Genomic DNA, 57671 nt, shown 5'->3' on the forward strand with positions numbered 1-57671 from the left:
AGCACTTTTTACTGATATGAATGTGTTTGATAATGTCGCGTTTCCATTACGAGAGCACACTCGATTACCAGAAGAGCTTATCCGCACTTTAGTGTTATTGAAACTTGAAGCTGTGGGTCTACGTGGTGCTTCTGATTTAATGCCAAGTGAGTTATCCGGTGGTATGGCGCGTCGAGCAGCATTAGCTCGTGCAATTGCATTAGATCCTGATTTAATTATGTATGACGAACCTTTTGTTGGCCAAGATCCAATAACCATGGGGGTCTTGGTTGATTTGATCCGTAATTTAAATGATGCGTTAGGTTTGACCTCAGTTGTGGTCTCTCATGATGTACCAGAAGTCATGAGTATTGCGGATCATGTTTATTTATTAGCAAATGGAAAAGTCATTGCTCAAGGCTCGCCAAAAGAATTAGAAGAGAATCCAGACCCTCAAGTTCGGCAGTTTTTGGATGGGCGATCTGATGGCCCTGTTCCTTTTCGGTTCCCAGCCAAACCATTAAATGAGGTGTTGTTTTCTCATGAGTAACTTTTCTCTTATCTTATTTATCGAGCAGCTTGGTAAGCGTTTTTTATCGGTTTGTGAAGCATTTGGGCGTGCGACATTCATGCTATTAGGGGCTTTAATTTCAAAGCCTCAACCTCTCAAAATGTTTCCATTGCTATTAACTCAGTTATATTCCGTCGGGGTCCGCTCTTTAGTTATTATTGTCGTCTCTGGCTTATTTATCGGAATGGTTATCAGCTTACAAGGCTACATTATCTTGGTTGATTACGGTGCTGAAACCAGTTTAGGGCAGCTTGTCTCATTATCTTTATTAAGAGAACTAGGGCCTGTGGTGACAGCGCTATTATTTGCAGGGCGCGCTGGTTCTGCTTTAACCGCAGAAATTGGGTTAATGAAAACCACCGAGCAACTCTCAAGTATGGAAATGATGGCGATTGATCCTCTACGCCGTGTTATTGCACCGAGATTATGGGCTGGAATTATCTCAATGCCATTACTTGCAATGATCTTTATGGCGGTAGGAATATGGGGCGGTCAAATTGTCGGTGTTGAATGGAAAGGCATTGATTATGGTAGTTTTTGGTCATTAATGCAGTCATCGGTTGATGTGCGCTATGACATCGTAAACAGTCTAATTAAGTGTGTGGTGTTTGCGTTTATGGTTACGTGGATTGCCTTATTTAATGGTTATGATGCGACGCCAACGTCTGAGGGTATTTCGCTGGCAACAACACGAACGGTAGTGCATTCGTCACTGGCGGTATTAGGAATTGATTTTGTGCTGACAGCACTGATGTTTGGGAATTAATTATGCAACAGACACGTAAGGTAGAATTTTTTGTTGGTCTTTTTGTATTAGCGGGAATGGCTGCGTTACTCATGTTATTACTTAAAGTTGCGGATGTTCGAAGTGGTGGCAGTGGTGAGTATTATACGCTAAATGCTCAGTTCGATAATATTGGCAGTTTAAAGTCACGCTCGCCAGTAAAGGTTGGTGGTGTTGTGGTTGGGCGTGTAGAAGGCATCACGCTAGATACTGAAAGTTATTTACCAATAGTAAGTATGGAGATCGATAAGCAATTTGGTTCTTTTCCTGAAACCTCTGCGGCACAAATTTTAACCTCAGGATTAATTGGTGAACAATACATAGGCATAGTACCGGGCTTTGTTGATGAAGACATTGATATGCTTGGAGACGGTGATTATATAGAAGACACTAAATCGGCTTTAGTTCTAGAAGATATGATAGGCCAAGTGCTGTATAGCATTGGTGGCGATTCGTCAGAGAAAAGTGAGAATGAGTAATGAAACAGTGGATTAGCCTATTTGCCCTTATAGTAAGTTTATTTACAGGTACAGTTCAGGCTCAAGATATCGATAAAACAAAACCATACGAAATGATGGCTCAGGTATCTGAAATGACGTTTGCACGCTTGAAAGCAGAGCAAGCTGCGATTCAGTCTGATCCTAATGTATTAAAAACGGTGGTTGATGAAGAGTTAATGCCATACGTCAATGTGAGATATGCCGCTTATAAGTTATTAGGCACTCATTTAAAGAAAACCTCACCAGAAGAACGTGCTGAGTTTGTTACTGCGTTTCGTGATTATTTAGTGTCATCTTATGCTCAAGTATTAACGCTATATACAAACCAACAAATTGTATTAGAAAAAGCGAAAAAAATACCTGAGGGTAAAAGAATTATCAGCGTTCGTGTTGATATTTTAGATTCTGCTCGCCCAACGGTAAAAGTGGATTTTAAACTGCGTAAGAATAAGAAAACGGGAGAGTGGCAGGCGTTTGATATGGTTGCCGAAGGCGTCAGTCTTTTATCCACCAAACAGTCAGAGTGGAATGGTAAAATTCGCAAAGAAGGCATTAGCTCAGTAAGTAAAGAATTGGCTTCTTTAGCGCAGCAACCTATTCGCCTAGAAGGCAGTAAATAATGCTAATGGTGGACTTATGTGAGACGAAAATAGATGAAATTCATCTAAATGGAGCCCTTGATCGTGAGACTGTGCCGAATATTTGGAAAGAATTGACAGAATGGAAACCTAAATCAACACAAGTAAAGGTAGACTTAGGTCACGTTAATCGCATTGACTCAGCAGGGGTAGTGTTACTTTTACACCTAATAGAGCATGCAAAAAATCAAAACTGTCATATAATGCTAGCTTTCGTCCCTGATCAGCTCATTACATTAATTCAATTAAGTAATGTGGAATCATTGTTTGCTGATCACTTAATAACGCAAAAGGTAGAGTAATGGAAAGCGCCGAGATTAAAGAATTATTAGACGCAGCACTTCAACTTCAAGAGATTCACGTTAAAGGTGAAGGAAGCCATTTTGAAGTTATTGCTGTGGATGAATCGTTCAATGGAATGAGCCGAGTTAAAAAACAACAAACCATCTACGGACCTTTGATGGAACACATCTCAACAAATACCATTCACGCTCTATCAATAAAAGCGTTTACTCCGGAAGAGTGGGCACGTGATAAAAAATTAAATAGCTTATTCTAAGAGGCCCTTTGAATGTATAAGTTTCGAATTCAAGGAAGTGAAAAACCACTTTCTGGAGAGGTTACGATTTCTGGTGCAAAAAATGCTGCACTGCCAATTTTATTTGCAGCACTGCTGGCTGAAGAACCAGTAGAAGTTGCAAACGTTCCAAAATTACGTGATGTAGATACAACCATGGAGTTGTTACAACGCCTAGGTGCTAATGTTTCTCGTAATGGTTCAGTTCATATTGATGCTAGCGGTGTTAATGATTTCTGTGCACCGTATGATCTTGTAAAAACGATGCGTGCATCAATTTGGGCGCTTGGCCCATTAGTTGCTCGCTTTGGTAAAGGCCAAGTGTCGTTACCTGGTGGTTGTGCTATCGGTGCTCGTCCTGTTGATCTTCATATTCACGGACTTGAGCAGCTTGGCGCAACGATTAAGCTTGAAGAAGGCTACGTTAAAGCGGAAGTTGATGGTCGTCTGAAAGGCGCTCATATCGTAATGGATAAAGTAAGTGTTGGTGCAACAATCACTGTAATGTGTGCAGCAACATTGGCTGAAGGTAAAACTATTTTAGAAAACGCAGCGCGTGAACCTGAAATCGTTGATACTGCTAACTTCCTAAATGCGATTGGTGCGAAAGTATCAGGCATGGGTACAGATACGATTACGATTGAAGGCGTAGAGCGTCTTGGTGGTGGTTATCATGAAGTGGTTGCTGACCGTATTGAAACGGGGACTTTCTTAGTTGCTGCTGCGGTATCTGGCGGTAAAGTTGTTTGTAAGAACACTAAAGCGCATCTACTTGAAGCCGTTCTTGCTAAGCTTGAAGAAGCCGGTGCAAAAGTTGAAACGGGTGAAGATTGGATTAGCCTGGATATGACTGGTCGTGAGCTTAAAGCGGTAAATATCCGTACAGCACCACACCCTGCATTCCCAACAGACATGCAAGCACAGTTTACTTTGTTAAACATGATGGCAAAAGGCCCTGGCATTATTACTGAAACGATTTTTGAAAACCGTTTCATGCATATTCCTGAACTGCAACGCATGGGTGCTCATGCTGAAATCGAAGGTAATACCGCTATTTGTGGCGATACTGATGGTTTAAGTGGTGCTCAAGTGATGGCGACAGATTTACGTGCCTCTGCAAGCCTTGTTATCGCTGGTTGTATAGCAAAAGGTGAAACAATTGTTGATCGAATTTATCATATCGACCGTGGTTATGATAAGATCGAAGATAAGTTAACCGCATTAGGTGCGAACATCGAAAGAGTTCGTAGCAGCGAAATCTAATCAACAGATTATTTTGCTAAAAAAGCTAAGCGGAAACCGGGTATATAATGACCCGGTTTTTTATTGTTTGTATGTAGGAGAAACACTTATGATCGCATTGTTACGCCTAATTGCTTTGGCTATCTTTGCTGTCTTTACGTTTGTATTTGGTTGTGGCTATTGTTTACTTAGCCCTCGAAATCCAAAACACGTTTATACGTTTGGCTTGTGGTTTGCTCGTATGTCGCGAGTGTTTGGTATTAAACTTGAAGTACGCGTTCCTGATAGTGTAAAAAATGCTGGCCCAAGTTTGTACATTGCTAATCACCAGAATAACTGGGATCTATTTACTGTCTCAGGTGCTATCCAGCCTCGTACAGTAACGGTTGGCAAAAAGAGTTTAGCGTGGATGCCACTGTTTGGTCAGTTATACTGGATCACCGGTAACATTTTGATTGATCGTAATAATCGTAGCAAAGCGGTGGGTACGATTGCTCAAGTTGCTGACAATATTAAAAAACGTAATGTGTCTGTTTGGATGTTTCCTGAGGGCACTCGTTCACGTGGTCGTGGTTTATTGCCATTTAAAACTGGCGCATTTCATGCCGCGCTTGCTGCTGAAGTACCAGTAACTCCAATTGTATGTAGTAGCACAGATGGCGTTAAATTAAATCGTTGGAACAACGGCACTGTTATTGTTGAAATTTTACCTCCAGTAAGTACTGATGGTTACGACAAAAATAACGTTCGTGATTTTGCCAATGAATGTCGTGAACAAATGAAAGTTAAGCTGGAAGAATTAAATAAAGAAGTTGCCGAGCGCAATCAAGCTTAAGTTTTAATTATAATAATTATTAAGGGGTGTATGGCTTGCTATATGCCCTTTTTCTTTCGTGTGTAGAATAAAAATGACTGAACAAGTTATCCTTGTAAATCAACAAGGTGAAACCATTGGGACCATGGAAAAGCTAGAAGCCCACCAAAAAGGGTTATTGCACTTGGCTTTTTCCGTTTTGCTGTATCGAAAAACAGAAGATGAGTATGAATTTCTATTACAGAAGCGTGCAGACTGTAAATATCACAGTAAAGGAAAGTGGAGTAATACTTGTTGCTCTCATCCAAGATTACATGAATCGGTCGAGCTTGCTGGCGAGAGACGATTGGAAGAAGAGATAGGTATTACGAGTGTTAACGCTAATGTGTTTGAAAATCTAGGTTGGTTTATTTATCAAGCTGAGTTGGAGAATGGATTGAGTGAACATGAGCAAGATTACATATTACTGGCTAATACACCTGATGTGGAATTTACGCTGAATCCTGATGAAGTTAGTGATATTCAGTGGTGGAGCCAGAGCCGTATTAAGCAAGAATTAACAAATAATCCTGCTGTATTTTCTGTATGGTTTGAAACGGTTTTTGATAAAGCGACACAATATTTATCGAATTAATTGTATTGGCATAAAAATAAGGCAGAGATTAGTGATACCAATGGCTGCCTTACTTTATTTACGGCATTGCTGGTGTTAATTATTTACGAACAGCAATTGCTTCAATCTCAATACCAACATCTTTTGGAAGACGAGCGACTTCAACACAAGAACGTGCAGGGTAGTTCGCTACTTTATGCTCATCAAAGAAGTTGCCATACACTTCGTTTACTGTGCCAAAGTCATTCAGATCTTTTACGAAAACGGTCATTTTTACAATGTCAGATACCGTTAGGCCTGAAGCCTCTACAACTGCCTTAACGTTCTCTAAAGATTGGCGAGCTTGCTCTGCAATATCATCAGACACTTCACCTGTCGCAGGGTTTACAGGGATTTGGCCTGAAGTTAGTACCATATTACCAAGATCAACACCTTGAATGTATGGGCCAATTGCAGCAGGTGCATTGTCTGTATGAAGAACTTTAGTCATTGTAATGATTCCTTTTTGATTGGTATTCGGTTCAATCAATCCAATATAAAACAAACCTTATCAATAAAAAAGCCCCAGAAGATCTGAGGCTGAAAAATATTGAACTAAGTATGAGATTAATTTAAATCAGTAACCACTTCGCGTGAATATACTTTCTCACAGTATTTGCATTTTAAATGGATATCATCTTTTTTAGTGATAACTTTAAAACTGCTATCAACCGGCTCACCATGAGTAATACAGTTACTGTTTGGGCACTCGAATACCCCAGTAATTTGTGAAGGAAGAACAAGAGGAATTTTTTTCACTACCTCATAATTTTCAATTTGATTTACTGTTGCGTGTGGCGCATATAATGACAATTTGCTCGCTTGCTCTGGCGTGACAAATGTATTTTCAATTTTAAGTAAATCTTTCGCTCCTAACGCAGAAGAGGGAAGGTTTAAACCAATCGTCACGCGCTCTGCTGTCTTATCCATTTGAAACAGTTTAAGTACTTTCACCCCAATGTTTGCAGGGATGTGATCGATTACCGTACCGTTATTAATTGCTTCAACGCGTAATTGAGTTTTGTTAGGCATTATCATTTCTCCCTAAAGTGTTTCGTTAAGAACAAGAGCTAATAAAGCTTGTCGAGCATAAACACCATTTTCTGCTTGTTGGAAATAGTAAGCATACGGGGTGCTATCAACATTAGTATCAATCTCATCAACACGAGGTAGTGGGTGTAATACTTTTAAGTTTTCACGGGCAGGCGTTAGGTTTTCTGCAGAAAGGATATAAGCAGATTTAATGTGTGCGTATTCTGATTCATCAAAACGTTCTTTTTGAACGCGAGTCATATACAGAATATCTAACTCCGGAATCGCTTCATCCATGCTGTTTAGCAATTGATATTCAATGCCAAGTGCGTCTAATTCTTCACAGATATAATCTGGCATCGCTAAGACTTCAGGTGCGATAAAGAAGAACTTAATACCATTAAATTTGGCTAACGCTTGGGTTAATGAATGAACAGTACGACCGTATTTTAAATCCCCTACAAAGGCGATGTTTAGATTATCTAAACGGCCTTGGGTTTCATAGATGGTGTATAAGTCTAATAGTGTTTGCGTCGGGTGTTGGTTTGCACCATCGCCCGCATTAATAACTGGAGTGCCATTAGAGAATTCAGAAGCTAAACGTGCAGCCCCTTCTTTTGGATGACGCATAACATAAGCATCAACATAAGAGGTAATCACTTGAACAGAATCAGCCAGTGTTTCACCTTTTTGAGCAAGGGAAGTATTGCCTGCAGTATCAAAACCGATAACAGAGCCACCTAAGCGCTGAATTGCGGTTTCAAAAGAAAGGCGGGTACGAGTTGACGCTTCAAAAAAACAGCTAGCAACCACTTTATTTTTTAATAAATCAGGTTGAGGTTCTTTTTTAATGTTCCCTGCAGTTTCTACAATCAGTTCTAACTCTTGACGAGAAAGTTCTGGAATAGAAAGGATGTGCTTTTGGTATAGCGAGTTAGCCATAGTCTCTCTTCCCTTTTATTTATCATATTGAAGTCAAAAAAAAGCCCCCTATAAAATAGGAGGCTTTAAAAAATCGTTAATTAGGAAACTCAAAAAATAGGGGGCCACCACACTTTGCTAGTGTAGATACATGGTCAACCACTGTATGAATATAAGTCAATAACATCACAATTTCCTAATAAATTGCGCGGGATTATACTCGTATCGAAATTCTAAGCAAGCGTTTGCATCAAATTTTCTTTTGATTACTTTTTAAAACAAGAGGGATTAACTCCCTAGTGTTGCAACCATAACGGCCTTGATGGTGTGCATTCTATTTTCTGCTTCATCAAATACAATAGAGTAGTCAGATTCAAAGACTTCATCAGTGACTTCGAGCCCATTCATGCCATATTTATCTGCAATCTCTTTGCCTATTCTTGTCTCGTCATTATGGAAGGCTGGTAGGCAGTGCATGAATTTTACGTTCGGATTATTGGTTGCTTTAATCACATCCATATTGATTTGATAAGGGGTCATTAAGGCGACACGTTCATCCCAAGCTTCGGGGGCTTCTCCCATAGAAACCCAAACGTCAGTGTATAAGAAATCACAATTCTTCACGCCTTGTTGTACCTCTTCGGTCAGCACAATTTTAGCCCCTGTTTGCGCCGCAATGTATTGGCACTGAGCAACGAGTTCCTCTTCTGGCCAAAATTGTTTTGGTGCAACAAGGCGGATCTCCATGCCCATTTTAGCGGCACCAACCATAAGAGAATTTCCCATGTTATTACGTGCATCACCAAGGTAGGCAAAAGTAAGTTGGTTTAATTGCTTACCATTTGCATATTCTTGCATAGTAAGAAAATCAGCTAAAATTTGAGTCGGGTGGAATTCATCAGTTAATCCATTCCATACAGGAACACCAGCATGCTCCCCCAGTTCTTCAACAATCGATTGACCAAAGCCACGGTATTCGATGCCATCGTACATGCGTCCGAGTACACGAGCGGTATCTTTCATCGATTCTTTTTGACCAATTTGAGAGCCCGACGGACCAAGGTAAGTGACTCTTGCTCCTTGATCAAAAGCGGCAACTTCAAAGGCACAACGTGTGCGAGTAGAGGCTTTTTCAAAAATAAGTGCAATGTTTTTACCTGACAGGCGAGGTTGCTCATACCCCGCGTATTTTGCTTTTTTTAGCTCAGCAGACAGCTCAAGTAAATGTGCAATCTCTTTAGGGGAAAAATCTAATAGTTTTAAAAAATTTCTATTACGTAAGTTAAAAGCCATCGTGTGCTCCTTGCCATGAATGCTAATCTGATAAAATCCATTTAAGCATATAAATGCAGGTAATGTGAATTTATATTTAAATTTTATTTTGTGTTGAGGCTAAATGCCGTCTCTTTCTATTGGGCAACTCATGCAACGCGCACCACCACGACCACGGCCTAATTCATCGCCTGTAATTGGAAGAACCTTGATGCCAGCTTTATCATATTTCTCATTGGTATAAGTATTACGCTCATACGCTACGACAACGCCAGGTTTTATGGTTAGCACGTTATTGGCATCGTGCCATTGCTCTCGTTCTGCTTCATAGCTATCCCCGCCTGTCGTAATGATATTTAACTCATCGAGATCTAACGCTGCCATTAATACATTTTGAAAATTAGGCATCTCTTTAATCGCAAGGTGCTGTTCACCACAAGGTGTGATTGACCAGCAAGGCATGTCTTTATTGATTACTCTTGGATAGACAGAGAATACGTTATGGTCCATATGAGTCATGACGGTATCTAAATGCATACATGATCGATCTTCAGGTAGCTTAATAGCGATAACTTGCTTGGCTTGATGAGTTCGGAATAATTGCTTTGCTAGATTCTCAATACCTTGAGGAGTGGTTCGTTCAGAAATACCAACCAGTACGTTACCTTTGCCAATAACTAGTACATCCCCACCTTCAATGGTGGCATTGTCGTAATCTCGGTTTTCATTTTCAAAATATTGTGAAAATACCTGTTGAGAAAATATAGGGTGCCAGCGATAAATTGCACGTAAATGGTTCGATTCTCTTTTTCGTGCGTCTTTAGCCATTGGATTAATGGAAACACCACCATAGATCCAGCATGAAGTATCTCGAGTAAATAAATGGTTTGGTAATGGCTCAATGACAAAATCAAAAGGGTCACTCAGTTGCTGCAACATCGAGGGAGCTTTAAATGGCAGCTCAATAAAGGCAAGACCACCTAATAAAATTGAAGCCAGCTCCTTGTTGTCTTTTTCAAGCAGAAACGCCCTAATTTGATTAGAAAAAGTAGGGCCAAAGCGATAATGAGAAATTTGATGCTTGAGCAGCCATTGTTTGGCCTCAGGGTGTTGCAGAGTTTCTTCAAGTAAATTCTGTAGCAGTAATACCTCTACACCTTGAGATTCTAATGTTGCTACAAATTGGTCGTGCTCTAGCAACGCTTTTTCAACAGAGAGCACATCATCAAACAGTAAGTCGTGGCAGTTTGTTGGGGTAAGGTGAGCAAGTGCTCTTTCTGGACGGTGAAGAATAACACGGCGTAATTGGCCAATTTCAGAGCCAACAAATAGCTTATTCATAAGATTCCTTTCTAATATCTACAGCTAGTAAGAGAAATAATACCGTATAGTAGGGGATTATTCTTTAATTATTGAAGTACTAGGGAATTTGGTTTGAGCAGGCTATAATGACTAAGTTAATTTCTATTATTTTATACAGTGTGGAGCCTTACTATGTCTCAAGAAGATGAATATCTATCGGTTGAGCAATTTCTTGAATTGCAAAAAGCGGAAACGCGTGAAATTATTGAATCGCTAAAAGCCGATGGTAGTGAGCCGGATGCACTGTATGCGATTGAGCACCATTTAATGGCTGAAGATTTTAAAGCGCTTGAAAATGCGGTTGTTGAAGCATTTAAAATGGGCTTTGAAGTATTAGAAGCTGAAGAGCTTGAAGATGAAGATGGCGCTAAGATCCTTTGCTGTGATGCAGTAATGGATTCAGCGTTAGATGCTGAAGTTATTGATGCTCAAGTAGAGAAATTGGTTCAACTGGCTGAGAAATTCGACATTATCTATGATGGTTGGGGTACATACTACGAAGGCGAAGACGCTGAGTATGACGTTATAGAAGATGGTGACGACGAATAAAAAATTGTTGAATAGCGACAATTGAGAGACTGTGCCCTAGGCTTGTAATAACAAGTGTAGGGCATTTTTTTAGGGATGAATATAGTAATGAACTCAAGAATTATACTTAATGGCAAAGAAGCGTTATGGCAACTTTCACCATTAACTGACACAACATTGTCCATTAAAGACATTCCAATTCAACAAGGCGTTGCTTCTGCTCATGATACCCTTTCTGTTGAAGATGCAGATAATCAAGAATGGCATTTAATGCGTTTTTTTGAAGTAGATGAAACACTGCTGAATTATCCTGCGGTTGAATTAGTAATGAGTGGGATCTCTCGCTATGCCGAGGTGCGGATTAATGGCGTAGCCGTATTTGATTGTATTGAAAAAATGGCCCGCTACCGTAAAGACATCAAAGAGTTTTTGCAGTTAGGTGGTAATCGCTTCGAAGTTCTCTTTTTAGAAGAAGATGATGATGATTGGTTATTAGATGATGATGAAGTCAGCAATGTCTGTGAAATAAATCAGGCATATCATTATCGTTTTGGTGCAGTAAAAGACAGCGATATTAAAGATGATATTGGTGTGTTTGGAGTCTGTTTTTTCCAGCCAATTCCCCATCTTTCGTTGAATCATATTAGTATAGAGCAAATATGGCACCACGGTTGTGAGCTTAAAGTCGATGTTCATTTTAAAATGTATAAACCAAATTTAATTTCAGCTAGCATTAAATTTGATGGCATGACATTAACGATCCCTGTTGATGTAAGAGGCGATCATGTTTCTGCGTTATTTCAGGTTGAAGCGCCGAAATATTGGGATGACCAAACGAAAAATCCAAATGATTTGTATGTGGTTTCTGTCATGCTTGACGGGCAACATCATGAGCTTGAGATTGGGTTATCAAAAACTGAAAATGTAATTCACTTCCCTTTGTAAGTAACCCCATTAATTTTAGTGAATTGATTTTTAGTGATAAAAATAGACGGATAATAAAAAGGCCGATGCGTTAACATCGGCCTTTTTTATGCTTCATGGTAAGTGTTTACTTATAGCGCAGCGATTGTTACTTTTTGCGCTTCTAGTTTAGCCAGTGTTTCTTTGTAGCCTTCTAGTTTTTCGCGCTCTTTAGCGATAACCACTTCAGGTGCTTTAGCAACAAAACCTTCGTTATCTAACTTACCTTCAATGCGTTTAATTTCGCCTTGGATTTTTGCTGATTCTTTATCTAAACGAGCAAGTTCTGCATCTTTATCGATAAGACCCGCCATTGGGATCATCAACTCTGATTTACCAACAAGAGAGGTTGCACACGCTGGTGTCTCTTCATTGTCAGTAAGCACTTTGATGCTGTCTAGTTTCGCTAGAGAAGTCAGAACAATCTCATTGGCTTGAATACGCGCAGCGTCTTTTTCGTCAGCGACTTTAATCATCACATCTAAGCCTTTGCTTGGTGCGATGTCGTATTCAGCACGTAAGTTACGAATGCTTGTAATGAAGGCTTTAACCCACTCAAGATCAGCAACCACATCAGCGTTGAAGTTTTCTTCATTAAACTGAGGTAATGCTTGAGTCATGATAGTCTCACCTTCAACACCGTTAACTAGCGGCTTAACGCTCTGCCAGATAGATTCAGTGATGTAAGGAAGAACAGGATGAGCAAGACGTAATGTTTTCTCAAGAACCGTAATTAGCGTGTAACGCGTTGCACGTTGTTGTGCTTCAGTGCCTTTCCATAGAACCGGTTTAGTTAGCTCTAAATACCAGTCACAGAATTGGTTCCAAATGAATTCATACAGCGTATTTGCTGCCATATCTAGACGGTAGTTTTCTAGATGAGCATTAAATTCTTTTGCTGCGATTTCAAACTGAGATTCGATCCACTTGTCTGCTAGCGAGAACTCAAGTTCTGCACCTTCAGTCATGCCACAATCGTGCTCTTCTGTGTTCATTAATACGTAACGGCTTGCGTTCCATAGTTTGTTACAGAAGTTACGGTAACCTTCAAGACGTTTCATATCCCAGTTGATATCACGACCCGTTGAAGCCATTGCTGCAAGAGTGAAACGTAAAGCATCAGTACCGTATGGTTCGATACCGTTTTCAAAGGTTTTACGTGTTGCTTTTTCAATCTTCTTCGCTAGTTGAGGTTGCATCATGTTGCCACAACGTTTTTCAACTAATTCTTCAAGACCAATACCATCGATCATATCGATAGGGTCAAGTACGTTACCTTTAGACTTAGACATCTTGTCGCCGTTTTCATCACGGATCAGACCTGTTACGTAAACTGTCTTGAACGGTACTTGTGCTTTACCATTTTCATCTTTGTTGAAGTGCATGGTCATCATGATCATACGAGCAACCCAGAAGAAGATGATATCAAAACCCGTTACTAGAACATCTGAAGGATGGAATGTTTTCAGATCTTCCGTTTGCTCAGGCCAGCCTTGTGTACCAAATGTCCATAGTGCAGAAGAGAACCATGTATCAAGTACATCGTCGTCTTGGCGAAGAACGATAACTGGAGAAAGGTTGTTGTTAGCACGAACTTCTTCTTCAGTACGACCTACGTATACTTTACCGTCGTTGTCGTACCAAGCTGGGATACGGTGACCCCACCAAAGTTGACGAGAAATACACCAGTCTTGAATATCACGCATCCAAGAGAAGTACATGTTTTCGTATTGCTTAGGAACGAACTGGATCTCACCATCTTCAACCGCTTTAACCGCAGGCTCAGCAAGTGTTGCTGCACGTACGTACCATTGGTCAGTCAGCATTGGCTCAATCACAACGCCGCCACGATCACCATAAGGAACCGTTAAGTCGTGATCTTTAATTTCTTCAAGAAGACCTAGCTCATCAAACTCAGCAACGATGGCTTTACGAGCAGCAAAGCGCTCCATGCCTTGGTATTTTTCAGGAAGTTCTGTTGAGTAAACATCGCTTGCTTCGCCGTTTGTGGTGAAAACTTCAGCCGCATCACGGATATCTGCATTGAACGTTAGGATATTGATCATTGGCAGTTGGTGACGTTTACCAACTTCATAGTCATTAAAATCGTGTGCAGGAGTGATCTTCACACAGCCCGTGCCTTTTTCCATATCCGCGTGCTCATCACCTACGATAGGGATTAGACGGTTAACGATTGGAAGTAGGATTTCTTTACCAATAAGATCTTTGTAACGAGGATCTTCTGGGTTTACCGCAACACCCGTATCGCCAAGCATGGTTTCTGGACGCGTTGTTGCTACAACAATGTAGTCTTTACCGTCAGCAGTTTTAACACCATTTGCTAGTGGGTAGCGGAAATGCCACATGAAGCCTTTTTTATCTTTGTTTTCAACTTCTAGATCAGAAATAGCGGTGTGCAGTTTAGGATCCCAGTTAACAAGACGCTTACCACGGTAGATTAGGTCATCTTCGTATAGGCGAACAAACACTTCTTGAACGGCATTAGATAGGCCATCATCCATTGTGAATCGTTCACGATCCCAATCTACAGATGCACCTAGGCGGCGAAGTTGCTTAGTAATTGTGCCGCCTGATTCTGCTTTCCATTCCCAAATTTTGTCGATGAAAGCGTCACGACCGTAATCGTGTTTTGTTTTGCCTTCTTCTGCCGCAATCTTACGCTCAACAACCATTTGAGTTGCGATACCTGCGTGGTCGGTACCCACTTGCCAAAGGGTATTCTTACCTTTCATACGTTCAGCACGGATAAGTGTATCCATGATCGTATCTTGGAAAGCGTGACCCATGTGTAGGCTACCAGTGACGTTTGGTGGCGGGATCATGATGCTGTAAGCTTCTTTTGATGTGTCACCGTGTGGCTTAAAGTAGCCTTTTTCTTCCCAAGTCTGGTACAGAGCTTGTTCTATTGATTGCGGGTTATATGTCTTTTCCATAGTGTTCGTCACGAATATCTCTATTAAAAAGTGGAATGCCAAATATCATAATTAATGGCTCATTATTAAAAAGGATAAATATATGAGTCATTTAGCTATGATGATTGGCACTATTTTAGTGTCTCGGTTTGCATGGCTCGGCCTGCATTTCGGTATATTTTATACCTTTCTCGAGCGTGTTGTTTGCTTTTTTCTTCACAGGGTACGAAGTCTACCACTTGAGCAAAGGAAACCGCAAAATTTGCGACCTCTTGAGCTAAATTTATTAATACATGACGTCGGCCTGATGATCGTAACGTTCCCCAACCAATCTCAATAGGGGAGCCAGATTTTGGTCCCTCTCCAATTAAGTTGTGTGGAGTAAATTCTGATACTTCATTCTGCCAAAGCGCTTCATCAATTGATAAAGCCTGTTCCTTATCTTGAGCTAATATATACACTCTCGCATTTTGAGAATAATAATAATGAGCAAGCTGACACACAAATTTCAACAGTCCATCTTGAGTGGCTGTTGGGGATGTGGGTTCAAGGACATAAAAAAGTGCTTGGCTCATAATCTCTCTTACTTAATAAATGACGGAAAGAAGCTAAATCGCATGTATTAAAAAAGGGCCATTTAGAGGCCCTTTATATCATAAAACGAAGTGATTTATTCTACGTTTTCTTGGCCTGAACGATTCAGTAAGAACTGGACAAGCAATGAGACTGGTCGGCCTGTTGAGCCTTTATTAGCACCAGAGACCCAAGCGGTTCCCGCACTATCAATGTGAGCCCAGTGGTATTTCTTAGCAAAGCGAGCTAGGAAACAACCTGCAGTGATAGTACCTGCTGCCTTTCCGCCAATGTTAGCCATGTCTGCAAACGGGCTGTTTAATTGCTCGTTGTACTCTTCAGACATAGGTAAACGCCAAGCGCGATCACCTGATTGCTCAGAGGCATTAATAAGTTCATGAGCTAAAGGATTGTGGTTTGCGATTAAGCCATTGATATGATGACCAAGTGCAACAACACAAGCACCTGTTAATGTTGCCACATCGACAACACACTCAGGCTCATAACGCTCCACATAAGTCAGTGCATCACACAGTACCAAACGACCTTCAGCATCAGTATTTAATACTTCAACTGTTTGACCTGACATCGTGGTTAAGATATCACCAGGACGATAAGAATTACTGCTTGGCATGTTTTCACAACCAGCAAGAATACCTACAACGTTTAATGGCAGGTTAAGCTGTGCTAGCGCTTTCATTGCACCAAATACAGACGCAGCACCACACATATCGTACTTCATCTCATCCATACCATCACTTGGTTTGATAGATATACCGCCTGAATCGAAAGTCAGACCTTTACCAATAAGTACGATAGGTTTCGCGGTTGGATCAGAATGGCCTTTATATTCCATAATCGACATCATAGATTCATTATGAGAACCTTGACCAACGGCTAAGTAAGACGTCATGCCTAGTTTCTTCATCTCTTCTTCACCGATAACTTTAGTCGTTACGGTTTCATAATCGTCAGCAAGACGACGAGCTTGAGAAGCTAAGTATGCAGGGTTTGCTACGTTTGGTGGCATGTTGCCTAAATCTTTCGAGGCTTTTACACCAGAAGCAATAGACAAACCATGGTTGATTGCTTTTTCACCTAAGTTTAGTTCACGGCGAGTTGGTACATTAAATACTAACTTGCGTAATGGACGGCGCGTCTCAGGTTTATTGCTCTTAAATTGATTAAAGGTATATAGGCTATCTTTAGTAGACTCAACAGCTTGGCGAACCTTCCAGTACGTATCGCGACCTTTAACGTGAAGCTCTGTTAGGAAACATACCGCTTCCATAGAGCCTGTTTCATTTAGTGTGCTGATGGTTTTCTTGATGATATCTTTATATTGACGTTCACCAAGCTCACGTTCTTTACCGCAACCTACTAATAAAACACGCTCAGAAAGAATATTTGGTACTTGATGCAATAACAGCATTTGGCCCGGTTTACCTTCTAGATCACCACGACGAAGTAATGAACTAATGTAACCGTCGCTAATTTTATCGAGCTGTTCTGCTATTGGAGATAAACGACGTGGTTCAAAGACACCAACAACGATACAAGCGCTGCGTTGTTTCTCTGGACTGCCACTTTTTACACTGAACTCCATGCGTACTCCTACATCCTAAAGACAAATAGAACTAAATGTTAGATAATGAGCAAAATCTAGCTAGATACTATACTATGTAGTGTTCCGATTTCGCAGGCTAACATCTAGCCAAAGATTAAAAAATAAATGGTTTACACGGAAATTATAGTGATTCTGGCAAAAATACAAGTTTTCTATAGGTAGATTCGACGTGATTATTATTAGATATTTGATCAAGGAGACATTAAAGAGTCAATTTGCGATCTTTTTTGTGCTTTTTTTGATCTTCATGAGTCAAAAGTTTATTAGCATTTTAGCGGATGCTTCTGATGGTGACATTCCTGGTGGTTTGATTTTGTCTTTGGTTGGTTTGAATATGCCAGCAATGGGCTTATTGATGCTTCCATTGAGTATTTTTATTGGTATTTTGCTTACCTTTGGTCGTCTCTATGCGGAGAGTGAAATAACAGTAATGAATGCGACAGGAATGGGAAACTCGATTCTTATTCGTGCCGCATTATATCTGGCTTTAATCACCGGAGTTGCTGCTGCGGTAAACTCATTGTGGTTGTCTCCTTGGAGCCAGGAAAAAACCACTCAATTAATGGAAACGGTTGAATCGGATGCCGGTATTGATTTACTGCAAAAAGGTCAGTTTCAACGTTCTCCAGATGGTAAAGCTGTTGTATTTATTGATGATATCAGCAACAAAAATGGTAAGCAGCTAGAGAATATATTTTTAGCTCAGCCAGTACCACATGAGTCATTACGTCCAAGCGTACTCGTCGCTGAAAAAGGGGTAGTTAAAGAGCTTCCTGATGGTCGTCAGGTCTTAGATTTACAAGACGGAACGCGTTATGAAGGGATACCAACTCGTTTGGATTATCTTGAAAGTAACTTCAAATCTTATGAGCTCTTAATTGGGCAAAAAGAAGTGAAAGAAAAACGTAGAGACTGGGATGCGATACCGACATTAGATTTAATCAAACGTGGTGAGTTGGAAGCAAAAGCAGAACTACAATGGCGTATTTCTTTGATTATTTGTATTCCATTATTAACCATGGTTGTTGTGCCTTTATCTGCCGTTAACCCACGTCAGGGGCGCTTTGCGAAGCTAGGGCCAGCGGTTCTTTTGTATCTTGCCTATTTCTTATCATTAAGTGCAGGAAAGTCAGCCATTGAAGATGGGGGATTAGCACCCTATGTTGGATTGTGGGCCATTAATGCCGTGCTATTAATTATCGGGATTGTATTGAACTCAATGGACAGTGTGTTTGTAAGGCAATTGAAAGAAAAAATGCGGAGAAAACCAAAACATGTTTAAGATTTTAGATTGGTATATTGGCCGTACAATCATTGCGACCTCTGCATTATGCTTGGTTACCTTGGTTGGTTTATCTTCAATTATCAAATACGTTGAGCAATTACGTAAAGTGGGTAGAGGGACATACGATCTTCTCGATGCGTTGTATTTTGTTATTTTAAGTATGCCTCGTGATATTGAAATGTTTTTCCCAATGGCAGCATTACTTGGCGCCTTGATCGGCCTTGGTATGTTAGCTGCAAGCTCTGAATTGGTGGTAATGCAAGCGGCAGGCTATTCAAAGCTGGATATTGGTATCTCAGTACTGAAAACGGCTATTCCTCTAATGTTAATCGTCATGGCATTAGGGCAATGGGGCGCACCGCAAGCACAAAAGATGGCGCGTGATTTACGAGCATTCGCTACATCTGGCGGTAATATTGCAGCGGTGAGAGCTGGGGTCTGGGCAAAAGATGCCAATGATTTTATTTATTTAGCCCGAGTGGATAATCAAGCTAAGCTTTACGGTGTGACGGTATGGCAGTTTGATGATGAGCATAAATTAAATAATATTTTATTTGCGCGTAAAGCGGATTATCAATCTAAAGATGCGGGTTGGATGCTGAGTGATGTTTCTATTACTCAGATGAAAAATGAAGCAAAAATCAGTGAAAAGAAAGTGGATACGTTGAATTGGGCTACGACATTAACACCAGATAAGTTGGCGGTGGTAACGGTTAAGCCTGAAGAGCAGTCTCTTACTGGTCTTTATGATTATGTGAATTACTTAAAAGATTCAGAGTTAGATGCAGCACGTTATGAGTTGGCATTTTGGCGTAAAGCACTGCAGCCTATATCGGTTGCGGTAATGATGCTCTTAGCGCTTTCATTCGTGTTTGGTCCATTACGAAGTGTTACTATGGGGGCTCGTATTTTATCTGGTGTGATTGCAGGCTTTACCTTCTATATTTCAAATGAAGTGTTTGGCCCAATGACATTGGTATACAACATTCATCCGATATTCGGCGCTTTAGGGCCCAGTTTGATATTTTTATTTATAACCTTAGGGTTACTAAATAGAAAGCTTTAACGTAAAAAGGAGATACTGCAGAGTATCTCCTTTTTTATATGTGCTGTTATTTACTACGATTGGTATTATTTAAACTGCTTTATCTAAAACGATAACACGAGTTTTTGCCCAAGTATCTTGAAACGCTGCATTGTCTTTAGAGATAAACACAAGCAGGTTGCCCAAACCAAAAGCTGAAGTCGACATACGAATAATCGCTTGAGTTAGGGTGATTGGTGAGCCATCAAGCTGCTGTACTTGAAGTTTCCAAGCGCGCATTCCAAGCGTTTGGCCTTTACACCAAAAGTAAGCAAAGAAGCCTACAAATATAGAGATAAGAGTAATTGGGTAAAGATTACGCCATAATGGGTCATGGTTTAAATAAGAGCTTACATCTGGAAAGTCACCATAACTAATGATCCCTGCACCATAAAGCATTTCAAGAGTAGCGACGATAGCGCCACCAGTTAGCATCATGATAGCGCTGATGATTAATGTATCGTAGAACCAAGCTCCCATGCGACGCATAAAGCCCGCTTGTTTTTGTGTTGTCATTTTATCTTCCATAAATTAAAAAACTGGCAGCAGTATAACGATAGTGAAAGCAAAAATAAAAATCAGATTGTAAATAAATGCTGATTATTTCAGCAAACAAAAAACTAAGAGTAATAAAGAGCTTGCGCCAAGATCATCTCTGAGTATAATCAACCACATCAAGCAGCAATGCTGATAAAGCCGGTATGGTGAAATTGGTATACACGACGGATTCAAAATCCGTTTCCGAAAGGAGTGGCGGTTCAAGTCCGCCTACCGGTACCATATTTAAACGATAAAGCCTCGATGAAAATCGGGGCTTTGTTGTATCTGGGATATAGAAAGCACAGCATCGATCTCTCGATATAAAAAGCCCAACCGAAGTCAGGGCTTTAGTGTTGCTCATTAAAAAGGTTTATTGATTCTCTTCAAGCTTTGCTTTTGCTTCTTCTACTTTAGAGAAATCTAAACCTAGTTCTTCAACTGCTTCTTTAATTAAGCTTGGATTTGTCATCACTTGCATCATTAGTGGTTGCAGCTTTTCTTGGGGAATACCTAAGCTTTGAATGATAGCCATTGCTGCTAATGGATTTTGTGTTAGCGTTTGAAATACTTCAGCGATCTTCTCATCACTAACATTGTGTTCTTTTAATGTTTGAATAATAGGGTTCATTAGAATCGTCCTTATAATTAATTAAAGGTAGTTGCTGCCTAGGATCATTAACCAAGTAAAGCCAGCAAAGCACAGAGCGACAAATACAGCCGCAGAGCCAATATCTTTAGCTCTGCCACTTAATTCATGATGTTCGGGGCCTATACGGTCTACAACCGCTTCTATAGCCGAGTTTAAAAGCTCAATCATAAAAATAAGAACAAACACACCAACCAATAAGATTTTTTCTATTACAGTCACATCTAAAAGTAGGGCAATAGGAGTTGCAATAACGAGCATCGCTAACTCTTGGCGGATGGCTGCTTCGTGTTTAAAAGCAGCTTTAAGACCTTGAATAGAAAAACCTGTCGCTTTGATTACACGCTTGATACCAGTGTTGCTTGGTTTTCCTGATGGAGTATCAGTCATTGTTTAACCTTAGATGAAGAGCCAATACGAATGGAAGGTATGGTAGTGCTGCATTTAATAAATAACAAGCATAAAAAAAGCCTCATCAAATGATGAGGCTTTTTAATATGGCTCCCTTTGCTGGACTTGAACCAGCGACATACGGATTAACAGTCCGCCGTTCTACCGACTGAACTAAAAGGGAATTGTAATGGTGCCTCGAGGCGGAATCGAACCACCGACACGAGGATTTTCAATCCTCTGCTCTACCGACTGAGCTATCGAGGCAAAAAAATGGTGCCGACTACCGGAGTCGAACTGGTGACCTACTGATTACAAGTCAGTTGCTCTACCTACTGAGCTAAGTCGGCACACTTAATTTTTTTGCTATCACTGAATTAAATCAGTAATAAAAAAACTCATCCTAAGACAAGATTTTGAATATGGCTCCCTTTGCTGGACTTGAACCAGCGACATACGGATTAACAGTCCGCCGTTCTACCGACTGAACTAAAAGGGAACAGATTTTGTGTTCTTCTTACAAGGAAGAAATGGTGCCGACTACCGGAGTCGAACTGGTGACCTACTGATTACAAGTCAGTTGCTCTACCTACTGAGCTAAGTCGGCACTAATTTTTTATTAATCTTTAAACTATAAAGACTAAATTGTATGGCTCCCTTTGCTGGACTTGAACCAGCGACATACGGATTAACAGTCCGCCGTTCTACCAACTGAACTAAAAGGGAATTGTATGGTGCCTCGAGGCGGAATCGAACCACCGACACGAGGATTTTCAATCCTCTGCTCTACCGACTGAGCTATCGAGGCAAAAGAATGGTGCCGACTACCGGAGTCGAACTGGTGACCTACTGATTACAAGTCAGTTGCTCTACCTACTGAGCTAAGTCGGCACACTAAATTCTTTTGACTATTCGTGATCTAGCATTTATTTAATAAATCTAGAACTACACCAACAATCTTATTGTATGGTGCCCGGAGGCGGAATCGAACCACCGACACGAGGATTTTCAATCCTCTGCTCTACCGACTGAGCTATCCGGGCAACGAGCGCTATTAAACGGATTTTTGCCTCAACCGTCAACTTTTTTTTTCAAAATAGTCTCTTTTTTTGATTGTTTGATTGATAATTCATCGAATAGGCGATTTTATCGCTAAATCTTCCCTGAATTAAACTCTTTTTTAAACGCGGTAACCTTCTCTAAATAACGACGAGCTTCCGCATTTTTGTGTTTTTTGGTTAAAGCCCAATAAACTTGATTTGGATTTAAGCTATTAATATCTTGAATTGCACGACTTCGGCTACTACTAAAGGTAGTTAATACGCCACCAGCTCCACCATTATAGGCTGAAATCATGCTGTATTGTTTAGACACTGGATTACGAATGTCTTTTAAGTAACGTGTTTTTAAAATATAGAAATAAGCCGTTCCAGTATCAATGTTGTTATGAGGGTTGAAAAGATACTCGGGTGTTGGATCTCCCGGTTTATTCTTAACTAGCTTAAATACATCACGGCCTGCTGTTTTAGGAACCACCTGCATTAAGCCGTACGCATTTGCCCAACTTACCGCATAAGGGTTAAAACTACTTTCGGTTCTAATAATAGAATAAATGAGATCTTCAGGGATGTCATAACGTTGAGATGCACCGCGAACAATATCAGCATATTGATATTCTCGTAGCTGAGTGTGGTTTTTAACCATAGGGATATCAACATAGTAAGCTTTTTTATAGTCAATATTTTTGGTTTTTAAATGGTGAGCAATGAGGTAATCAGCATAACGGCTAGCACGCCAAGACCATTCAATCGGTTTATTATCCTGATCGACAACCTGTTGGTATAAAAACGGCTTTCCACCGAGAGTCACTGCTGCATCAGAGTAAAGATCGACACCAGCAGGGTCATCAGGCGTTAAAAGGGTGGTAATAATAGCTTGGCGTAAATGTGCTTTCGGCTCTGTTCCTGCGACAGTTTCAACAGTGACTTGACCCGTTGAAAAGTTAACTTGAGAGCGACTTAGATAACCATCAGTGTATTTTACGTAAGAGCTTTTTCCGGCAATTACTAAGTTATTTTTTCCCCAGCGTTTTTCAACATTACCGCTAAAACTACTAATAAGCGAATCTAACGCTTTAATATCTTTAGTGAATTGGCCAGGTAAAGGCGCTAGATTTTTGGCAAAACGGTTAGTGGTATCGTAGTTTACCCCAAAAGTAGATTCTATTGATTCTCGGCTACAACTGGTAAGAAAAAGGCAAGCGGAAGCAATCAGGATAATTTTTTTCATAAAAACAATATAGATAAGAATTCAATAATTAGATTAACGGCAGAAGTGCATATACCCAAGCACCTTGAGGTTACTTGGGTATAGTACTGAAATAGATAAAAATAAAGCAGTCATTAGACTGCTTTATTTAGTATAAATTATTCGCTTGGTGGTGTGTAGCCATCGATAACAACGTCTTTGCCATCAAACAGGAAACCTTCCATTTCTGTTTCTAGCAATTTACGGTGCTCAGGATCCATCATGTTCAATTTCTTTTCATTGATCAGCATCGTTTGTTTATGCTGCCATTGAGCCCATGCTTCTTTGGAGATGTTATCAAAAATACGCTTACCTAGTTCACCAGGGTAAAGTTGAAAATCTAGGCCATCGGCTTCTTTATTTAAAAGAACGCAAAATACAGTGCGACTCATGGTTATTCTCCATTAGAAATTTCGAACGGTAAAGCATCCAGCAGTTTTTGAACTGGCGCTGCTAATCCTACCGTCATTGGTTGGGATAAGTTATACCAAACTCCACGCGTTCCTTCCATCACCATGTTCGGTTTCTTGTTCAGAGTGATAAGTACGGGAGTTATATCTAGGTGGTAATGACTAAAAGTATGACGAAAAGCAATCAATTGCTGGCTTGATTTTACGTCCATACCATAACGATCAGAGAGATCATTTAACGTATTTTCTGGTTGTTCAGGGAAACAATATAATCCTCCCCAGATACCAGTTTGAGGTCGCTGTTCTAGTAACACCTCACCATCATGATAGTAGATAGCAAACCATGCCTCTTTGGTTGGTTTATCTTTTTTAGGTTTTTTAGTCGGAAACTCTAATTGACGATCTTGGGCTTTGGCTTGGCAAAGGTCATTGACTGGGCATAATTCACATTTGGGTTTAGAGCGAGTACATACCATTGCACCCATATCCATCATGGCTTGATTATAACGCTCAACACCTTCTTTAGGAGTATGTTCTTCTGCTACCTCCCACATGGCATTCTCAACGGATTTTTTACCAGACCAACCTTCAATAGCAAAGCAACGAGATAAGGTTCGCTTTACATTACCATCTAAAATAGGGTGGTGTTGTTTTAATGATAATGACAAAACAGCGCCAGCAGTAGAGCGCCCAATACCGGGAAGAGCAATGACTTCTTCAATGGTTTCTGGAAACTTCCCATTATATTGTTCAGCAATGATCTGTGCCGCTTTATGTAAGTTTCGGGCGCGAGCGTAATAACCAAGTCCAGTCCATAAATGCAATACCTCATTTTGTTCCGCATTGGCTAAATCAACAACCGTTGGGAAACGAGCCATGAAGCGTTCAAAGTAGGGAATAACAGTAGTAACTTGGGTTTGTTGTAGCATGATTTCTGACAACCATACTTTATAAGGCGTTTTATTTAATTGCCAAGGCAAGGTCTTACGGCCGTAATTGTCGTACCACTCTAGAATGGCGTGAGAAAAAGAAGTCATGACATGCTCGATCATATTTTTATAATTAACTGTGATCTCATCACACTGTGGTGGCTTTGTACACCCGATAGAAAATAGGGTTATTAATTAAGGGAGATAATTACCTTAATTGAGCTTGTTTATAGCGAAAAGCAAAGATAATACTTGAACACTGAGCTAAACTTTGGATAATGCCGGATCCACAATCCTTGTTCAGAGAATAACCAGGTTATCCAATCATGACTGAAGTGACTAAAAACGACTTTACCGAAGAAGGTAAAATTGTTCGTAAAATTCGCAGCTTTGTACGCCGCGAAGGACGTTTAACGAAAGGCCAAGAAGGCGCTATTACTGAGTGCTGGTCTAACATGGGTATCGATTTCGTTGAGCAAATGCTTGATTGGAACGAGGTGTTTGGTAACAACAACCCTGTCGTTTTAGAAATCGGTTTTGGTATGGGTGCATCTTTGGTTGAGATGGCTCAGAACTCTCCTGAGAAAAACTTCTTAGGTATTGAAGTTCACCGTCCTGGCGTTGGTGCTTGTCTTGCAGCAGCAAAAGAAGCTGGCGTAACAAATTTACGTGTTATGTGCCACGATGCAGTTGAAGTGTTTGAATCAATGATCCCTGATTCATCGGTAAGCACACTGCAACTGTTCTTCCCTGACCCATGGCATAAAGCTCGTCACCATAAGCGTCGTATCGTTAAGGCTGAGTTTGCTGAGATGATCCGTCCTAAGCTGATTGAAGGTGGTATCTTCCACATGGCAACAGACTGGGAAAATTACTCAGAGCATATGATTGAAGTAATGAACGCGGCACCAGGTTATGAGAATATCGCTACCGATGGCGATTTCATTCCTCGCCCTGATGAGCGTCCGTTAACAAAATTTGAAGCACGTGGCCACCGTTTAGGTCATGGCGTATGGGATATTAAATTCCGTCGTAACGCATAATCCGTTTATTTTCAAACGGTATGACAGCGCATGATAAGCGCTGCATGGCTCTGATGCCAATTTAAATAAGTACTAAAGCCAACCTTTGTGTTGGCTTTTTTGTCCTTGCTATCAAAAGGAAGTAAAAATAATGAAGCCAACAAAACAAATATTAGATGATATTTTGAATGAAGTGCGTCCTCTTATTGGACAAGGAAAAGTAGCGGACTATATTCCAGCACTGGCTTGTGTTCCGAGTGATAAATTAGGCATTGCCGTATATACCAACGATGGTGAAGTCATTATCTCTGGTGATGCAGAAGAGTGTTTTTCGATTCAATCAATCTCAAAGGCATTGAGTTTAACGCTTGCTATGGAGTTATATCAGCCTGAAGAATTATGGCAACGCGTTGGAAAAGAGCCTTCAGGACAGGCATTTAACTCATTGATTCAGCTTGAAATGGAGCAGGGGGTTCCACGCAATCCTTTTATTAATGCTGGTGCGATTGTTATTTCAGATATGCTCTACAGTCGATTTTCTGCGCCTAAACACAGACTATTAGAATTTGTACGTAAGCTCTCAGGTAATGAACATATTATGTATGATCGAGCGGTAGCGAATTCAGAAATGGATCACAGTGATCGAAATGCATCGATTGCCTATTTGATGCGTTCATTTGGTAACTTCGATAATGAAGTGATGCCAGTATTAAAGAATTACTTTCACGCTTGTGCGCTAAATATGAGCTGTGTTGATTTGGCAAGAACGTTTGGCTATTTAGCCAATAAAGGCATTCAACCAGAGACAAATGAGTTCATCGTAACGCCAATGCAGAGTAAACAAATTAACGCTTTAATGGCGACGTGTGGTTTATATGATGGTGCAGGTGAGTTTGCGTATCGTGTTGGTATGCCAGGTAAATCGGGTGTTGGTGGTGGTATTATCGCGATAGTTCCTGGTGAGATGACGATAGCGGTATGGTCGCCAGAGCTTGATCCATCAGGGAATTCGTTAGCTGGCACTAAAGCGTTAGAGCTGCTTTCAGAGCGTATTGGTCGTTCGATATTTTAAGATAAGAGCAGGTTTCAGGACGGTTGCAAGCTCCCTAAAGGTTTCAGGAAAAGATTTTTAAGCTCTTACTGAAACCTTTAAGCGAAGCGATCTGAACCTTGCTTTTAATCCTCATCCCCCATAAACGCTTCCAACATGTCATTCAAAAACAGTTTCCCATGCTCTGTGATCTGCCAGTGCGTTTCGGTTTCATCGAGATACTTCTTCTCTTTCGCCCAATCAATTGTCTCTTGAATCGATTCAAAACCTAATCCAGTTTTATCAATAAAATCTTGTTTAGGACATGCTTCTAACAGGCGAAAACGGTTCATGAAAAACTCAAAAGGTCTATCGTGATCCATAACCTCTTGTTCATCAATTAAGTAAGGTTTTGTTAAATCTAAGAAGCCACGTGGATGCTTGATTTTTGTGGTACGAACAATGCGACCATCAGTAAAACTCAGCTTACCATGAGCCCCACAACCAATTCCTAAGTAGTCACCAAAACGCCAATAATTCAAATTATGGCGGCACTGATAACCGACTTTACTGTAGCCTGAAATCTCATATTGAACATAACCAGCGTCAGCAAGAATTTGGTGACCTTGTTCAAAAATATCCCATAAATCATCATCATCTGGCAACGTTGGAGGCTTATAATAAAATACCGTGTTTGGTTCAATCGTCAGCTGATACCAAGATAAATGTGGCGGATTAAGGTCAATCGCTTGTTTTAAATCAGACAAGGCATCATCAATACTTTGGTTCGGCAATCCGTGCATTAAATCAAGGTTGAAGCTGTTTAATCCGGCTTCATGAGCAAGGCGAGCTGCACGAATGGCTTCATCTTTACCGTGAATACGTCCCAGTTTTTCTAACTTCTCTTGCTGAAAACTTTGCACACCAATGGAGATGCGATTAACACCTGCTTCACGATATTCAATGAATCGACCAGCCTCTACGGTTCCAGGGTTTGCTTCCATTGTGATTTCAATGTCATCAGCAAAAGGCAAGCGTTTTTCAACTTCGGTCAATAAACGCTTAATCTCAGGAGCGGTAATTAAGCTTGGTGTACCACCACCAATAAAAATAGAGTGCAGCTTACGTGATTCATTTTGTATATCATAACGCGCAAGATCGGTATCAAGATCGTCAATTAACGCTGAAATATATTGTGCTTCAGGGATTGTCGTTTTCAATGCATGAGAATTGAAATCGCAATATGGGCATTTTTGAATACACCATGGAATATGAATGTATAAGCTTAGTGGTGGTGGAACTAGCATTACTTATTTACCTTCCTTTAATGCAGCAAACAGTTTTTTCAGCGCTTTACCACGGTGAGAAAGTTGTTTTTTACGCGCAGGCTCAAGCTCTGCTGAAGAACAGTTATCTTCACTTACCCAGAAGATAGGGTCATAGCCAAAGCCATTTTCACCCTGTTGTTCAGTAGTAATGTGACCTTCCCATGAACCATGACAAATAAGTGGCGTAGGATCGTTCTCGTGCTTCATTAGTACTAATACACAATGAAAGCGTGCAGTACGTTTTTCTGCAGGAATACCGTCCATTGCTGCTAGCATCTTATCAATGTTCTTTTGGTCTGTTGCGCCTTCACCTGAGTAACGTGCAGAGTAAACACCAGGTGCCCCATTTAATGCGTCGACCTCTAGGCCTGAATCATCAGCAATCGCCGGTAAGCCTGTTTCTTTCGCTGCGTGACGCGCTTTAATAATGGCATTTTCAATAAAGGTTGTGCCAGTTTCTGCTACATCAGAGACGTTGAATTCACTTTGTGCAACCACATCAAATCCAAAGTCAGACAGCACATCTGCCATTTCACGAACCTTACCTTGGTTGCCTGTTGCTAGTACGATTTTGCTCATAATGATTCTCTTATTCTTCTACGTAAAACTTTTGATTGAATTTTAATTTGCCTGCACCCTTGGTATTGGCAGATACATCGATATCAAAGCGAAAGGTTTCTTCGTTAGTGATTGGTAGCTCTGCAATGTAGTAAATTGCGTTTTGCTCTTTAATTTCACGGAAGGTTAACGTTTTTGTTTGGCCGAGTAAATTTTTAGCGATCCCTGTAATTTTTGCAGCAATAGCAGGCTTACCTGCTTGTGATATATCTAACACGCTGATGTTAATTAAGGCGTTGTAGCCAGAGCGTTTTAGTTGATAAGCGCGTGCTACTTTTGGAGTTAGAAATGTTGAGTTGAAGGCGGAATAATGAACCTCAACATTTTTAATTTGTACAAATTGACCTGCAAATGTGGGTAAACTAAAAAGAAACAGGGACAAAAGTAAGGTTATTTTTTTCATAGTGATCTTCATATAAAGGCCTCCATATAATACCAAATCCAGTAATTACATTGGTATAAAAAAGCCGAGGATTAACTCGGCATTAATAGTTATTTTGACAGTAATAATTGCTTTATGGCTTCAGGAATTATTTCAGGTGAATGAATTCGAACTTGTTTATGACGATTTAGTTCTCCTTTTTCTACCGTAATTTTTCCTTTAGCCACTTTAAACAGTTTGGAGAAGTACTTAATTAAATGCGCATTTGCTTTTCCATCAACAGGAGGTGCGGTAATCGCAATTTTAAGTTCTTCACCATGTACTCCAACAATTTGATCTCGACTGGCTTTTGGTTGCAGATACAGCCGTAAGATCAAATCATCATTATCGTATTTAACAGGCATCGTTAAATTACAAGCTATACCAAATAGGACCAATTAAATCGCCCATTAAGAAGTTAGCAAATTGAAGTACGATAAACAGCACTAATACGCTTAAGTCGAGTCCGCCCATTTGAGGAAGAATTTTACGAATAGGCGCTAACATTGGTTCTGTTAATTGGTGCATAACGTATTCAATTGGGCTGCGGCCTTGGCTTACCCAACTTAAGATAGCGCGTACTAATAAGATCCAGAACAGCAAACCACCAGCGGCCTTAGCAAGGGCAATCAAACCAATGAATAAAAACTCAGGGCCAAAAGCAACACCGCCTGATACAACTAATTGTAGAGCAACGAACTTCACAACACACAGTACATAAGCAAATAATACAGTGGCTAAGTCTAAGCTACCAATCGATGGGATAATACGACGTAAAGGAGAGACGATTGGTTGTGTCGCTTTTACGATAAATTGTGAAAATGGATTATAGAAGTCAGCTCGTGCAACTTGTAACCAAATTCGTAGGATCACGACCATGATGTATAAATCAAAAACGGTCGAGATTAAAAAGCTCATTGCATTCATAGTTTATTAACCTTAAAAATCATTGGTTTTGAAAATAAAGTGGTTCTGAAAATAGAATTACTTTTTAAAATAGAGATTCCATCTCTTCTGCTCGAGAGACCGCAGCTTGCATAGCCTTAGCGACGATCTCTTGCAGGTTATGTTCGTTAAAGGTGCGTAACGCTTCTGCAGTCGTACCTCCTTTTGAGGTTACTTGCTCGCGCAGTGTTGATAGCTCTGTCTCAGGATTTGCTACCACCATTTCAGCTGCACCAAGTGCCGATTGTTGAACGAGTAGACGCGCAGTCTCTTCACTAAAGCCTTGTTTAATCGCTTCCGCTTGCATTGCTTCCATGAACAAGAAGAAATACGCTGGAGCGCTTCCTGCTGCCGCAATAACCGAGTTAATGCCAGATTCTTTCTCTACCCAACAAACCTCTCCTACCGCTGAAAGTAAATTACCAGCATAGGTTTTGTCTTGTTCTGAGATATGCTCTACCGCAAACAAGCCACTCATGCCTTTACCAACGAGTGCTGGGGTATTTGGCATAACTCGAACTAGATTCAATTCAGTGGTAAACATCTCATTGAGGCGCTTTGCTGAAATACCTGCTGCAATTGAGATAACTAACTTATCTGAGAAATCGACAGTTTGCAGAGGCTCTGCTGCTGCTGCCATCATTTGTGGTTTTACAGCCAAGACAATTACTTCAGCCTGTTGAGCTGCTGTTAAATTATCTGTATTCGTATTGATACCATAGCAACTTTTTAAATACTCAAGCTTCTCTGTACTTGGGTTGGTTGCTGTGATTTTTCCCTTTGGGTAGCCACTGCTAATTAATCCAGCAATGATAGAGCGAGTCATATTGCCCGCACCAATAAAAGCAATGTTGCGATGTTCCATTCGTGTTCCTTACTTTATACCAATCAATTTAGTGATATTGGTATCATTCAAGTTGAGATTCTTTTTAGCCTCTAGCACCAAAAATAGCGGTACCAATTCGAACCATTGTTGAGCCGGCTTCAATTGCGGCATCCATATCGCCACTCATGCCCATTGATAGGGTATCCACTTGCGGATATTGTGCGCGTAATTGGTTTTGAATGGAAGCAAGTTGTGTAAATGCTACCAGTTGTTCATCATAATTAGAGACGTTAGCAGGGATCGACATTAACCCACGTAAAGTTAGGTTTGGCATCTCATTGATTGCCGCTGCCAGTGCCATGACTTCTTCAGATGTGGTGCCTGATTTACTTTCTTCTGAGCTGATATTGACCTGAATAAGCACATTTAGTTTCCCAAGGCTTTCCAGTCGTTGCTCATTCAAGCGTTGTGCTATTTTCAGGCGGTCAATAGAATGAACCCAATCAAAGTGTTCCGCTATTGGGCGAGTTTTATTAGATTGAATAGGTCCAATGAAGTGCCATTCTAATTCTGTATTAGAATGGGTACTTTGGAAGTATTGCACTTTTTCAACGCCTTCTTGAACGTAGTTTTCACCAAATGCGCGTTGACCAGCCTCTATCGCTTGTTCGAGTAAGTCGATAGGTTTGGTTTTACTGACTGCCAGTAATTGCACAGAATCTGGTTGTCGACCACATTTTTGAATGCTATTCCCTATCTGAAGGGTGATTTGATTGATATTTTGCTTAATACTAGTCATAGAAACGATTACCGAGGAAAATTATGGACATCACAGAACTACTGGACTTTAGTGTAAAACAAAATGCGTCAGATCTACACCTATCTGCAGGAGTTCCTCCTATGGTTCGTGTAGATGGGGACGTTCGTAAACTGACATTACCTGATTTTACACACGCAGAAGTTTACCGTTTAGTGACGGACATTATGAATGATGCTCAGCGCAGTGAGTTTGAAGAAAAGTTAGAAGTTGATTTTTCATTTGAGTTGCCGAATGTTGGACGCTTTCGTGTTAATGCGTTTAACCAATCTCGCGGATGTGCAGCAGTATTTAGAACCATTCCTGTTGAGATCCCATCATTAGATCAACTTGTCGCACCAGAGATTTTTACTAACATTGCTAACTATCAAAAAGGCTTAGTATTAATTACAGGGCCGACAGGTTCTGGTAAATCAACGACGCTTGCAGCGATGGTTGATTACATTAATGAAAATCACAATAAGCACGTATTGACGATTGAAGATCCGATTGAGTTTGTGCACAAAAATAAGAAATGTTTGATTAATCAGCGTGAAGTACATCGAGACACACACAGCTTTAAGGCGGCATTACGCTCAGCGCTACGTGAAGATCCTGATGTTATTTTGGTGGGTGAACTTCGTGACCAAGAAACCATTAGTTTAGCATTAACCGCAGCAGAAACGGGTCACTTGGTATTTGGTACCTTACACACCAGTTCAGCAGCTAAAACCATTGACCGTATTATTGATGTATTCCCTGGCAGTGAGAAGTCCATGGTGCGCTCAATGTTGTCAGAATCATTAAAAGCGGTGGTCGCTCAGACATTGTTAAAGCGTAATGGTGGTGGTCGTGTGGCATGTCATGAAATTATGATCGCGACGCCTGCAATTCGTAACTTGATCCGAGAGGATAAAGTAGCGCAAATGTATTCTATTATTCAGACGGGCTCTTCTTTTGGTATGCAAACCATGGAACAAAACGCCAAGAAAATCATTGCCCAAGGTCTAGTCGACCCTGATGAAGTGGCAAAAAAAGTTGATATCAGTAGTGTAGGTTTTTAACTATGAAGTTAGATCAACTGCTAGATAACATGGTACAGAAAAAAGCGTCTGATGTTTATATTACAGTGGATGCCCCATGTTTATTGCGTGTTCACGGTGAGTTTCAGCAGTTAGGTGAGAAACAGACGGTTGATTCTGTCACGGAGTTACTCGCTGAAATGATGAATGATGAGCGTCAAAAAGAGTTTAACCAAAAGCTAGAAGCCAATTTTGCGATTGTAAAAGAGAGTGGTCGTTTTCGTGTTAGTGCGTTTTGGCAACGTGAGCAGCCGGGTGCGGTGATCCGTCGTATTGAAACAACAATACCTTCGATGGATTCGTTAAATTTACCTGAGGTAATGAAGGATCTTGCGATCTCTAAGCGAGGTTTAGTTCTTGTCGTTGGGGCAACAGGTTCGGGGAAATCCACTTCGATGGCGGCGATGACTGGCTATCGAAATGACAATCGTTACGGTCACATATTAACGGTAGAAGATCCGATTGAATTTGTTCATCCGCATAATAAGTGTATTGTTACTCAGCGTGAAGTTGGCTTAGATACACAAAGCTATGAAGTGGCATTGAAGAACTCTTTACGACAAGCGCCAGATATGATTTTAATTGGTGAAATTCGTAGTCGTGAAACCATGGAATATGCAATGACGTTTGCAGAAACTGGCCACCTTTGTATGGCGACGCTGCATGCAAACAATGCCAACCAAGCATTAGAGCGTATTCTTCATTTAGTACCTAAAGATCATAAAGAGCAGTTCTTATTTGATCTTTCAATGAACTTAAAAGGGATCATTGCTCAGCAATTGGTGCCTGATATGAATGGAAATGGTCGTCATGGGGTTTATGAGGTGTTGTTAAATACTCCTCGAATTTCAGATTTGATCCGCCGTGGAGATTTGCATGAGCTAAAAGCAACCATGGCAAAATCACGAGAGTCAGGCATGCAGACGTTTGATCAGTGTTTGTTTGATTTGGTTGTGGCAGAGAAAATTTCTGTGGATGAAGCGTTGCACAGTGCGGATTCAGCGAATGACTTGAGGTTGATGTTAAAGACGAAGCGAGGGGATTCATTTAGCTCGTCGAAGCTTGATAATGTGTCGATATCGTTAGACTAAAAGCGATACGCTTTGCTAACTAGAGCGCTACGCTCTAGAAACTATAAGAGCAGTAATACGTAAATGATTACTGCTCTTAATATCTGCTTTTGATCTTATAGGAGTGAAGCGTTCTAGTCCCTAGTTTCTAGTTCTTAGTCCCACTGATTCTCAAACCAGCTTTCTAAAATCACTACCGCTGACTGACAATCAATATTACCTTTCGATAATGCTTTATAACCACCGTATTCAAACAAATCAGCACGTGCTTCAGCCGTTGATAGACGTTCGTCGTGCAATTCAACTTGCTTACCAAAACGACCATGCAGACGATTAGCAAATTTCTTTGCGCGAGGAGTGATGGTTTCGAGTTCTTTACCATGAAGATCGGTAGGTAAACCGACAACGATCAAATCTGGATTCCACTCTTTAATCTGTTTTTCAATATCATCCCAATTAGGGGTGCCATCTTGAGCTTTAAATGCTTTTAATGGACTTGCAGTACCTGTGATCTCTTGACCAATGGCAGAACCAATACTCTTGGTGCCAAAATCGAATGCCATGATGGTACGTGAACTCATGCGTGTCCAACCTCGCTAGATAGGTTTGCTGGGTTAATGCCTAAAATTTCAATCGCTCTTCGCCAGCGATCAGGAATAGGGGTATCAAAAATAATCGAAGGATCAGCCTCTAACACAAGCCAACTGTTCTCGGACAGTTCTTGTTCAAGTTGTCCTGCGTCCCACCCTGAATATCCGAGAGCAACCAAGTACTTACGTGGCTGAGATTCGGTACCAAGCGTCGCAAGAATATCCTTCGATGTAGTTACTGAAAGTTCGCTTGTCACTCGTATACTTGATGTATAGCGATCTTTCACTGAATGTAATACAAAGCCTCGATCATCAGATACAGGACCACCATTCAATACAGGTTGAGTTAAGGTTTGTGGAAAAATAATAGGAGAGGCGTTCTCTAGTTTTATTTGATCGAGCATGCCTTCCAATGAAATCGGAACCGTTTCATTAATACGTAGCCCCATGGTTCCCTCTGAATCATGCTCACAAATATAGATAACACTTCGATGGAAAAATGGGTCTTTCATACTTGGCATTGCTACTAAAAAATGGTTTTTTAAATCCACAAAGCCTCCTAAAAATTCAGTGTAACTAATGTTGCTTTGCCACTAAAGGGAGTGATGGACTCCCTTTGTTATGCAAGGCTCAATTAAGCGTTAATACGACGCTCGATAGCATCCATTAATTTGCCAGTGATTGAGATATCGAACGCAGCTTCGATCTCTTTAATGCAAGTTGGGCTAGTTACGTTGATTTCAGTTAGTTTGTCACCAATGACATCCAGACCTACAAAGATTAGACCTTTTTCTTTTAATGTTGGAGCAACGGCATTAGCAATCGCCCAGTCAGTCTCACTTAATGGACGCGCTTCACCCGTACCGCCTGCGGCTAAGTTACCACGAGTTTCGCCTTTTGCTGGGATACGAGCTAAGCAGTAAGGCATTGGCTCTCCATCAACCACAAGAATGCGTTTGTCACCATTGCTGATATCTGGAACAAAGGTTTGTGCCATGCAGTAGTTTTGTTCGTGGTTAGTCAGTGTCTCAATGATAACCGATACATTTGGATCGCCAGCTTTTACACGGAAGATAGATGCGCCGCCCATACCATCAAGTGGTTTTAGGATAATATCGCCATGTTCTTCGCGGAAGGCTTTAATTTTTTCAGCTTTACGCGTTACTAGTGTTGTAGGTGTTAACTCAGGGAACCAAGCAGTAAACAGTTTTTCGTTACAATCACGCAGGCTCTGAGGTTTATTAACAATCAATGCACCTTGAATTTCAGCACGCTCTAAAATGTAAGTTGCGTAGATATATTCAGTATCGAATGGAGGATCTTTACGCATTAGTACAGCATCAAGATCAGCAAGGTCGATAGTTTGCTCTGACTTAAATTCATACCAGCTTGTAGGGTCTTCTTTTAATTCAACGACTTTGGTATCTGCAACTGCTTTACCTTGATCTAGGTGTAGGTCAGCCATTTCCATGTAATGGATTTCCCAGCCGCGCTTTTGTGCTTCAAGCATCATGGCAAAGCTAGAGTCTTTTTTGATGTTAATGGATGAGATAGGATCCATTACGATACCTAGTTTGATCATTGTATTTCTCCAGTTAGCCAAGATCGCCAAAACGAACTTGTAAGGCTGTAATTGCGGTAAGCGCTGCGGTTTCAGTTCTTAGAACTCGAGGACCAAGCAACGTTTCTTCAAATTGATATTGTTCTGTCATGTTAATTTCGTCAGACGATAAACCGCCTTCAGGGCCAATTAACAAGCGTACATTTGTCACGGGTTCCGGCAATGTATTGATCGAGTATTTTGCTCTTGGATGAAGGTTTAGTTTTAATCCGTCATACTCTTCGGCACACCACTCTTCTAGAGACATAATTGGGCGAATTTCAGGAACCGTATTACGACCACATTGTTCACAGGCGGCAATCGCTATTTTTTGCCATTGGTCGAGTTTTTTCTCGAAGCGCTCTTTATTTAGCTTCACACCACAACGTTCTGAAATAAGAGGTGTAATGGTATTAACTCCTAGCTCGACAGATTTTTGAATAGTGAATTCCATTTTATCACCACGAGAAACCACTTGGCCTAAGTGTAAATTTAATGGAGATTCACTGCTGCGCTCTATACGTTCGCTGATCTCAACTTCTACGCTTTTCTTTGATGCGGAAGTTATCACAGCAGGAAACTCAGCACCGCTGCCATCAAACAGTAATACGGCTTCACCTTCTTTCATTCGCATAACACGGCCAACATGGTTAGCAGCATCATCGCTTAAATTAATTTTTCCTTGTGAAGGAAGCAGTTCGGGATGATGGATTCTTGGTATTCTCATGGTCTACTTTTCTTTAACTATCTTACATTTAAGGATGGAGGTTAATGGTTGTTTTTTCAACCTCTAAGTTAGTCTATGTTATTTCATGCAGGCTTTATAGACAAATTGGTTATGGTTACCTTGAATTTTAGCAATACGTTTATCACGCTCACATTCCCATGCTGATACAGGGTATTGTTTATTCCACGCTTCCATTAATTGACGCTGTGCTTTGGATAAATTAAAACGATATTCATTATTCATGTATAAATAAGTACGAGCAATGGCACCTCTAGATTGTGCTGGCGGCTCTGCTACACGGCCTTTAAAATCAACTTTAAAAGCACATTGCCCATAATTGGCCCCTTTATTACCGTTCCATTGTGAAAAACGGAAATTAGAACGATCACCATTCACTTCGCCAATGGCTGGAACTAAGTTGTGTAAGTCAGCTTCCATCATTTTGAATTGTTTGTCTTTGCGAGTGCAATTCTTGCGCCCACCATCTTGCCAGCATTGGCGTTGGTGGCCAAACTGCCAAGCTGGGACTACGTGCTCCCACTCGATGCGGCTAGCACGCTTTTCTTGTTTACGAACGTCATAACCACAACTTTGTAAGTCAGGAATACCTTTCTTTTTATCTTTCCATGTAATGTCACAGCCACAATAGAAAGAAGTTGGGTGATCAAGATAGATTTTCACGGCTAGTTTTTTAGCTTTAGAAAATGAGGAAGGGGGAGCTGAAAGTGCATTGAAGCTGAAAGTTATCGCGATGATGCTAATAACTAAGCGAATTAATGTCATGGTAAACCTACTGATTATTATATTAATACAGTAAGGGTAGCCTATTGTTAATTCGCATTATAGATAAATTAATTACTAGGATAAAAAACAGCTGAAATATGTACATTCATACCGCTATGAGCGAGGTTTAATCCATTTTAGTGGGGACTGACACGCTTTACAGAGGTATTGAGTTTCTTTACGTTGAACTCGATTATGACGGCGAACAGTAAGTTCGTGTGTTGTGCATTTGCAACGATAAGGAAAGGTTTTTCCCTTTACCGAATCAACACTAAAGCTGTGCGTGGTTCTTGCTGGTAAATTGAAAACTTGATTCATCACACCTTGCCACTCTTCGCCGTGAGGGCGCACTTGACCATATAGCTTGAATGTGATTAGGTGAGCGATTTCATGAGGGATCACTTCATTAATAAAGGTGTGTTGATTCTCTTCTAATAAAACAGGGTTAATACGAATTTCCCAACCTTGAAGGCGAGCCGTCCCTGCGATTTTTCCACGCTGAGTAAATTTAATTTCTGGTAAAGAAAAAGGGCGATTAAAAAAAGTAGAAGCTTGTTGAATGCATTGCTGAGCTTTAGCTATGGATGCTTGCTGAAGTGGTGTCATTGAATCTCTTTATTTTTAGTATTTAAGTTTTAATACCAAGGTAATTATAAAGAGTATATGGGGCTAGAAAACAAAAAAGGAAGCCGAAGCTCCCTTTTAAATTCAAGGATAAGTAATTAATGCTTACTTAATGCCTGCGAAATCACGAAGGATGTCTGCTTTATCTGTTGCTTCCCATGGGAACTCTTCACGACCGAAGTGACCGTATGCTGCCGTCTTCTTGTAGATTGGCTGAAGAAGATTAAGCATTTCTTGTAGGCCGTACGGGCGTAGATCGAAGTGCTGACGAACCGCTTCAATGATTATGTCGTGAGAGACTTTTTCAGTACCAAACGTTTCAACCATGATTGATGTTGGATCTGCAACACCGATAGCGTATGAAAGTTGAATTTCACAACGATCAGCCATGCCTGCAGCAACAATGTTTTTCGCTACGTAACGTGCTGCGTATGCTGCTGAACGGTCAACTTTTGATGGATCTTTACCAGAGAATGCTCCGCCACCGTGACGAGCTGCGCCGCCGTAAGTATCAACGATGATTTTACGACCAGTCAGGCCACAGTCACCCATTGGGCCACCGATAACAAAGCGACCTGTTGGGTTAATAAAGAACTTAGTCTCTTTATTTAACCATTCTGCAGGAAGTACTGGCTTGATGATCTCTTCCATTACTGCTTCACGTAGGTCAGGTGTTGTTACTGAATCGCAGTGTTGAGTCGAAAGAACAACAGCGTCGATACCAACGATCTTACCTTGGTCGTATTGGAACGTTACTTGAGATTTTGCATCTGGACGTAAGAAATCCAGTTTTCCGCTCTTACGTACTTCAGCTTGCTTTTTAACAAGTAGGTGAGAGTAAGTAATTGGAGCAGGCATTAAGATAGGTGTTTCGTTTGTTGCGTAACCAAACATGATGCCTTGGTCGCCCGCGCCTTGTTCTTTTGGATCGGCTTTATCAACACCTTGGTTGATGTCAGGAGATTGCTTACCAATTGTGTTTAATACTGCACAAGAGTTCGCATCAAAGCCCATATCTGAATGAACATAACCGATATCACGAACGGTTTCACGAGTGATTTCTTCGATATCAACCCACGCAGAAGTAGTTACTTCACCACCGACCATAACCATGCCCGTTTTTACGTACGTTTCACAAGCAACACGAGCTTTTGGATCTTGTTCTAAGATCGCATCAAGTACTGCATCTGAAATTTGGTCGGCAATTTTATCTGGATGACCTTCTGATACAGACTCAGAGGTAAATAGGTGCTTAGCCATAAGGGAGCTCCACTTCTATAAATAATAAGTTCTAAAAATACCCACAATCTATATAAGTCTATACGTATAACAGTGTAGGTGTTTTTCCATCTAGACGTCTATAATAGAGAAAAATTGATTAATTACAACTCATTTCATAGAAGAAAATAAATATAAGACACAACCAATCGTTTGCGTCTAATTGTGGGATTTATTTCAGTAAACAAGGTTTTCTTTCAAATTCGTGAAAAAAAGCGTTTTATTTTATAAGTAATCGTTTGCAGTACAGATTAGCCTTTGCGACAATACGGACCTGCAAATTTAGGTTAATTCATAACGATGAGTTAGCCAGTCAAGAGTTAACTAGCTCAATAAACATATAGTCCTTCGAATTTTCAGGAGCAGGCATGTCTTCACGTAAACATCTAGCAAATGCAATCCGCGCTTTAAGCATGGATGGTGTTCAACAAGCAAATTCTGGTCACCCTGGCGCACCTATGGGTATGGCAGACATCGCTGAAGTATTATGGCGTAGCCACCTAAATCACAACCCACAGAATCCAGAGTGGGCTGATCGCGACCGTTTCATTCTTTCAAATGGTCACGGTTCAATGCTGATTTACTCTCTGCTTCATCTTTCTGGTTATGACCTTTCTATCGAAGACTTAAAAAACTTCCGTCAGCTGCACTCTAAAACGCCAGGTCACCCTGAGTACGGTTATGCACCAGGTATCGAAACAACGACTGGTCCATTAGGCCAAGGCATCACAAACGGTGTTGGTATGGCAATGGCCGAGAAAGCATTGGCAGCGCAATTTAACCGTGAAGGCCATGATATCGTTGACCACAACACTTACGTGTTCATGGGTGACGGTTGTTTAATGGAAGGTATCTCTCACGAAGCGTGTTCTTTAGCGGGTACTCTTGGTCTTGGTAAGCTAGTTGCTTTCTGGGATGACAACGGTATTTCTATTGATGGTGAAGTTGAAGGTTGGTTCTCTGATGACACACCTAAACGTTTTGAAGCGTACGGCTGGCATGTAATCCCGGCTGTTGATGGTCACGATGCTGATGCAATCAACGCTGCAATTATTGCAGCAAAAACGGATCCTCGTCCGACGTTGATCTGTACTAAAACAGTGATTGGCTTTGGTTCTCCAAACAAGCAAGGTACACACGACTGTCATGGTGCTCCACTAGGTGCTGATGAAATTGCAGCAACTAAGAAAGCATTAGGTTGGGAGTTCGGCGCATTTGAAATTCCAACAGACGTGGCTGCTGAGTGGGATGCAAAAGAAGCGGGTTCTGAAAAAGAAGCAGCTTGGAATGCTAAATTTGATGCGTATGCAGCGGCATACCCTGAGCTTGCAGCTGAATACAAGCGTCGTGTAAATGGCGATTTACCTGCAGAGTGGGAAGAAAAAGCATCGGCAATCATTGCAGATCTTCAAGCGAACCCTGCAAACATCGCTTCACGTAAAGCCTCTCAAAATGCACTAGAAGCGTTTGGTGCTATGTTGCCTGAATTCATGGGTGGCTCTGCTGACCTTGCGCCTTCTAACCTAACTATGTGGTCTGGTTCTAAGTCACTAACTGCTGAAGATTTCTCTGGTAACTACATTCACTACGGTGTGCGTGAGTTTGGTATGACGGCTATCATGAACGGTATTGCTCTGCACGGTGGTTTCGTACCGTACGGCGCAACTTTCCTAATGTTCATGGAGTACGCTCGTAACGCAATGCGCATGGCTGCACTGATGAAAGTGCAAAACATCCAAGTTTACACGCATGACTCTATCGGTCTTGGCGAAGATGGCCCAACTCACCAGCCAGTTGAGCAAATTGCTTCTCTACGTCTAACACCAAACATGAGCACATGGCGCCCATGTGACCAAGTTGAATCTGCAGTCGCATGGAAACTGGCTATCGAGCGTAAAGATGGTCCTTCTTCTTTAATTTTCTCTCGTCAAAACCTTGCACAGCAAGAGCGTACACAAGAGCAAGTTACAAACATTGCTAAGGGTGCTTACATCCTAAAAGATTGTGACGGTCAGCCTGAGCTTATCCTTATCGCAACAGGTTCAGAAGTTGAGCTTGCAGTAGAAGCAGCAGCACAACTAACTGCTGAAGGTAAATCAGTACGTGTTGTTTCAATGCCATCAACAGATGCATTTGATAAGCAAGACGAAGCGTACCGTGAAGCGGTTTTACCATCATCAGTAACTAAGCGTATCGCTGTTGAAGCTGGTATTGCTGATTTCTGGTACAAGTACGTTGGTTTCGGTGGCAAGATCATCGGTATGACAACGTTTGGTGAATCTGCACCTGCTGATGAGCTATTCAAAATGTTTGGTTTCACTACAGAAAACGTAGTAAACACAGCAAAAGAGCTTTTGGCTTAATTAAATAAAAGCATTCGCTTAATTTAGTGATAAGTCATACATAAAATTGAAAGCGAAGTTATCGAAAGGTGGCTTCGCTTTTTTGATCCTTTAAGAAATAATGGAAAAGGGTACAATAGCCTTAAATGGAATTGAGGAAACAAAGCGTTATGTTGAGAGTGGCGATAAATGGATTTGGTCGAATTGGGCGTAGCGTACTTCGCGCGTTGTATGAAAGTGGTAAACGCGATCAAATTGAAGTGGTAGCTGTTAATGAGTTATCACAGCCTGAAGGCATGGCTCATCTTCTTCAGTACGATTCTACTCATGGACGCTTTCAGCATAAAGTCACTCATGATCAAGAATATCTTTATATCGATTTCCCTGATGGCTCTCAAGATAAGATTAGAATCGTACATCAAGCTGATCTTTCTCTTTTGCCGTGGCAATCATTAGGTGTTGATTTGGTTTTGGACTGTACAGGGGTTTATGGCTCTAAAGCGGATGGAGAAAAGCACATCGAAGCAGGCGCTAAAAAGGTTCTGTTTTCTCATCCTGGTGATACTGATTTAGATAACACAATTATCTATGGCGTGAATCACGATACGTTATTACCAGAGCACCGAATTGTGTCGAATGGCTCTTGCACCACCAATTGTATTATTCCTGTCATTAAAGCCATTGATGATGCGTTTGGGATTGATTCTGGCACCATTACTACTATCCATTCTTCTATGAATGACCAGCAAGTGATTGATGCTTATCACTCTGATTTGCGTCGAACTCGCGCAGCTAGCCAATCTATTATTCCTGTCGATACCAAATTGCATAAAGGTATTGAGCGAATTTTCCCGAAATTTTCCAACAAGTTTGAGGCGATTTCCGTGCGAGTGCCGACAGTAAATGTCACCGCGATGGATTTAAGTGTAACAATTAATACAAATGTGAAAGTTAATGACATAAATCAAACCATTGTTAACGCATCTCGGTGTACATTACATAACATTGTTGACTATACTGAAGCGCCGCTTGTTTCTATCGACTTTAATCATGATCCCCATAGCGCCATTGTCGATGGGTCACAAACAAGAGTAAGTAATGGGCATTTAGTTAAAATGCTAGTTTGGTGCGATAACGAGTGGGGATTTGCTAATCGGATGTTAGATACCGCATTAGTAATGAGAAAATAAAAGCATCAATCAAACAATTTGTGATGGAAAGAGAAAAAAGATTAATTTTCACCTTGAAAAAAGTGAACTCCATCCCTATTTACTGAATAATGCAGTAAGAATTTAATCGGTTTGGCAATGATGCCGAGCTTGAAAACTTTTTATTATTTAATTGAGAGGACAAAACATGTCTGTAATCAAGATGACTGACCTGGAACTTGCAGGTAAACGCGTATTTATCCGTGCTGACCTAAACGTACCAGTTAAAGATGGTAAAGTAACTTCTGATGCTCGTATCCTTGCATCTCTACCAACTATCAAGCTTTGCTTGGAAGCTGGCGCTAAAGTAATGGTTACTTCTCACCTAGGTCGTCCAACGGAAGGCGAGTACAACGAAGAGTTCTCTCTAGCTCCTGTAGTTAACTACTTAAATGACGCACTAGATTGTGACGTTAAACTAGCGAAAGATTACCTAGATGGTCTTGAATTAAACGCTGGTGAGCTAGTTGTTCTTGAAAACGTTCGCTTTAACAAAGGCGAGAAGAAGAACGAAGAAGAGCTTTCTAAAAAATATGCAGCATTATGTGACATCTTCGTAATGGACGCATTTGGTACTGCTCACCGTGCACAAGCATCTACTCACGGTGTTGGCATGAACGCTCCTGTAGCGTGTGCTGGTCCTCTTCTAGCAGCTGAACTTGAAGCACTTGGTAAAGCAATGGACAACCCAGCTCGTCCATTAGTTGCTATCGTTGGTGGCTCTAAAGTATCTACTAAGCTGACTGTTCTTGAGTCTCTATCTAAAATCGCTGACCAACTTGTTGTTGGTGGTGGTATCGCGAACACATTCATCGCTGCTGAAGGTCACAATGTAGGTAAGTCTTTATACGAAGCTGACCTAGTTGAGACTGCTCAAAAATTAATGAAAGAGTGTGCAATCCCAGTAGCTACTGATGTTGCATGTGCAAAAGCATTTGATGAAAACGCTGAAGCTGAAATCAAGCACGTTTCTGAAGTACAAGACGACGACATGATCTTCGACCTTGGTCCAGATTCAACAGCTGCTCTTGCTGAAATCATCAGCAATGCAAAAACAATTCTTTGGAATGGCCCAGTTGGCGTATTTGAATTCAAAAACTTTGAAGCAGGTACTGCGGGTATTTCTAAAGCAATCGCTGATTCTGAAGGTTTCTCTGTAGCAGGTGGTGGTGATACGCTAGCAGCTATCGATAAGTTCGGTATCAAAGCTGACGTTTCTTACATTTCTACAGGTGGCGGTGCATTCCTTGAGTTCGTTGAAGGTAAAGTACTTCCTGCAGTAGCAATGCTTGAAGAGCGTGCTAAAGCATAATTATTTAAAAGCGGGAATCTAATCATTCCCGCTTTTTACGTTTGTTGATGACCATGTTTATTGATACAATAGCAAGAGTTGTGAGCAAACGTTTGCAAAAATTTAAACGTAAGTTTTTTAATTTTAAAACGATAGAATAAATAGGACTATTTCCATGTCTAAGATCTTCGATTTTGTAAAACCTGGTGTTATTTCTGGCGACGACGTACAGAAAGTATTTGAAGTAGCAAAAGAAAACAAATTTGCTCTTCCTGCTGTAAACGTAGTTAACACAGATTCAATCAACGGCGTTTTAGAAGCTGCTTCTAAAGTTAAAGCTCCTGTTGTTGTTCAGTTCTCTAACGGCGGTGCTGGTTTCTTCGCTGGTAAAGGCGTTAAACTTGAAGGTCAAGGTGCACAAATCCTTGGTGCTGTAGCTGGTGCAAAATACGTACACGCTGTTGCTGAATCTTACGGTGTTCCAGTTATTCTTCACACTGACCACGCTGCTAAGAAACTTCTTCCATGGATCGACGGTCTACTAGACGCTGGTGAAGAGTTCTTCGCTCAAACTGGTAAGCCTCTATTCTCTTCTCACATGATCGACCTTTCTGAAGAGTCTCTAGAAGAAAACATCGAAATCTCTGGCCAATACCTTGCGCGTATGGCTAAGATGAACATGACTCTAGAAATCGAACTAGGTTGTACTGGTGGTGAAGAAGACGGCGTTGATAACTCTGATATGGACGCATCTGAGCTTTACACTTCTCCTGAAGATGTTGCATACGCATACGAGAAACTAACGGCTATCAGCCCACGTTTCACTATCGCTGCATCTTTCGGTAACGTACATGGTGTTTACCAAGCTGGTAACGTTGTACTTACTCCAACTATCCTACGTGACTCTCAAGCATACTGTGCAGAGAAGTTTGGTATCGCACCTAACGCTCTAAACTTCGTATTCCACGGTGGTTCTGGTTCTTCTGAAGCAGAAATCCAAGAGTCTATCGGTTACGGTGTTATCAAAATGAACATCGATACTGATACACAGTGGGCTACATGGGATGGTATCCGTACTTACTCTGCTGAAAACTTCGATTTCCTACAAGGTCAAATCGGTAACCCAACTGGCGAAGCTGCGCCAAACAAGAAGTACTACGATCCACGCGTATGGTTACGTGCTGGTCAAGCTTCTATGGTTACTCGTCTTGAGAAAGCATTTGCTGACCTTAACGCAATCGACGTACTATAATTTTTATTATAGACAGCTCGAATTGAGTTAATAAAAAACCCGCTGATTAGCGGGTTTTTTTATGTCTGAATTCTTTAAGCGAAGCGATCTGAACTCTTTCTTTTTAAAATAAAAAAGCAGCCTGTAATACAGACTGCTTTTATCGTTTCTAGCGCGTAGCGTTCTAGCTAGCGAAGCGTATAGAAATTACTTTTTCTTTTTCTTCTTCGGTGCGTTTTTCTTCGCTAGAGCCGCTTTCTTCTTCGCATTTTTTTTCTGTTTGTTTTTGAAAACAGGTTTTTTATGCTGAGGTTTTAAGCCCTCAATAAAGCGCTCTTTAATCACTTCTTCTTCTTTTACGTAACGGCCAACACGTTCCATCATTGGTTGGTCATGTGCTTCGATTAACGAAACAGCACTACCTTTATTACCCGCACGAGCAGTACGACCGATACGGTGTAGGTACACGTCAGCAGTACGAGGCATATCAAAGTTAATTACATGGCTTACGTTTGGTAAATCGATACCACGAGCAGCAACGTCGGTTGCAATAAGCACATTCACTTTACCATCACGGAAACGAGCGATAGCATTGTTACGGCTCTCTTGTGGCATATCGCCTTGTAACCATGCACATGAAATCTTAGCGGTTTCTAAGTGGCCGCGAAGCTCAGCAAGACGCTCGCGCGTTTTAACAAAGACAATTGAGCGCTCAGCTTGTTGAGTTAAGATGCTTTTTAATAGCTCAATTTTATGAGGCATATTATCAGCACGGTGATACCACTGTGTGATCTTCTTACGCTCACGACGTGATGGCTCAGCATTAATTTCAGCTGGCTCATTCAGTAGGTCGGCTGTGAAACCTTCGACACCACGACCTTCTAATGTTGCAGAGAACAAGAAGGTTTGTTTACGCCAGCGACACTCTTTTGAAAGACGGTCAACTACAGGGCCAAAGCCCATGTCTAGCATGCGGTCAGCTTCATCAAGGATCAGAGTTTCAATCGCTCGACAGTCAAAGCGCTCAGCTTCAATGTATTCCATTAAACGACCTGGTGTAGCTACAACGATATCTTGAGTAGTAGCAAGAATATCAGCGTGATCTTGGTAGCTAATGCCGCCAGTGATTGTAAATACTTTATGGCGTGTGTACTTTGATAATTCACGAGCTTCATCGGCAACTTGAATAGCAAGTTCACGAGTTGGCGTCAGGATCAGAATACGCGCAGGTCCTGGATCACGACGAGGGAAATCATCAAGATGTTGCAATGCAGGTAATAAGAAAGCCGCAGATTTACCTGTGCCTGTTGGAGCAGAAGCAAGAATGTCTTTTCCTTCTAATGCTTCAGGAATAGCCATAGCCTGAACTTGAGTTGGACGTTGATAACCAATCTCCTCAAGAGCGCGCAGTAGGTTAGGGGATAGATCGAGATCAGCAAACGTTTTGATCACTGTAGATTCTCCGTTCAGGTCTAAAGAGTATAAATATGATGTTAGCCAGACATTATAGTGATTTATTAGAGATGGATCACCGATCTTTTAGCCCATATTCAGATAAAAGCATCTTGTGAGCTTAATAAAGTCATCACTATAGCCATTTCCATTGTGTATTATTAATGTATTCTCTTGATAATCATAAGGAAAAGAAGATATCTCGATCAGTAATCGAGAGGTGTCTTTTTTTTCGGTTGTTTTTACATTTGTCAGTTTTGTTAAGTGAAAACCGAGAGTTTTGGCAATTTTGATAAATTGCTTCCCCTCAAAAAGAGGAAGAATGAAGCTGGCTCGCCCCTTCGGTGAAAGTAGTTTTTTGCACTGAGTTAATAAATCACTGAAAGGTAAACTGTCTGTATGACGGGCAGATGAGCGTTCGCCTTTTTGTGATTGTTCACCGCTAGTAAAGTAAGGAGGGTTACAAATAATAGCTTCGTATTGCTTTTTGGGAGAGTAACTTAAAATATTCTGATGAAATACCCTAATACGATCTGACCATGGTGAATGAATAATATTCTTAGTTGCTACCTCTACAGCAATAGGCATTAATTCAACCGCGTCAATAGCACTCGATATTTCACGTTGTGCACACATTAAGCTTAATAACCCTGTCCCACAACCAATGTCTAATATGGATTGGCATTCATTAATATTAGCCCAAGCACCGAGTAACACACCGTCTGTGCTTACCGGCATTCCGCATTGACCTATATCGATATGAAATTGTTTGAAAGTGAAGCTTTTATTCATGACTGTTCCAATATAGCAATAGTTGTTGATGTTGTAATTATATTGTTAATTAGTTTGATGTTCTATTTTTGATCTTTTGTTGATTCTTTGAATGTTAACTGATCACTCTTTTATAAACGCAATAAACAGAGTAATAAACTGCTTATTAAGTATGTAGCAATTCAATTATGGTGTTTTTCTCTGAACTATTGCGGATTATCGATAATTTGTTCATTATTCTGACATAAATATCAAAAAAGATATAAAACACAACATTAAATACACACAACATTATACAAGGGTTTCTTATGAAACAGTCATTAAAACTCACAGATATCATTGCCGTAGGCTTTATGCTTTTTGCCTTCTTCTTAGGCGCTGGTAATATCATTTTCCCACCAATCGCAGGCCAAATGGCGGGTGAGCACGTATACAGTGCTATGGGTGGATTTCTAATTACGGCAGTGGGTTTGCCACTATTAACCATTATTGCTATCGGTGTTGCTGGTGGTTCTTGGCAACAACTGACTCGTGATTTACCACCAAAAGTCGCGATGATCATGGCTATCTTAATGTTTGTAATTATTGGGCCTGCATTTGCTGCACCACGTACAGGTCTAGTTGCGTATGAAATGGCGGCAAAACCATTTATGTCAGCAGAGGCAGGACAGTTATCGTTAACGCTATTTTCAATCGCTTTCTTCTCAATCGCAATGTTTTTTGCATGGTCTCAAGGTAAGCTTATCGATACGATTGGTAAGTTCTTAACACCTGCATTATTTATCGGTTTAATCATTCTAGCGGTTGCGGTATTTGTTAATCCACAAGGTGATATTGTGGCAGCAACGGGTAACTATATTGAGCAACCATTAACGACTGGCTTCTTTGAAGGTTATAACACCATGGATACATTTGGTGCGTTAATGTTTGGTATTTTAATTATTGACGCATTAAAAAAGAAAGGCATTACAGAGCATAAAGCAACGACTAAGTATTTAACGGCCGCGGGTTGTATTGCAGCATTAGGCTTAGCATTTGTTTATGTCTCTTTATTCTATTTAGGGGCAACGTCAAGTGCGGTTGCACCTGGTGCGGCCAACGGTGGTGCGATTCTAACGGCTTATACTCATGCACTGTTTGGTTCTTCAGGCCAAATCGTATTATCAGTTATCGTATTAATTGCATGTCTAACCACGGCTATTGGTCTTATCTCTGCATGTGCAGACTACTTTAGCTCTATCTGTAAAGTAACGTACAAAACATGGGTTATTGTTGTTGGTGTTGCTTGTGCAGTGGTTGCTAACGTGGGCCTAACACAGTTAATTGCTTTGTCTGTACCTGTTTTATTCTTACTTTACCCAGTGGCGATTGCTTTAGTTGCATTAGCGTTTGTTCGTAAGATGATGCCAAACCCTCGTCTTGCATATCGTGTTGTGATTTTAGTAGCGACGTGTTTTGCTGTATTAGATGCAGCGAAAGTGGCAGGAGCAGATATGTCAGCGTTCTCAATGCTACCATTATTTAATCATGGTATGGCTTGGGTTATCCCAACGTTTGCTTCGATGATTGTCGTACGTTTTGTTGGCAAGAAAGAAGACGAGCTAGTGACTGAAAACGCATAATTTTAGAAAATAGAACTATAAGAGCGAGTGTAACTGTTTAAGTTTACTCGCTCTTTTCTTTTATAGGAGCGAAGCGATCTAGTTAGCGAAGCGTATCGTTTCTAGTTTTAAAGTGAATCGTGATACTCCACTAACACCTGCTCACACCATTGCTCAATACGCTCATCACTCTTATCATATTGGCTGTCTTCATCTAACGCCAAACCAACAAAGTGAGATTCATCTTCAGTCAACGCTTTTGATGCATCAAACTGATAGCCTTCGTTTTTCCAATAACCGATAAACGTAGCATTAGTGGCTTTTAATTCATCGTGCAATAACCCCATCGCATCTAAGAACCATTCGCCATAGCCTTCTTGATCACCAAGGCCAAATAGAGCAATAGTTTTACCTTCTAGAGAAAGGCCATCTAACTCTTCCCATACAGCTAACCAGTCTTCTTGAATTTCACCAAAATCCCATGTTGATATCCCAAGCAATAGCAGATCGTAATCGTTCATTGTTGTTACTGGCGTTTCTTTAATATTGTAGATATCAACCAGTTCTTCACCCATGATTGCTCTGATTTTTTCAGAAGCCATTTCGGTGTAACACGTGGAAGAGCCGTAAAATAGACCAATTTTCATTTTAACTACCATATTAATGAGGACGAAAGCCTAGTGTACCGCAAATGATTCTTAAAATTAAACTTGCAATGAAAGCCGTGATAATTGTTTAATACTGTAATTCTAACCAGTGTTTTTTTGGTTTTCAGTAAATGGTGATGGCAATGAACAATGATATGGCTTTAATTGAGCGTTTTTTAGATACCATGTGGATGGAGCGTGGTTTATCTGAGAATACGTTGGCTTCGTATCGAAATGATTTGGTGAAATTACTGCAATGGCTAGAAGATAATCATTATAAGTGTGCCTCTATTTCAGCAATGGGATTAAATGAATATCAAGCGTACTTGGTAGATAAAGAATATAAACAAACATCTCGAGCGAGAATGCTGTCGGCTTTGCGTCGTTTTTTCCAATATTTACATCGAGAGAAAATTCGTGGTGATGACCCAACGGCACTATTAATGAGCCCTAAACTACCGCAACGATTACCTAAAGATTTGAGTGAGGATCAAGTAAACGATTTATTAGAAGCACCTAATGTCGATGATCCACTAGAGCTTCGTGATCGTGCGATGTTAGAACTGCTTTATGCAACCGGTTTGCGTGTGACGGAATTAGTCAGTTTAACCATGGAAAACTTGAGTCTTCGTCAAGGTGTGGTTCGTGTTACTGGTAAGGGTGACAAAGAACGTTTAGTGCCGATGGGAGAAAATGCGGTAGATTGGATTCAAACGTTTTTAGACCAAGGACGCCCGGCTTTACTTGGTGAAAAAAGTTCAGATGTGGTTTTTCCAAGTAAAAGAGCAAGACAGATGACAAGGCAAACCTTTTGGCATCGTATTAAACATTATGCGGTGATTGCCGATATTGATACGGATAAATTATCGCCACATGTCCTGCGTCATGCGTTTGCGACACATTTATTAAACTATGGCGCAGATCTACGTGTCGTACAAATGTTACTAGGACATAGTGATCTTTCGACAACACAAATATATACTCACGTAGCAACGGAACGTTTAAAACAGATCCATCAAGAGCATCACCCTCGTTCATAGTGTAAAGGGAACTTCTTGTTGGTTTACTACTCTAAAATTTAAACCTTCTATTTTTACTTTTTTTATAGGTACTTTTATGTCATTTATTCGCCGTACTAGCGCGATGTGTATTGCTCTATTGAGTGTAATTTCTTTTACAGCATGTTCTGATGAGCAAGCAAAAGAGAAAGTGGTAGCGCCTTCTGTAGAAGTCTCTCAATCTGATTCAGAGCAAGCGATTACTCAACGTTTAACTGCATTGGGTTTACCTGTAGAAGCCATTCACGACTCTGAAGTTGATGGTTTTAAACAAGTAGAAACACCATTTGGTATTTTTTATGTATCAGATGATGGTAAGCATTTCATTCAAGGTCGTATTTTTGAGTTTGATGAAAGTGGCAATATGAAAGATTTATTAGCGGCTCGTTTTGCAAAATTGGTTGATAGCCAAAGTGAGAATATGATTGTATTCCCTGCTAAGGATGAAAAACACGTTATCACTGTATTTACAGATATTACTTGTGGTTACTGTACAAAACTACATAAAGAGATGAAAGACTATAACGATGCAGGTATTACTGTTCGTTACTTGGCTTACCCTCGTCAAGGTTACCAAGGCTCTGTTGCTGATAAAATGGCACAAATTTGGTGTGCTGATGACAAACAACAAGCGATGGAAGACGCAAAATCACATCGTGCAATTAATGGTGAAAAACCAGCAACAGCTCAGTGCAAGAGCATCATCAAAGAACAGTATTTATTAGGTCGTAAAATGGGTGTAAATGGTACACCTGCAATTGTACTGCCTAATGGTGATCTTGTACCTGGTTACAAGCCAGCACAAGAGCTTTTGAAAGACTTAGAAAAATAATTATTACGTAATTGAATTTAAATCCCCGCAATACTTATTTAACTTAAGTATGGTGCGGGGATTTTTTTATCTTTATAAACCTAACCTTGGGCTAAATCATGATTGAAGTGAAACGTCGTCTTATTCCAGAAATCCCAGCACTTCCGAGTTCAATTCCTTCAATCTTACAACGGATTTATGCAGCTCGTGGTATTACATCAAATGATCAGTTAGAGCGTGGTGCCAAATCCTTGCTCTCATTTCAATCAATGCATGGCATAACTAAAGCCGTTGATATTCTAGTTGAGGCGATCGCAAAACAAACTCGTATTATTGTCGTGGGTGATTTCGATGCTGATGGTGCAACGAGTTCTGCGTTATCTGTGATGGCATTTCGAATGATGGGCAGTAGTAATGTTGATTATTTAGTACCGAATCGTTTTGAAGATGGCTATGGATTAAGCCCTGATGTGGTGGATCAAGCCAAAGAGATGGGTGCAGAAATCATCATGACAGTAGATAATGGCGTTTCATCAATTGAAGGTGTTGCTGCAGCGAAAGCCTATGGAATGCAAGTGGTCGTAACCGATCACCATTTACCGGGTTCTTCTTTGCCAATCGCAGATTCAATTGTTAACCCTAACCTTGAAGAGTGTGCCTTTCCGTCTAAGTCTTTAGCTGGTGTTGGTGTCGCGTTTTATTTGATGTTAGCGATTCGTGCTCGTTTGCGTGAAAACAATTGGTTTGAAACTCAAAATATTCCTATTCCGAACCTTGCTGATTTATTGGATTTAGTCGCACTAGGCACTGTTGCTGATTTGGTTGCACTTGATGAAAATAACCGTATTTTAGTGCATCAAGGTATCCAACGTATTCGTGCAGGTAAATGTCGTCCGGGTATTCAAGCGTTAATCGAAGTAGCAAATAAAGTGCCTTCTCGAATTGTTGCTTCAGATTTTGGTTTTGCACTTGGTCCAAGAATTAATGCCGCAGGTCGTTTGGATGACATGTCGTTTGGTGTTGAGCTTCTTATGTCCAACAATATTCATGCTGCACGTCGTATGGCCTCAGAACTTGATGCTTTAAATCAAACTCGTAAAGAGATTGAGCAAGGTATGAAAGATGAAGCGATGGCGATTTGTGAGCGCTTAGAGTTCGGTGCACAAAGTGAATTGCCTTTTGGCTTGGTGTTATTCCAGCGAGATTGGCATCAGGGTGTGATTGGAATTCTCGCTTCTCGTATTAAAGAAAAATATCATCGCCCTGTCATCGCATTTGCTGATGGTGGTGATGGGTTTATTAAAGGGTCATGTCGTTCCATTCCTGGCTTTCATATGCGTGATGCGTTGGATTTAATTGATACTCGTAATCCTGGGTTAATTTTGAAGTTTGGTGGTCATGCCATGGCGGCAGGCTTAACCATTAAAGAAGTGGATTATAAGAAGTTCAGTCAAGCCTTTGATGATGTAGTGCGTGAGTCAGTAGAAGAAGAGACGTTAACTGGAGTTGTACTGTCAGACGGCGAACTAACACCGGAAGAATTTACTTTAGGTACTGCAGAGATCATTCGAGCGGGCGGTCCATGGGGACAAGCTTTCCCTGAGCCTATTTTTGATGGTGAGTTTAAAGTATTAAACCAACGCTTGGTGGGTGAAAAACATCTTAAGTTGATGTTGGAACCACTGCATAAAGATTTTCCAACCAACAAAATGGTTGATGCCATTGCATTTAATATTGATGTTCGTCGCTGGCCAGACGCTTCTGTTCAAAAAGTAAAACTGGCTTATCGTTTAGATATTAATGAATTTCGAGGCAATCAAACATTACAATTAATGGTTGAATACATAGAACCAATGTAATTTCATTGCACTATAAAGAAAAAAGAAAGCAAAAAGGTTAACTAACACTAAATATCACGTTAAGTGATACTTAATGATATGTTGCATTTTTGCTTTGTATGAAAATAGAAAGGCGCGTATTCCGGCTAGAGGTTAAATAAAAAGAAAATTGGTGTGATTAAATTTACACCATTTTCTCAATCCTTATTGTTCTTGCTTTCAGAGGGTGAAATACCTCGATTTCTATCACACTTTTGGTTAAAATCTCTCGGTTATTTTTTATTCGGCGATGATAAAACACCATGTTCGAAATTAATCCTATTAAAAACCGTCTCCAGGATGTGTCTGATCGCACAAATATCCTGAGGGGGTACCTTTGACTATGATGCTAAGAAAGAGCGTCTAGAAGAAGTCAATGCAGAGCTAGAACAACCAGAAGTATGGAATGAACCTGAGCGCGCACAAGCATTAGGTAAAGAACGTGCTTCTTTAGAAGCGATTGTAGAAACTATTGACCAATTAGACCAAGGCGGCGAAGACGTTGAAGGCTTACTTGAGTTAGCAGTAGAAGAACAAGATCAAGAGACGTTTGATGAAATTGAACCAGAGCTTGCTGACTTAGAAGAAAAACTAGCGGCGTTAGAATTTCGTCGTATGTTCTCTGGCGCACATGATGCATCTGATTGTTATATTGATTTACAGTCAGGTTCTGGCGGCACAGAAGCGCAAGATTGGACATCAATGATGTTACGTATGTACTTGCGTTGGGCGGAAGCCAAAGGATTTAAAACGGAAATAATCGAAGTTTCTGATGGTGATGTAGCTGGCCTAAAAGGCGCAACAGTACGCATTTCTGGTGAATACGCTTATGGTTGGTTACGCACAGAAACTGGCGTACACCGTTTAGTTCGTAAATCACCATTTGATTCAAGTGGTCGTCGACATACCTCATTTGCTTCAGCGTTTATCTATCCTGAAATAGATGACAACATTGAAGTGGATATTAACCCTGCTGATTTACGTATTGATGTATACCGAGCTTCTGGCGCAGGTGGTCAACACGTAAACACCACTGAATCTGCGGTACGTATTACTCACGTTCCGACAAATACAGTAGTGCAATGTCAAAATGATCGTTCTCAGCATAAAAACAAAGCACAAGCAATGAAGCAGTTGAAAGCAAAACTGTTTGAACTTGAGCTTCAGAAACAAAACGCAGAGAAACAAGTAAACGAAGATTCTAAATCCGATATCGGGTGGGGCAGTCAGATTCGCTCATACGTATTAGATGATTCGCGCATTAAAGATTTGCGTACCGGCATTGAAAATCGTAATACGCAAGCCGTATTAGACGGTGATTTAGATAAATTTATCGAAGCCAGCTTAAAATCTGGATTATAAGAAAGGGTTCATTATGACTGACCAAGTACAACTAGATGAAAACAAACTGATTGCAGAACGTCGTGGTAAATTAGACCATATCCGTCAAGCATGTAAGGCGAATGGCCACCCGAATGACTTCCGTCGTGATAGTCTTGCGAGTGACCTTCAAGCTGAGTTTGGTGAAAAGACCAAAGAAGAGCTAGAAGAATTAAACCATATCGTTGCTATCGCAGGCCGTATCATGGCTAAGCGTGGTCCTTTCTTATTGATCCAAGAAGTGTCTGGTAAGATCCAAGCTTATGCATCGAAAGATGTGCAAAAAGAGCTTAAAGACAAATACCAAGGTCTAGATATCGGTGACATCATCGGTGTTAAAGGTGCTCTACATAAATCAGGTAAAGGCGATCTTTACGTGAACATGGAAGAGTACGTATTGCTAACAAAAGCACTGCGTCCATTACCTGAAAAATTCCACGGTTTAACTGACCAAGAAATGCGTTACCGTCAGCGTTATGTTGACCTTATCGTAAATGATGATTCACGTACTGCATTTGTTATCCGCTCTAAAGTGGTTTCTGCAATTCGTAACTTCATGGTTGATAAAGGCTTCATGGAAGTTGAAACGCCAATGATGCACGTTATCCCTGGTGGCGCTTCAGCACGTCCATTCGTAACACACCATAATGCACTTGATGTTGATATGTACCTACGTATCGCCCCTGAGCTTTACCTAAAACGTCTAGTTGTTGGTGGTTTTGAGCGTGTGTTCGAAATTAACCGTAACTTCCGTAACGAAGGCCTATCTCCACGTCATAACCCAGAATTCACAATGATGGAATTCTACATGGCGTATGCTGATTACAATGATCTAATGGATCTAACAGAAGCAATGCTATCTCAAGTAGCTATCTCTGTTCTAGGCAGTGATAAAATGCCTTACGGTGAGTATACCGTTGATTTTGGTGGCAAATACGCACGTATGAGCATGCTAGACGCAATTAAACTATACAACCCAGAGCATGCTGAGATTCAAGCGCTAACGTACGAAGGCGTTCAAGATCGTGACTTAATGGTTTCTATCGCGAAATCAGTGCATGTTGACGTTGAAAGCTTCTGGACATGTGGTCAGCTTCTTGAAGAAATCTTTGGTGAAACAGCTGAACCTAAGTTAATGCAACCTACGTTCATCACTGAATACCCAGCGGATATCTCACCATTAGCACGTCGTAACGACAACAATGATTTCATTACAGACCGTTTTGAGTTCTTTATTGGTGGCCGTGAAGTAGCAAATGGTTTCTCTGAGCTTAATGATGCTCAAGACCAAGACGAGCGTTTTAAAGCGCAAGTTAACGCAAAAGAGTCTGGTGATGATGAAGCAATGTTCTATGATGCTGATTATATTACAGCGCTTGAGCACGGTTTACCGCCAACAGCGGGTCAAGGCATCGGTATTGACCGTTTAGTGATGTTATTCACTAACACTCACACAATTCGTGATGTTATTTTATTCCCTTCTATGCGCCCTCAAGCATAATTTAGAATAAAGTGATAAATTAAAGAGTAGCTTTTAAAGCTGCTCTTTTTTTTATAAAAAGGAAAATATTAGAATACAAGCACACTTCCTCATCAATTGACCTAACTTTTACATTTCTTTTTAAAGTAGAGGAATGGCTATAAAAGTAATAAAAACACCTTCCTTTATATTATAAAATTAAATGCATCTCATAGATGAGGCATATTTCTTTCTGATATGTTAAGTATCATTTATTTTTTATCTGTAATTTTGTGTTTTTTTGTTAAAAAGATGACGAGCATCTCACTTGTGAGACTGCGAGGCGTCTTAAAACCTGTATAGTTGCCTTTAGAAGAAAGTTTAGTTGGTTAAATAAAGAATTTAGAGGTAAGGCTATGGGTACTCAGTTTCGTATGGATTCTGTTCCAGGTTCGTTAGTGGTTGTTGGTGGAAGTTACGAACCTTGGTTAGCAGTATTAGAACAAGTTGGCTGGCGTTGTCATCGTTGCTATGACCTTCGTGCTGCGCAAGCATTGTTTGATGAAATTGGGCCATGTATTGGTATTGTGGATCTAAGCCAAGATGATTTCAGTCTTAATGGTATTGCAACGTTAGTAAATAATAATAAACAAGTGCGTTGGATGGCATTTATTCGTGAATCACAACTAAGCTCAGATACTATTTGCCAATTTATTGTGAATTTCTGTATTGATTTCTTTACCGCTCCAATTCCTGATGCTCAGTTGCTAAGTACGATTGGTCACCAATTAGGAATGCTAAAATTAGAACGTAAAGTTTGGCCAAATATGGGACAAAAATCGGATTTAGGTATTTTAGGTGAAGCGCCGGCAGTTAAGCGTCTACGAGATCAAATTCGTCGAGTAGCACCAACAGATGTTTCTATTCTTATCTCTGGTGAAAGTGGTGTAGGTAAGGATGCGGTAGCAAAAGCGGTGCATGATTCTTCTGGTCGTAATAAAGGACCATTTATTTCATTAAACTGTGGTTCATTATCTGATTCAAAAATAGAGCAAGAGCTATTTGGGCAGGATTTATCTGATTACCAAGAGTCTAAACTGTTCCAAGCGAGCGGTGGCACTTTGTTCTTAAATGATATTAATGATTTACCAGCGGCTCAACAGCAACATTTATTACGCTTTTTACAAGAAGGTAATATAGAAACGACTCAGGGCTTTATTGATATTGATGTGAGAGTGATTGTT

General features: G+C 40.6%; 59 protein-coding genes and 10 tRNA genes (2 of these 69 cut by a window edge). 29 read left to right on the forward strand and 40 right to left on the reverse strand.

The annotated features are described in order from the left end of the window. The 9 genes from mlaF to idi form a co-directional block, all read left to right on the forward strand. Positions 1–529 carry the 3' portion of a phospholipid ABC transporter ATP-binding protein MlaF gene (mlaF, locus tag PVK71_RS13440; protein WP_274419382.1) on the forward strand. 278 nt of this gene lie to the left of the window's left edge, so the window shows 529 of its 807 coding nt (coding positions 279–807); its start codon lies off the left edge, out of view; the stop codon is at positions 527–529. Next, positions 522–1316, forward strand: a complete 795-nt coding sequence (mlaE, locus tag PVK71_RS13445) for a lipid asymmetry maintenance ABC transporter permease subunit MlaE (protein WP_274419320.1) — start codon at positions 522–524, stop codon at positions 1314–1316. Before mlaF ends, mlaE begins: the two co-directional genes overlap by 8 nt. Positions 1317–1318: 2 nt before the next feature. Further along, entirely contained in the window at positions 1319–1813 is a 495-nt protein-coding gene (gene mlaD / locus PVK71_RS13450; protein ID WP_274419321.1) for an outer membrane lipid asymmetry maintenance protein MlaD, read from the forward strand. Beyond that, a complete protein-coding gene (gene mlaC / locus PVK71_RS13455; RefSeq protein WP_130044385.1) occupies positions 1813–2454 on the forward strand; it encodes a phospholipid-binding protein MlaC in 642 nt (213 codons plus the stop codon). Before mlaD ends, mlaC begins: the two co-directional genes overlap by 1 nt. Beyond that, positions 2454–2774 (forward strand): STAS domain-containing protein, encoded by a 321-nt coding sequence (locus PVK71_RS13460; RefSeq protein ID WP_130086904.1) that lies wholly within the window; start codon positions 2454–2456, stop codon positions 2772–2774. The genes mlaC and PVK71_RS13460 overlap by 1 nt, the downstream gene beginning before the upstream one ends. Further along, positions 2774–3031 (forward strand): BolA family iron metabolism protein IbaG, encoded by a 258-nt coding sequence (ibaG, locus tag PVK71_RS13465; RefSeq protein WP_122036590.1) that lies wholly within the window; start codon positions 2774–2776, stop codon positions 3029–3031. Before PVK71_RS13460 ends, ibaG begins: the two co-directional genes overlap by 1 nt. Before the next feature lie 12 nt (positions 3032–3043). Beyond that, positions 3044–4312, forward strand: a complete 1269-nt coding sequence (murA, locus tag PVK71_RS13470) for a UDP-N-acetylglucosamine 1-carboxyvinyltransferase (protein WP_274419322.1) — start codon at positions 3044–3046, stop codon at positions 4310–4312. Between the two features lie 88 nt (positions 4313–4400). After that, a complete protein-coding gene (locus PVK71_RS13475) occupies positions 4401–5126 on the forward strand; it encodes a 1-acylglycerol-3-phosphate O-acyltransferase (RefSeq protein ID WP_274419323.1) in 726 nt (241 codons plus the stop codon). A 73-nt stretch (positions 5127–5199) separates the two neighbouring features. Next, positions 5200–5739, forward strand: a complete 540-nt coding sequence (idi, locus tag PVK71_RS13480) for an isopentenyl-diphosphate Delta-isomerase (RefSeq protein ID WP_130046912.1) — start codon at positions 5200–5202, stop codon at positions 5737–5739. 79 nt (positions 5740–5818) lie between these two features. Here the strand turns inward: idi and PVK71_RS13485 are convergent, their stop codons facing one another. From PVK71_RS13485 to arcA, 5 genes are all read right to left on the reverse strand, one after another. After that, complete coding sequence (locus PVK71_RS13485) at positions 5819–6208, reverse strand: RidA family protein (protein WP_005417516.1); 390 nt, start codon at positions 6206–6208, stop codon at positions 5819–5821. Between the two features lie 116 nt (positions 6209–6324). Continuing rightward, positions 6325–6789 carry an aspartate carbamoyltransferase regulatory subunit gene (pyrI, locus tag PVK71_RS13490; RefSeq protein WP_130044440.1) on the reverse strand — a complete coding sequence of 155 codons (465 nt, stop codon included), beginning with the start codon at positions 6787–6789 and terminating at the stop codon, positions 6325–6327. 12 nt (positions 6790–6801) lie between these two features. Then, positions 6802–7731: an aspartate carbamoyltransferase gene (gene pyrB / locus PVK71_RS13495; protein ID WP_274419324.1), complete on the reverse strand. Its 930-nt coding sequence runs from the start codon at positions 7729–7731 to the stop codon at positions 6802–6804. Positions 7732–7998: 267 nt separating this feature from the next. After that, entirely contained in the window at positions 7999–9003 is a 1005-nt protein-coding gene (gene argF, locus PVK71_RS13500; RefSeq protein WP_274419325.1) for an ornithine carbamoyltransferase, read from the reverse strand. Between the two features lie 99 nt (positions 9004–9102). Further along, positions 9103–10323, reverse strand: a complete 1221-nt coding sequence (gene arcA, locus PVK71_RS13505) for an arginine deiminase (protein ID WP_274419326.1) — start codon at positions 10321–10323, stop codon at positions 9103–9105. Positions 10324–10476: 153 nt separating this feature from the next. Here arcA and rraB point away from each other — a divergent pair, with 153 nt between their 5' ends. Further along, positions 10477–10893, forward strand: coding sequence for a ribonuclease E inhibitor RraB (gene rraB, locus PVK71_RS13510; protein ID WP_060992512.1), 417 nt, complete (start codon positions 10477–10479; stop codon positions 10891–10893). Between the two features lie 87 nt (positions 10894–10980). Further along, entirely contained in the window at positions 10981–11817 is an 837-nt protein-coding gene (locus PVK71_RS13515; protein WP_274419327.1) for a glycosyl hydrolase 2 galactose-binding domain-containing protein, read from the forward strand. Positions 11818–11927: 110 nt separating this feature from the next. Here the strand turns inward: PVK71_RS13515 and PVK71_RS13520 are convergent, their stop codons facing one another. From PVK71_RS13520 to pepA, 3 genes are all read right to left on the reverse strand, one after another. Further along, entirely contained in the window at positions 11928–14789 is a 2862-nt protein-coding gene (locus PVK71_RS13520) for a valine--tRNA ligase (RefSeq protein ID WP_274419383.1), read from the reverse strand. 110 nt (positions 14790–14899) lie between these two features. Then, a complete protein-coding gene (locus PVK71_RS13525) occupies positions 14900–15343 on the reverse strand; it encodes a DNA polymerase III subunit chi (protein ID WP_130044376.1) in 444 nt (147 codons plus the stop codon). Positions 15344–15438: 95 nt separating this feature from the next. Then, on the reverse strand, positions 15439–16947 hold the full coding sequence (gene pepA / locus PVK71_RS13530; RefSeq protein ID WP_274419328.1) for a leucyl aminopeptidase: 1509 nt from the start codon (positions 16945–16947) through the stop codon (positions 15439–15441). A gap of 190 nt (positions 16948–17137) precedes the next feature. Here pepA and lptF point away from each other — a divergent pair, with 190 nt between their 5' ends. After that, positions 17138–18250, forward strand: coding sequence for an LPS export ABC transporter permease LptF (gene lptF / locus PVK71_RS13535; RefSeq protein ID WP_274419329.1), 1113 nt, complete (start codon positions 17138–17140; stop codon positions 18248–18250). Beyond that, the gene (gene lptG, locus PVK71_RS13540; protein WP_130046905.1) at positions 18243–19319 is read left to right on the forward strand and encodes an LPS export ABC transporter permease LptG; all 1077 of its coding nucleotides are present in this window, start codon (positions 18243–18245) and stop codon (positions 19317–19319) included. Before lptF ends, lptG begins: the two co-directional genes overlap by 8 nt. A 69-nt stretch (positions 19320–19388) precedes the next feature. Here the strand turns inward: lptG and PVK71_RS13545 are convergent, their stop codons facing one another. After that, on the reverse strand, positions 19389–19853 hold the full coding sequence (locus PVK71_RS13545) for an RDD family protein (RefSeq protein ID WP_165366842.1): 465 nt from the start codon (positions 19851–19853) through the stop codon (positions 19389–19391). A gap of 179 nt (positions 19854–20032) precedes the next feature. Here PVK71_RS13545 and PVK71_RS13550 point away from each other — a divergent pair. Beyond that, positions 20033–20117: transfer RNA gene (locus PVK71_RS13550), tRNA-Leu, on the forward strand. A 130-nt stretch (positions 20118–20247) separates the two neighbouring features. Here PVK71_RS13550 and PVK71_RS13555 read toward each other — a convergent pair. The 14 genes from PVK71_RS13555 to mutY all read right to left on the reverse strand — a co-directional run bounded on the left by PVK71_RS13555 (position 20248) and on the right by mutY (position 24667). Next, positions 20248–20505, reverse strand: a complete 258-nt coding sequence (locus PVK71_RS13555) for a DUF2999 domain-containing protein (RefSeq protein WP_045102898.1) — start codon at positions 20503–20505, stop codon at positions 20248–20250. A 21-nt stretch (positions 20506–20526) separates the two neighbouring features. Beyond that, complete coding sequence (locus tag PVK71_RS13560) at positions 20527–20913, reverse strand: diacylglycerol kinase (protein WP_274419330.1); 387 nt, start codon at positions 20911–20913, stop codon at positions 20527–20529. 108 nt (positions 20914–21021) lie between these two features. After that, positions 21022–21097, reverse strand: a tRNA-Asn gene (locus PVK71_RS13565). Positions 21098–21104: 7 nt separating this feature from the next. Next, positions 21105–21180: transfer RNA gene (locus PVK71_RS13570), tRNA-Phe, on the reverse strand. Positions 21181–21187: 7 nt separating this feature from the next. Continuing rightward, positions 21188–21263 (reverse strand) — tRNA-Thr (locus tag PVK71_RS13575). A gap of 73 nt (positions 21264–21336) precedes the next feature. Next, a tRNA-Asn gene (locus PVK71_RS13580) sits at positions 21337–21412 on the reverse strand. Between the two features lie 32 nt (positions 21413–21444). Continuing rightward, positions 21445–21520: transfer RNA gene (locus PVK71_RS13585), tRNA-Thr, on the reverse strand. Between the two features lie 43 nt (positions 21521–21563). Continuing rightward, positions 21564–21639, reverse strand: a tRNA-Asn gene (locus tag PVK71_RS13590). A 6-nt stretch (positions 21640–21645) separates the two neighbouring features. Further along, a tRNA-Phe gene (locus tag PVK71_RS13595) sits at positions 21646–21721 on the reverse strand. Between the two features lie 7 nt (positions 21722–21728). Further along, positions 21729–21804, reverse strand: a tRNA-Thr gene (locus PVK71_RS13600). A gap of 76 nt (positions 21805–21880) precedes the next feature. Next, positions 21881–21956 (reverse strand) — tRNA-Phe (locus PVK71_RS13605). A 109-nt stretch (positions 21957–22065) separates the two neighbouring features. Next, positions 22066–23202, reverse strand: a complete 1137-nt coding sequence (mltC, locus tag PVK71_RS13610; RefSeq protein ID WP_130086932.1) for a membrane-bound lytic murein transglycosylase MltC — start codon at positions 23200–23202, stop codon at positions 22066–22068. A gap of 137 nt (positions 23203–23339) precedes the next feature. Further along, a complete protein-coding gene (locus tag PVK71_RS13615) occupies positions 23340–23612 on the reverse strand; it encodes an oxidative damage protection protein (protein ID WP_130046902.1) in 273 nt (90 codons plus the stop codon). Between the two features lie 2 nt (positions 23613–23614). Next, complete coding sequence (gene mutY / locus PVK71_RS13620) at positions 23615–24667, reverse strand: A/G-specific adenine glycosylase (RefSeq protein WP_274419331.1); 1053 nt, start codon at positions 24665–24667, stop codon at positions 23615–23617. A 218-nt stretch (positions 24668–24885) separates the two neighbouring features. On the opposite strand from mutY, the gene trmB reads away from it, so the two are divergent. Continuing rightward, entirely contained in the window at positions 24886–25602 is a 717-nt protein-coding gene (gene trmB / locus PVK71_RS13625; protein WP_130046900.1) for a tRNA (guanosine(46)-N7)-methyltransferase TrmB, read from the forward strand. A gap of 130 nt (positions 25603–25732) precedes the next feature. Then, positions 25733–26653, forward strand: a complete 921-nt coding sequence (gene glsB / locus PVK71_RS13630) for a glutaminase B (protein WP_130046899.1) — start codon at positions 25733–25735, stop codon at positions 26651–26653. Between the two features lie 104 nt (positions 26654–26757). On the opposite strand, the gene hemW is transcribed toward glsB, so the two are convergent. The 7 genes from hemW to PVK71_RS13665 all read right to left on the reverse strand — a co-directional run bounded on the left by hemW (position 26758) and on the right by PVK71_RS13665 (position 31548). Next, on the reverse strand, positions 26758–27918 hold the full coding sequence (gene hemW, locus PVK71_RS13635) for a radical SAM family heme chaperone HemW (RefSeq protein WP_274419332.1): 1161 nt from the start codon (positions 27916–27918) through the stop codon (positions 26758–26760). A gap of 3 nt (positions 27919–27921) precedes the next feature. Continuing rightward, positions 27922–28518: an XTP/dITP diphosphatase gene (locus PVK71_RS13640; protein WP_130044351.1), complete on the reverse strand. Its 597-nt coding sequence runs from the start codon at positions 28516–28518 to the stop codon at positions 27922–27924. 10 nt (positions 28519–28528) lie between these two features. Further along, entirely contained in the window at positions 28529–28960 is a 432-nt protein-coding gene (locus tag PVK71_RS13645; RefSeq protein WP_274419333.1) for a DUF4426 domain-containing protein, read from the reverse strand. 89 nt (positions 28961–29049) lie between these two features. After that, positions 29050–29343, reverse strand: a complete 294-nt coding sequence (gene yggU, locus PVK71_RS13650; protein ID WP_130044349.1) for a DUF167 family protein YggU — start codon at positions 29341–29343, stop codon at positions 29050–29052. 7 nt (positions 29344–29350) lie between these two features. After that, positions 29351–29905: a YggT family protein gene (locus PVK71_RS13655; RefSeq protein WP_130044348.1), complete on the reverse strand. Its 555-nt coding sequence runs from the start codon at positions 29903–29905 to the stop codon at positions 29351–29353. A 64-nt stretch (positions 29906–29969) separates the two neighbouring features. After that, the gene (gene proC / locus PVK71_RS13660; RefSeq protein ID WP_274419334.1) at positions 29970–30788 is read right to left on the reverse strand and encodes a pyrroline-5-carboxylate reductase; all 819 of its coding nucleotides are present in this window, start codon (positions 30786–30788) and stop codon (positions 29970–29972) included. Positions 30789–30852: 64 nt separating this feature from the next. Further along, a complete protein-coding gene (locus PVK71_RS13665; RefSeq protein WP_274419335.1) occupies positions 30853–31548 on the reverse strand; it encodes a YggS family pyridoxal phosphate-dependent enzyme in 696 nt (231 codons plus the stop codon). A gap of 23 nt (positions 31549–31571) precedes the next feature. On the opposite strand from PVK71_RS13665, the gene PVK71_RS13670 reads away from it, so the two are divergent. Beyond that, on the forward strand, positions 31572–32609 hold the full coding sequence (locus PVK71_RS13670) for a type IV pilus twitching motility protein PilT (RefSeq protein ID WP_130044345.1): 1038 nt from the start codon (positions 31572–31574) through the stop codon (positions 32607–32609). A gap of 2 nt (positions 32610–32611) precedes the next feature. Next, on the forward strand, positions 32612–33718 hold the full coding sequence (locus PVK71_RS13675) for a PilT/PilU family type 4a pilus ATPase (protein WP_274419336.1): 1107 nt from the start codon (positions 32612–32614) through the stop codon (positions 33716–33718). Positions 33719–33852: 134 nt separating this feature from the next. Here PVK71_RS13675 and ruvX read toward each other — a convergent pair whose 3' ends face one another. The 7 genes from ruvX to metK form a co-directional block, all read right to left on the reverse strand. Next, positions 33853–34278 (reverse strand): Holliday junction resolvase RuvX, encoded by a 426-nt coding sequence (gene ruvX / locus PVK71_RS13680; protein WP_274419337.1) that lies wholly within the window; start codon positions 34276–34278, stop codon positions 33853–33855. Next, positions 34275–34838 carry a YqgE/AlgH family protein gene (locus PVK71_RS13685; RefSeq protein ID WP_274419338.1) on the reverse strand — a complete coding sequence of 188 codons (564 nt, stop codon included), beginning with the start codon at positions 34836–34838 and terminating at the stop codon, positions 34275–34277. The genes ruvX and PVK71_RS13685 overlap by 4 nt, the downstream gene beginning before the upstream one ends. An 83-nt stretch (positions 34839–34921) precedes the next feature. Beyond that, positions 34922–35869 (reverse strand): glutathione synthase, encoded by a 948-nt coding sequence (gene gshB / locus PVK71_RS13690; RefSeq protein WP_130044341.1) that lies wholly within the window; start codon positions 35867–35869, stop codon positions 34922–34924. 13 nt (positions 35870–35882) lie between these two features. Beyond that, positions 35883–36614: a 16S rRNA (uracil(1498)-N(3))-methyltransferase gene (rsmE, locus tag PVK71_RS13695; RefSeq protein WP_130044340.1), complete on the reverse strand. Its 732-nt coding sequence runs from the start codon at positions 36612–36614 to the stop codon at positions 35883–35885. A gap of 78 nt (positions 36615–36692) precedes the next feature. After that, positions 36693–37397, reverse strand: coding sequence for a deoxyribonuclease I (gene endA / locus PVK71_RS13700; RefSeq protein WP_130044339.1), 705 nt, complete (start codon positions 37395–37397; stop codon positions 36693–36695). A gap of 114 nt (positions 37398–37511) precedes the next feature. Then, positions 37512–38003 carry a SprT family zinc-dependent metalloprotease gene (locus PVK71_RS13705; protein WP_274419339.1) on the reverse strand — a complete coding sequence of 164 codons (492 nt, stop codon included), beginning with the start codon at positions 38001–38003 and terminating at the stop codon, positions 37512–37514. A 123-nt stretch (positions 38004–38126) separates the two neighbouring features. After that, the gene (gene metK / locus PVK71_RS13710; protein ID WP_130046890.1) at positions 38127–39281 is read right to left on the reverse strand and encodes a methionine adenosyltransferase; all 1155 of its coding nucleotides are present in this window, start codon (positions 39279–39281) and stop codon (positions 38127–38129) included. 386 nt (positions 39282–39667) lie between these two features. Between metK and tkt the strand changes: the two genes are divergently transcribed. From tkt to fbaA, 4 genes are all read left to right on the forward strand, one after another. Then, positions 39668–41662 (forward strand): transketolase, encoded by a 1995-nt coding sequence (gene tkt, locus PVK71_RS13715; RefSeq protein ID WP_274419340.1) that lies wholly within the window; start codon positions 39668–39670, stop codon positions 41660–41662. 149 nt (positions 41663–41811) lie between these two features. Then, on the forward strand, positions 41812–42831 hold the full coding sequence (epd, locus tag PVK71_RS13720; RefSeq protein WP_274419341.1) for an erythrose-4-phosphate dehydrogenase: 1020 nt from the start codon (positions 41812–41814) through the stop codon (positions 42829–42831). Positions 42832–42997: 166 nt separating this feature from the next. Next, entirely contained in the window at positions 42998–44161 is a 1164-nt protein-coding gene (locus PVK71_RS13725; protein WP_151655499.1) for a phosphoglycerate kinase, read from the forward strand. A gap of 154 nt (positions 44162–44315) precedes the next feature. Then, positions 44316–45392, forward strand: a complete 1077-nt coding sequence (gene fbaA / locus PVK71_RS13730; protein WP_130044335.1) for a class II fructose-bisphosphate aldolase — start codon at positions 44316–44318, stop codon at positions 45390–45392. 186 nt (positions 45393–45578) lie between these two features. Here the strand turns inward: fbaA and srmB are convergent, their stop codons facing one another. Together srmB and PVK71_RS13740 are read right to left on the reverse strand one after the other, a co-directional pair. Beyond that, positions 45579–46823 (reverse strand): ATP-dependent RNA helicase SrmB, encoded by a 1245-nt coding sequence (srmB, locus tag PVK71_RS13735; protein ID WP_130044334.1) that lies wholly within the window; start codon positions 46821–46823, stop codon positions 45579–45581. Positions 46824–46910: 87 nt separating this feature from the next. Then, on the reverse strand, positions 46911–47615 hold the full coding sequence (locus PVK71_RS13740; RefSeq protein WP_274419342.1) for a tRNA1(Val) (adenine(37)-N6)-methyltransferase: 705 nt from the start codon (positions 47613–47615) through the stop codon (positions 46911–46913). Positions 47616–47902: 287 nt separating this feature from the next. On the opposite strand from PVK71_RS13740, the gene brnQ reads away from it, so the two are divergent. Further along, entirely contained in the window at positions 47903–49216 is a 1314-nt protein-coding gene (brnQ, locus tag PVK71_RS13745; RefSeq protein WP_274419343.1) for a branched-chain amino acid transport system II carrier protein, read from the forward strand. Positions 49217–49323: 107 nt separating this feature from the next. Here the strand turns inward: brnQ and fldB are convergent, their stop codons facing one another. After that, positions 49324–49842 carry a flavodoxin FldB gene (fldB, locus tag PVK71_RS13750; protein ID WP_274419344.1) on the reverse strand — a complete coding sequence of 173 codons (519 nt, stop codon included), beginning with the start codon at positions 49840–49842 and terminating at the stop codon, positions 49324–49326. A 143-nt stretch (positions 49843–49985) separates the two neighbouring features. Between fldB and xerD the strand changes: the two genes are divergently transcribed. From xerD to PVK71_RS13780, 6 genes are all read left to right on the forward strand, one after another. Beyond that, positions 49986–50882 carry a site-specific tyrosine recombinase XerD gene (gene xerD, locus PVK71_RS13755; protein ID WP_443111723.1) on the forward strand — a complete coding sequence of 299 codons (897 nt, stop codon included), beginning with the start codon at positions 49986–49988 and terminating at the stop codon, positions 50880–50882. A gap of 76 nt (positions 50883–50958) precedes the next feature. Further along, positions 50959–51732, forward strand: coding sequence for a bifunctional protein-disulfide isomerase/oxidoreductase DsbC (gene dsbC / locus PVK71_RS13760; RefSeq protein WP_274419346.1), 774 nt, complete (start codon positions 50959–50961; stop codon positions 51730–51732). A gap of 98 nt (positions 51733–51830) precedes the next feature. Beyond that, the gene (gene recJ, locus PVK71_RS13765; protein ID WP_274419347.1) at positions 51831–53570 is read left to right on the forward strand and encodes a single-stranded-DNA-specific exonuclease RecJ; all 1740 of its coding nucleotides are present in this window, start codon (positions 51831–51833) and stop codon (positions 53568–53570) included. Between the two features lie 281 nt (positions 53571–53851). Next, a protein-coding gene (prfB, locus tag PVK71_RS13770) for a peptide chain release factor 2 (RefSeq protein WP_130044328.1) occupies positions 53852–54950 on the forward strand; the annotation gives its coding sequence in 2 pieces (ribosomal slippage) (positions 53852–53926 and positions 53928–54950; 1098 coding nt in all). Positions 54951–54963: 13 nt separating this feature from the next. Next, positions 54964–56469, forward strand: coding sequence for a lysine--tRNA ligase (lysS, locus tag PVK71_RS13775; RefSeq protein WP_130046884.1), 1506 nt, complete (start codon positions 54964–54966; stop codon positions 56467–56469). Between the two features lie 374 nt (positions 56470–56843). Beyond that, positions 56844–57671 carry the 5' portion of a sigma-54-dependent transcriptional regulator gene (locus PVK71_RS13780; protein WP_274419348.1) on the forward strand. The gene runs 510 nt beyond the window's last position, so the window shows 828 of its 1338 coding nt (coding positions 1–828); its start codon is at positions 56844–56846; its stop codon lies beyond the right edge, outside the window.

Origin of the sequence: Aliivibrio sp. S4MY1 (assembly GCF_028765545.1) — a bacterium.
Classification (GTDB): Bacteria; Pseudomonadota; Gammaproteobacteria; order Enterobacterales; family Vibrionaceae; genus Aliivibrio.

Excerpts from the sequence above, each read along its gene's own strand:
- hemW (WP_274419332.1), bottom strand. The coding sequence starts at position 27,918 with ATGCTAGTTCCACCACCACTAAGCTTATACATTCATATTCCATGGTGT.
- proC (WP_274419334.1), bottom strand. The coding sequence starts at position 30,788 with ATGGAACATCGCAACATTGCTTTTATTGGTGCGGGCAATATGACTCGC.
- PVK71_RS13740 (WP_274419342.1), bottom strand. The coding sequence starts at position 47,615 with ATGAATAAAAGCTTCACTTTCAAACAATTTCATATCGATATAGGTCAA.
- trmB (WP_130046900.1), top strand. The coding sequence starts at position 24,886 with ATGACTGAAGTGACTAAAAACGACTTTACCGAAGAAGGTAAAATTGTT.
- PVK71_RS13615 (WP_130046902.1), bottom strand. The coding sequence starts at position 23,612 with ATGAGTCGCACTGTATTTTGCGTTCTTTTAAATAAAGAAGCCGATGGC.
- PVK71_RS13475 (WP_274419323.1), top strand. The coding sequence starts at position 4,401 with ATGATCGCATTGTTACGCCTAATTGCTTTGGCTATCTTTGCTGTCTTT.
- PVK71_RS13670 (WP_130044345.1), top strand. The coding sequence starts at position 31,572 with ATGGACATCACAGAACTACTGGACTTTAGTGTAAAACAAAATGCGTCA.
- mlaD (WP_274419321.1), top strand. The coding sequence starts at position 1,319 with ATGCAACAGACACGTAAGGTAGAATTTTTTGTTGGTCTTTTTGTATTA.
- PVK71_RS13655 (WP_130044348.1), bottom strand. The coding sequence starts at position 29,905 with ATGAATGCAATGAGCTTTTTAATCTCGACCGTTTTTGATTTATACATC.
- ruvX (WP_274419337.1), bottom strand. The coding sequence starts at position 34,278 with ATGAGTTCACGTACCATCATGGCATTCGATTTTGGCACCAAGAGTATT.
- fbaA (WP_130044335.1), top strand. The coding sequence starts at position 44,316 with ATGTCTAAGATCTTCGATTTTGTAAAACCTGGTGTTATTTCTGGCGAC.
- mutY (WP_274419331.1), bottom strand. The coding sequence starts at position 24,667 with ATGACTTCTTTTTCTCACGCCATTCTAGAGTGGTACGACAATTACGGC.
- PVK71_RS13545 (WP_165366842.1), bottom strand. The coding sequence starts at position 19,853 with ATGACAACACAAAAACAAGCGGGCTTTATGCGTCGCATGGGAGCTTGG.
- PVK71_RS13460 (WP_130086904.1), top strand. The coding sequence starts at position 2,454 with ATGCTAATGGTGGACTTATGTGAGACGAAAATAGATGAAATTCATCTA.
- rraB (WP_060992512.1), top strand. The coding sequence starts at position 10,477 with ATGTCTCAAGAAGATGAATATCTATCGGTTGAGCAATTTCTTGAATTG.
- rsmE (WP_130044340.1), bottom strand. The coding sequence starts at position 36,614 with ATGAGAATACCAAGAATCCATCATCCCGAACTGCTTCCTTCACAAGGA.
- PVK71_RS13525 (WP_130044376.1), bottom strand. The coding sequence starts at position 15,343 with ATGAGCCAAGCACTTTTTTATGTCCTTGAACCCACATCCCCAACAGCC.
- gshB (WP_130044341.1), bottom strand. The coding sequence starts at position 35,869 with ATGATCAAACTAGGTATCGTAATGGATCCTATCTCATCCATTAACATC.
- ibaG (WP_122036590.1), top strand. The coding sequence starts at position 2,774 with ATGGAAAGCGCCGAGATTAAAGAATTATTAGACGCAGCACTTCAACTT.
- metK (WP_130046890.1), bottom strand. The coding sequence starts at position 39,281 with ATGGCTAAGCACCTATTTACCTCTGAGTCTGTATCAGAAGGTCATCCA.
- murA (WP_274419322.1), top strand. The coding sequence starts at position 3,044 with ATGTATAAGTTTCGAATTCAAGGAAGTGAAAAACCACTTTCTGGAGAG.
- PVK71_RS13555 (WP_045102898.1), bottom strand. The coding sequence starts at position 20,505 with ATGAACCCTATTATTCAAACATTAAAAGAACACAATGTTAGTGATGAG.
- argF (WP_274419325.1), bottom strand. The coding sequence starts at position 9,003 with ATGGCTTTTAACTTACGTAATAGAAATTTTTTAAAACTATTAGATTTT.
- PVK71_RS13520 (WP_274419383.1), bottom strand. The coding sequence starts at position 14,789 with ATGGAAAAGACATATAACCCGCAATCAATAGAACAAGCTCTGTACCAG.
- PVK71_RS13675 (WP_274419336.1), top strand. The coding sequence starts at position 32,612 with ATGAAGTTAGATCAACTGCTAGATAACATGGTACAGAAAAAAGCGTCT.
- pepA (WP_274419328.1), bottom strand. The coding sequence starts at position 16,947 with ATGGAGTTCAGTGTAAAAAGTGGCAGTCCAGAGAAACAACGCAGCGCT.
- epd (WP_274419341.1), top strand. The coding sequence starts at position 41,812 with ATGTTGAGAGTGGCGATAAATGGATTTGGTCGAATTGGGCGTAGCGTA.
- yggU (WP_130044349.1), bottom strand. The coding sequence starts at position 29,343 with ATGCCTGTTAAATACGATAATGATGATTTGATCTTACGGCTGTATCTG.
- endA (WP_130044339.1), bottom strand. The coding sequence starts at position 37,397 with ATGACATTAATTCGCTTAGTTATTAGCATCATCGCGATAACTTTCAGC.
- pyrB (WP_274419324.1), bottom strand. The coding sequence starts at position 7,731 with ATGGCTAACTCGCTATACCAAAAGCACATCCTTTCTATTCCAGAACTT.
- brnQ (WP_274419343.1), top strand. The coding sequence starts at position 47,903 with ATGAAACAGTCATTAAAACTCACAGATATCATTGCCGTAGGCTTTATG.
- PVK71_RS13515 (WP_274419327.1), top strand. The coding sequence starts at position 10,981 with ATGAACTCAAGAATTATACTTAATGGCAAAGAAGCGTTATGGCAACTT.
- PVK71_RS13560 (WP_274419330.1), bottom strand. The coding sequence starts at position 20,913 with ATGACTGATACTCCATCAGGAAAACCAAGCAACACTGGTATCAAGCGT.
- PVK71_RS13665 (WP_274419335.1), bottom strand. The coding sequence starts at position 31,548 with ATGACTAGTATTAAGCAAAATATCAATCAAATCACCCTTCAGATAGGG.
- fldB (WP_274419344.1), bottom strand. The coding sequence starts at position 49,842 with ATGAAAATTGGTCTATTTTACGGCTCTTCCACGTGTTACACCGAAATG.
- dsbC (WP_274419346.1), top strand. The coding sequence starts at position 50,959 with ATGTCATTTATTCGCCGTACTAGCGCGATGTGTATTGCTCTATTGAGT.
- lysS (WP_130046884.1), top strand. The coding sequence starts at position 54,964 with ATGACTGACCAAGTACAACTAGATGAAAACAAACTGATTGCAGAACGT.
- PVK71_RS13640 (WP_130044351.1), bottom strand. The coding sequence starts at position 28,518 with ATGAGCAAAATCGTACTAGCAACAGGCAACCAAGGTAAGGTTCGTGAA.
- PVK71_RS13485 (WP_005417516.1), bottom strand. The coding sequence starts at position 6,208 with ATGACTAAAGTTCTTCATACAGACAATGCACCTGCTGCAATTGGCCCA.
- xerD (WP_443111723.1), top strand. The coding sequence starts at position 49,986 with ATGAACAATGATATGGCTTTAATTGAGCGTTTTTTAGATACCATGTGG.
- arcA (WP_274419326.1), bottom strand. The coding sequence starts at position 10,323 with ATGAATAAGCTATTTGTTGGCTCTGAAATTGGCCAATTACGCCGTGTT.
- idi (WP_130046912.1), top strand. The coding sequence starts at position 5,200 with ATGACTGAACAAGTTATCCTTGTAAATCAACAAGGTGAAACCATTGGG.
- tkt (WP_274419340.1), top strand. The coding sequence starts at position 39,668 with ATGTCTTCACGTAAACATCTAGCAAATGCAATCCGCGCTTTAAGCATG.
- PVK71_RS13725 (WP_151655499.1), top strand. The coding sequence starts at position 42,998 with ATGTCTGTAATCAAGATGACTGACCTGGAACTTGCAGGTAAACGCGTA.
- lptG (WP_130046905.1), top strand. The coding sequence starts at position 18,243 with ATGTTTAAGATTTTAGATTGGTATATTGGCCGTACAATCATTGCGACC.
- PVK71_RS13645 (WP_274419333.1), bottom strand. The coding sequence starts at position 28,960 with ATGAAAAAAATAACCTTACTTTTGTCCCTGTTTCTTTTTAGTTTACCC.
- recJ (WP_274419347.1), top strand. The coding sequence starts at position 51,831 with ATGATTGAAGTGAAACGTCGTCTTATTCCAGAAATCCCAGCACTTCCG.
- mlaE (WP_274419320.1), top strand. The coding sequence starts at position 522 with ATGAGTAACTTTTCTCTTATCTTATTTATCGAGCAGCTTGGTAAGCGT.
- glsB (WP_130046899.1), top strand. The coding sequence starts at position 25,733 with ATGAAGCCAACAAAACAAATATTAGATGATATTTTGAATGAAGTGCGT.
- mlaC (WP_130044385.1), top strand. The coding sequence starts at position 1,813 with ATGAAACAGTGGATTAGCCTATTTGCCCTTATAGTAAGTTTATTTACA.
- mltC (WP_130086932.1), bottom strand. The coding sequence starts at position 23,202 with ATGAAAAAAATTATCCTGATTGCTTCCGCTTGCCTTTTTCTTACCAGT.
- PVK71_RS13705 (WP_274419339.1), bottom strand. The coding sequence starts at position 38,003 with ATGACACCACTTCAGCAAGCATCCATAGCTAAAGCTCAGCAATGCATT.
- pyrI (WP_130044440.1), bottom strand. The coding sequence starts at position 6,789 with ATGCCTAACAAAACTCAATTACGCGTTGAAGCAATTAATAACGGTACG.